Below are 57671 nucleotides of genomic sequence, written 5' to 3' on the forward strand. Positions count from 1 at the left end.
GCAAGCGGGCCGATGCGATTGTAAAAGGCATGTTACAACATAGCCGTACCAGCAGCGCCATAAAAGAACCTGCCGATATAAATGCATTGGCTGATGAGTATTTTCGGCTGGCTTACCATGGGTTAAGGGCAAAAGATAAAACATTTAATGCCACCCTAAAATCTAATTTTGACGACACTATTGGCAGCATCAATATTATTCCGCAGGATATTGGCAGGGTAGTGCTTAACCTGTTTACCAATGCATTTTATGCGGTAACCGAACGGAAAAAGCAAAACATACCCGGTTACGAACCCACCGTTACGCTTAGCACCAAAAAACAAGGCAATAAAGTGGTAGTGATGGTGCAGGACAATGGGAATGGCATTCCTCAAAAAGTGGTAGATAAAATATTTCAACCTTTCTTTACCACCAAGCCCACCGGGCAGGGTACAGGCCTGGGCTTAAGTTTAAGTTACGATATTGTAAAAGCACATAATGGGGAATTAAAAGTAACAACAACCGAAGGCACAGGCACAGTGTTTATTATTGAGTTGCCGGTGTAAATGGTGCGGGGTAGATGCAGTTGTATATGCAAAGCAGGTTTAAGGTGGATATAGGTTTTTAAAAAAAATTTGTAAAATTGAAGCTGCATGACTGTTTGCAATGTTTAGGTTATTATAAGGCTGTTTACTTTGCTGCATAGCGAACCGAACCCTGAAGAGTGCGACGCAAGGATGCATCATATTGATTACCATGCCGGGCTAAAAATAGAGCTTATGAAAATTTTAGTAGTTGATGATGAAAGAGACATGCAAACCTTGTTTGAGCAAAGGTTTAGAAAAGCCATTCGTGAAAAAGAGGTTGAATTTGCATTTGCCTTTTCGGGCGAAGAAGCACTTAGTTATTTAAACCAGCACGAACATGAAGCTGTATTAATACTGTCTGATATTAATATGCCAGGCATGAGTGGTTTGGAGTTGCTGGATCATATAAAGCATACTTATTTAAAACCTCCTCCCGTAGTAATGATGATTACTGCGTATGGCGATGCAGAGAATTATAATATTGCCAAACAATTGGGTGCAGATGATTTTTTAACCAAGCCTGTAGATTTTGCCCTTCTAAAACAAAAATTAAACATTAACAGCTAATGGCGAAAATATTGGTGGCCGATGATGAAGCCGATTTGGAAGTATTGATTAAACAGAAGTTCCGTCAAAAAATACGGGAACAGTATTATGAATTTATATTTGCCGTAAATGGTAATGATGCACTGGAAAAAATACAAAACCATCCGGATATTGATATTGTATTAAGCGATATCAATATGCCCGAAATGGATGGACTAACACTGTTAAACCGGCTGCACGAATCGAGCCCCTTAATAAAGGCGGTTATGGTATCGGCTTATGGCGATATGGATAATATACGTGTAGCCATGAACCGTGGTGCCTTTGATTTTATTACCAAACCCATCAATTTTGAAGACCTGGCATTAACCATAGAAAAAACCATTAAACAGGTTGCTCAAAACCGCGAAACCATTAAAGCCATAAAGGAAAACAATATCCTGCGCATGTATGTAGACGAAACAGTGCTTAAGTTTATGGGCAGCCGGGAATATGAAACCTCTTTAATGGTAAATGAAACTATTGAAGCCACTATTGTATTTATTGATATCTGCAGTTTTACCTCCATTAGCGAAAACGAATCACCCGATTTGGTGGTGCAGTTACTCAATAAGTATTTTGATGTAATGGTAAAGGAAATTATTGCGCAGGGCGGCTATATTGATAAGTTTATTGGCGATGCTATCATGGCTGTGTTTAGGGGCGATTACCATTTAGATAAAGCCATTGAAGCCAGTTTGGCCGTACGTGCACAAATAGAAAAACTACCCGATATTGCCGAACATGTGGCTTTTACGCCCAAGGTTTCTATAGGCATAAATAGCGGCGAAATGGTGTCGGGTAATATCGGCTCGGCCAATTTGCGTCGCTTAGACTATACCGTTATAGGCGATGTGGTAAATACCGCACAACGTTTACAGGCCGCTGCCAAAGAAGGGCAGATTATAATAAACGAAGCCTGTTACCAAAAAGTAAAAGAATCTTTTAATTGCCGTAAAGTGCAGGAAGTAAGTTTAAAAAACAAAACCAAGCCAGAAGTAATTTATGAAGTAATGGATTAGCTTTTTAGCTAAAACAACATGTATAATACCAGCAGTGGCATATAATGGCATCGCCTCTTGCGTCGCAATCCTTTCATCTGTAGCAAATAAAGCAGCAAAAATTAATGCCATCACCCACGCATTTTTAACAAGTGTAAGATGATTACTATTACAGTTTTTAGTATATGCTAGAAGTCGTTTGGCCAACATAAGAGCAATTTATTTGGCCTGAAAAAACACTTTTTAGTTTGCCTTAGCCGATTAGCCTGTAATTTCAAGGTCTAAATACCTGTTATTACTAAATTCGAAATTTGTTAAATTCTTAAACAAGACCTCATTAGTTTGAGGAGCAAAAAGCCTTAAAAAATTTGATAATTTCTATTTTAATACTAAAATGGTAAATATTATCTAAGGTAACCCATCTTTTAACAAATTTTTAGTTAACAATTCCTTAACATTAAGTCAATGTGTAGTAAACACACAACACCCACCTTTGCAAAAAAATACAGTTATGCGAAAATCAGTAAACAAGATTTTGGGTATTTTTCTGTTTTTGGGGCTGGCTATAGCTTCATTTGCACAGGAAACTACTTCAGACATTATTGGTGTAGTTACCGATAATGGAAATGCGATTGGTGGTGCCACCATTACTGCATTGCACGTGCCAACAGGTACCAAATATGTAACTACCAGTCGTAAGGATGGCCGTTACAATCTTCCCAACCTTAAAATTGGCGGACCATACACAATTACTGTAAGCTATGTTGGTTTTAAAGCAGAACCTCAGGAAAATGTATCCCTGCTATTAGGTCAGGAATACAAAGCCGATTTTGCTTTGGTGGCCGATTCAAAAAGCCTTACCGAAGTAGTTGTATCAGCTGTAAGCCAAAATAAAATTTTCAATAACAGCCGTACAGGTAGTCAGGAAATCATCAGTCGTTCACAAATTGAAAGACTGCCTACTATTAACCGTTCTTTACAGGATTTTACCAAATTAACCCCTTCTGCCAATGGTTTAAGCTTTGGTGGCCGTAATGGTGCTTATAATAATATCACTGTAGATGGTGCCAACTTTAATAACGCATTTGGTTTGTCTGGTACCTTAGGTGGCCAAACAAATTCTCAGCCTATTTCATTGGATGCGATAGAACAAATTCAGGTAAATATTTCTCCTTTTGACGTTAGACAAGGTGGTTTTTCCGGTGCTGGTGTAAACTCAGTTACCCGCAGTGGTACCAATCAGGTAAAAGGAACTGTGTATACTTATTTAAAAGGCCCGGGTACACAAGGTTATAATGTAAGAACAGCAGAAATACCAAAACAGCAATTCGATTATAGCTTAAATGGTTTTGCCTTTGGTGGTGCACTGGTAAAAAATAAATTATTCTATTTTGTTAGTGCAGAACAGGAACGTGTAACTACACCAGCTACCAGCTATATTGCATCAGATGCAAATAACCAGCCTAACCCAGCTTCTGTATCTTTAGCTAACGCAGATACTTTGAATAAATTAAAGCAGTTTTTGATAGATACTTATGGTTATAATCCAGGTGAATATCAGGGTTATAGTTATAAAACAAAAAGTGATAAGTTAACTGCAAAGATTGATTGGAATATCAATACAAAAAACACTTTCACTATCAAGTATAACTATCTTAAATCTTCAAGAGAAATTGCTGCAAGTAACAGTGGTGCCCCAGGCGGAAACAGACAGCCAGGAGCTACCAGTTTACCTTTTAGTGGTAGTGGTTATGTTATCAACAATAATTTCAATATCCTTATTGCAGAGTTAAACACCCGTTTTAACAACAGGATGTCTAATAAATTGCAGGTTGGTATCACACAACTTAGAGATTTCAGGGCCAGCCTTGCAGGTGCTGATTTTCCATTGGTGGATATTATGAATGGTCAGGGACAAACCTATACTTCTTTTGGTTATGAGCCATTTACTTATAACAACGTATTGAATACTGATATCATTCAGTTCTCTGACATCTTTACTATGTATAAAGGGTCACACGAATTAACTTTTGGTACACAGAATTATATTAAGAAATTCAAAAACGGCTTTGCTCCAAATTATCAGGGTGTATACCGTTTTAACACACTTACTGATTTTTATAATAGCGCTATTAATGGAGCAGCTAATGCTACCAGTTATAATTTGCAATATGCTGTTACAAAAGATGGTTCTTTCCCATTTGCTAAAATTGGTTCTACTGAATTAGGTTTCTTTGCACAAGACAAATGGAGGGTGAATAATAAATTTACTCTTACCTATGGTTTACGTGTTGATTTACCCATTTTCAAAGACCAATTTGAATCTAACCCATATGTACCTGCACTTACCTTCCGCGATGGTAAAAAATATGATGTGGGTCTAAAACCAGGTACCAATCCTTTATTCTCTCCAAGAGTTGGTTTTAACTGGGATGTAACCGGTGATAAGAAAACCCAGGTGCGTGGTGGTGTTGGTATTTTTGCTGGTCCTCCTCCATTTGTATGGATTAGTAACCAGGCAAGTAACAATGGTGTACAGTTTGGTTCTTTCTCTAAAACCAATGTTGCTTTTAGCGAAGATGTAAATACATACAGACCAAGTGCTACTGCAGAGAATACCTCATATAACCTGGTATTTACCGATAAGGATTTCAAATATCCTCAGGCATTAAAAGCCAGTCTGGCTATTGATAGAAAATTGCCTGGTAATGTAGTAGCTACATTAGAAGCAACTTATTCTAAAGATATTGATGCCGTATACTTCCAAAATGTAAACTTACCTTCTACCGGTAAAGCATTTGTTGGTTCAGATCCAAGAATCCGTTACGATAGTACTAAAATTTGGGGTGGTAAACCAACTGCAAGTGTTACCAATCCTAATATCAGCAATGCTATCTTGATGACGAATGCTAACGAAGGTTATGCATACAATATCACTTTCCAGTTGCAAAAAACCATGCGTAATTTTTACGCCAGTATTGCCTACACTTACAGCAACTCTAAATCATTAAATGATGGTGGTTCTATTGCTGCAAGTATGTGGAGAGACAGACCAGTACAAGGCGATCCTAATGCTATTGAATTAGGCTATGCTAACTTTTACCAGCCTCACCGTGTAATTGCTTCTGCTTCTTACCGTTTTGAGTATGGCAAACATTATGCAACTTCAATAGGTTTAATTTTTGAAGCTGCACCAGCAGGTGTTGGTTCATTTACCTATAATGGCGACGCTAATAACGATGGTACAGGTGGTAATAACGACCTTATCTATATTCCTAAAGATGCTACTGATATTGTACTTGTACCAGTTAATACCGGTGGCGGTACAATTACTGATACAAGAACGCCTGCTCAAATCTATGCACAGTTAAACAACTTTATCAAGCAAGATCCTTATTTAAGTGCACACCGTGGTGAGGTTGCAGCCCGTAATGCAGCAGTATTGCCTTTCTACAAACGTTTAGATCTTAATATTACACAGGATATTTATTTCTTTACCGGTAAAGAGAAAAACAAACACACTTTACGCCTTACTTTCGATCTTATTAACGCTGGTAACTTTGTTAATAAAAACTGGGGCATCGCTAAACAATTCACTTCTACTTCATTCCTTAAGTACGAAGGTTTAGTGCCATCAGCAGATCCTAATAATGCAGGTAAACCACGTTTCTCTTTCCCTTATGTGGATCCATCTAACCAAATTCCGTTGGTTAACAGCTATACTGATAATACAAGTATATTTTCACGTTGGCAGGGCCAATTTGGTATCCGTTATATCTTTAATTAACAGTTATCAAATCAACTATTATAAAGCGACCGTCTGCAAAGGCGGTCGCATTTTTTTTTGTACCAGGCTGTAGTATAGAAATCAGGCTTTTCTTGCGTCGCACTCTTGTACTTTCAGCGCTTTAATGGGCTTGCAGCAACCGGTAAACAGCCCATGCCAGTTCCATAGCACAAGTGTGCGACGCAAGTACAGCTGCACAAAGCTGTACAGCATGGCTCAAAAAAAATAAGTTATTTTTTGCCTTTTAATTATGTGTTCATAAAATCAGATTGATGTATTATTGCGCACTTTAAACCCGTAATATGCATTTGGGAAAACCAAAATCATCAGTTAGTAAAAAGCAAACCTCTACACCAGGATTGCTTATTGATGTTAGTGGCAAAACCGGCAAGCCTGTTCATGTAAAAGGGTTGATAGTGCACCAGCAAAACGGCAGCAGGGATATTAAAGTATTTCCATTAACCGGCACCTATTCTATGTTGCCATTTAAATACCTGCCTGCTGCTGTATATGCAGTAGTAGAAGCATTTGCACAGGAAAAAATATTTGCGGCCTGGCAAAAAAACTATCCTTTGCAAAAGGCTGTAGCCATTCACGAGTTGCCATATAACCAACTGCGCAATCACCAGTACGGGTTATTTAGTAATATAAAGCCATACGTTTCACTTATCACCTGGTTTTATCAGGCGGTAGATGATATGCTTATTACCACAACTGTGCTAAAACCTGCAGTGCTAAGCAATTATTTGCCCGTATTGTCATTTGTATGTATCCGTTTGCCACATGGTCGTATACGCATATTGGCCATGGTAAATATTAATGATGTTAGCTACCATGCATCCGATTTTAAACAGCATGATTTTTTATTGCAAAGCAAGGCAGAATTTTTTTTATTAAAACCCGAAGATGCAGATACCCTGGGCCAGTTTCCTAACGGGTTTATGGATACTACCGAAAAGGAATGGCCTGCATTTATGCAACAGGTGGTACAGCCGCTGGCTACCAGATACGAGGTAAATACCAGGGCAGTTATTAAGGTAGAAGAAATAGAAACCCAGCCGCAATGTAAACTGTATTTAAGTGAACTAAATAATAGTTTTTTAATGCTGCGCATGCATTGGCAGTATGGCGAATATGAGCTGGAAAATGCCCCCGAAAAAGTTACGGTACTTACTAATGAAACCGGTGAAATACATATTAAACGGGCTATTGAGGAAGAGCAAACTATACTGGGTTTTATACGCAGCTGCCACAAAAAATTTGAACAACAACGTAACGATTATTTTTATCTGTCGTTTGATGAAGCTGCCAAAAGCCAGTGGTTTGTAAAATTTTACCGTAAGCTTATCGATAAAGATATACCTGTATATGGAATGGAGCACCTGCAACATTTCAGGTATAATTTGCATACGCCTGTAATTACGGTTACGCATAAGGGTAATGGTATAGATTGGTTTGATTTACAGGTAACCATTGCTTATGGTGATGAGCAGGTAGCGCTGGCCGATTTACAAAAGGCCATTTTTAACAGGCAGTCTTTTTTATTGTTAAAAGATGGCACAATTGGCGCCATACCAGAAGAATGGCTAACGCAATATGCATTGCTATTCCGGTTGGGGAAAACTGATAAAAACTCCTTACGCCTCTCTAAAGTACATTGGTCTGTTTTGCAAAGCATGGGTGGTGATGATACTATTGCCAACCAGGTAATACCTCTATCTCAACGGGAAAAATGGAATCGCGTACAGGAAGCTGATGAATCCGTTTTTGAATTACCCAAACAAATAAATGCCAGTTTAAGAGATTACCAGAAAGCTGGTTATAACTGGATGGCATTATTGGATGAAATGCAATGGGGCGGCTGCCTGGCCGATGATATGGGTTTGGGCAAAACATTGCAAACCATCACATTTTTGCAGCATATTGTAAATAAATACCCGGATGAAAAGCATTTGATTATTTGCCCAACCTCGCTGTTATATAATTGGGAAAATGAATTGAAAAAATTTGCACCTCAATTAACATTTATTATTCACCATGGCCCGCAGCGTGTTTGTGATATTACTACATGGCAGCCGTATAATATAATTATCAGTAGTTATGGAACCGTACGCAGCGATATTGAATTATTGCAAGATTATTTTTTTGGTTATATAGTACTTGATGAAAGCCACTCTATTAAAAACCCCGTTTCTCAGGTAACAAAAGCTGTTCAATTGTTGCAAAGTAGAAACCGGATTATTTTAAGCGGTACACCCATTCAAAATAACACCTTCGATTTATATGCACAGATGCATTTTCTTAACCCCGGTTTATTAGGTAGCAGGGAGTTTTTTAAAGCAGAATTTGCCAACCCAATAGACAAGTTTGGCAATAAAGAAAAGGCGGCACAATTACGTAAAATAATATATCCGTTTTTATTAAGGAGAACCAAAGAACAGGTAGCCAAAGACCTGCCTTCAAAAACCGAAATTACCCTTTGGTGCGAAATGGGCGCTGCTCAACGTAAAGTATATGATGCGGTAAAAAATTATTATCGCGATAGTTTGTTAAACCGAATTGAACAGGAGGGGGTAGGCAAAAATGCTATTTATATACTGGAAGGCTTAACCAGATTAAGACAGGTATGTAATGCCCCTCAATTACTAAAAGATGAAAATATTGCAATTACTGAATCGGTAAAGATGGATGAATTGCTAAGCGAGCTGGAAGAAAATATTGGTAACCATAAAGTGCTGGTGTTTTCTCAGTTTACAGGTATGCTGCAATTAATTGCAAGGGCTATGGAAGAACGTTTCATTCCTTATTTGTATTTAGATGGCGGTACGCCTGCTGATAAAAGAAATGAATTGGTACAACAGTTTCAAACAAAAGCAGATGAGCAGGTTTTTTTGATAAGCTTAAAAGCGGGTGGCGTTGGCTTAACCCTTACCGCTGCCGATTATGTGTACCTGGTAGACCCCTGGTGGAACCCTGCCGCAGAACAGCAGGCTATTGACCGTACCCACCGCATAGGGCAGCAAAATAAAGTGTTTGCCTATAAAATGATTTGCAAAGACACTGTTGAAGAAAAAATACTGGCTTTGCAAGAGCGCAAAAAAAGCCTTGCCGATGATCTGATTAGTGAGGAAACAGGTTTTGTAAAAAAACTAACAGCAGACGATATTAGCTTCTTGTTTAGTTGATGCAGGTTAAACACTGTATTCTTAAAGCACAAATTTTGTCTGCAGAAAAATAGCGTATTTACCCGCCTTAAAATTTTCGCAACGCCGCTATTATGGTGAAATATGTGCTACCTTACTATGGAAATTGTTCGCCATGGAAACCATTATAGCCTATTTTGAACATATTCCATCCTTGCACCGTACTTTGATTTTGGCAGGAGGTATTAGTTTTTTTTGGTTGCTGGAACTGGCGGCTCCCTTATTTTCATTTAACTACAATAAATGGAAACACGCCGGCGTAAACCTTTTTTTTACACTTACTACTATCGTCATCAATTTTGCCTTTGCTTATTTATTGGTATTATGCAGCGATTGGTGTGTACAGCATAAAATGGGTTTTTTGCAGGGTATTGCTATGCCACTTTGGGTACAACTTGTATTGGGTTTACTGTTGTTGGATTTAATTGGAGCCTATTGTATACACCTGATAGAACACAAAGTAAAATGGATGTGGAAATTTCATATGGTGCATCATGCAGATACGCATGTAGATACAACCACCGCCAACAGGCACCACCCTGGCGAAAGTGTTTTTAGGGCCGTATTTGCTATCATTGCAGTTTGTATTACCGGTGCTCCCATATGGCTGGTAATGTTATACCAAACGCTAAGTGCCGTATTATCTCAATTTAACCACGCCAATATTAAAATTCCGGCAAAGCTTGATGCTATTGCCTCATGGCTTATTGTTACACCTGGCATGCATCGGATACATCACCATTATATGCGGCCGGAAACAGATACCAACTATGGTAATATTTTTTCTTTTTGGGACAGGCTATTTGGTACTTACCATTTTACCCCGCCGGCTAGTATTAAGTATGGGCTGGATGTTTTACAGGGCCGCAAAGACGAGGATATTGCCGCTCAACTAAAACTTCCTTTTGATAAAACAATCGCAACAGACTATTAACTACAATATCTGTTTTATTGTTTTATGGCTGCCATAAAAGTGGAACGATAAAGTGATTGCGACGCAAGAGGTGATGCTTTATAAACTATAGCTGGTATTATTTTTTACTCCTTAAAGGCAATATTTTTCAACTGCAGTAATGGCTTTTTGTAATCGCTCTTCGTAATTGCCGCTAATATCAACCCAGGGGGTTTGTTGGTTAATTAGCAGGTCTTTATAAATATGATAAAGCTCTTGCCTGGGCCCCTCGTTGGGGTATTCCCTTAAATCGTCTTTTACCCAGGGTAAATCTATATTGCACAACAAATACAAATCATATTTGCGTTGGCCAATTTCATCCAGAATTTGTGTATGGCACTTGCCAAATACATACTCGCACCAAACTTTCATCACATACATATCAGTATCTATAAAAAGTAATGGCTGGTTATTGGAGTGGGCAGAATTTGTATGTTCACTTTCTAATTCCAGCTGGCCTTGGGCAATGCTAAGCAAATCGTTAAAGTCGTACTCTGTGCCATATTTGGTTAGGTATTCCCGTGCATACTCAGGGCACCAAAGGGTATTAAATTGTGCCGCCAGTTGTGCGCTTAGCGTGCTTTTTCCGGTACTTTCCGGGCCAATAATTACAATTTTTTTTACCTGCATGGTATGTATTAATTAAGGGATTATGCCAAAGTTATGTTGGAATGCTGGGCTGCACTTTTTTTGCGCCATTCCATTAATCCGCCAAATGCCAGCACCAATAATATAATGTAATAAACGCTGGTAAAGGTATAGCCTTTTACAAAGTATAAGGGCACCGAAGCAAAATCGGTTAATATCCACCATATCCAGCTTTCTACTTTTTTGCGGGCCATTAGCCACATGCCGGTATATGCGGTGGCACTTGCAAAAGCATCGGCCCAGGGTATGGCACCCGGTGCAAATGTGTTTTTAATATAGGTAAGTGCAAAAAACAAAGCAATATAAAATGCCCCAAAAAATGCTAATTGCTGTATCCACTCCCTGGCCGATGAGCTGGTAATATTTACCACCAGTTGTTGTTGCTCATCTTTTTTAGTCCATAAAATCCAGCCATAAATACTCATTACCGTGTAATAAAAATTTACACTGGCTTCTCCAAACAAATGCCCTTCTACTGATATCCATATATAAATAATGGTATTAATTAAACCAATTGGGTAAACCAGTATATTTTCTTTTTTGCTGTACCAAACACTGGCTATGCCTGTAAAAACAGCTATATATTCAAGCCAGCCGGTGGTTTGCATGCCGGCAATAAATTGACTAATTATCTCTTGTACCATGGTTGCATGAAGATATGCCAGCTGTGCGTTTACGCAAAAGAATTCATGAGTTATGCTATTGCCGGTATGTAGAATTTTTTATGTGCCGGGCATTTAAAACTTATGGCATCGGCACTTGCGTCGCACACTGCGGCGTTCCACTTTTATGGCAACAAATCAAGGGATTTTTTTATTTTAAATACCGCCATAGTTACAAAGCAAAAGCATGGTGCAAAAGAAAACGGCATTGCCTGCATTTGTATCAATAAAAAAGCACCCCTTTTATAGAGGGATGCTTGTTTATTAACGGGGAAACAAACTTGCTTATTCTGCTTCGGCTACTACTTCTTTTACTTCCGGTATCATACGCTTCATCATGCCTTCTATGCCGGCTTTTAAAGTAATCATACTAGATGGGCAACCGCTGCAACTGCCTTGCAACATCAGGTTTACCACACCTTCGTCATAGCTTTTAAATTGAATAGCGCCACCATCCATTTCTACTGCGGGGCGCACATAATTATCTAATAACTCTTTAATTCTTTTTACCACATCATCATCATCAGCCAACACGGTGTTGCTGCTTTCCTGCTTCATTTTAGCTACCTCATCATCATTTACCACTGCACCACCATTTTCCAGGTAATCTTTCAAAAACTCCTTAATGGTAGGTATTACATCCTGCCAGTCGCCGGTTTCAATTGTTTTGGTAAGCGTAACAAAATTGCTGGCTATAAACACACTTTTTATAAAAGGAAAGCTAAACAGTTCTTTAGCCAAAGGTGAAGGCCCGGCAATGGTTTCATCAGGAAAATCAATGCTTTTGCCCGGATACAATAGTTTGTTGGCTACAAACTTCATTGTTTCGGGGTTGGGCGTCATTTCTGTATAAATGCTAATTACCGGATTGCCTGTTTTAATCATAACTTGTCTTTTGTAATGTTAATATGCTTTGTCTTTTACCCTTATGGCAGCCAAAGCTGCTTTTCCACTGTTCAGTATATAAGACCTGCAAAAATAACACTTGCCTTTTATTTTTTGTTTACGAATGAAGGAAAGAGCGCAAATAGTTAGTACCTACCCCAACTTTATGGGCATATTATTTGTTTTTTTGCAAAATTTTGTATGAAGAAAATATACCACCTGGCCAGCTGCTCTACCTGTCAGCGCATTTTAAAGGATGTGGATGCTGTAAACAAGCAGGCCGAATTACAGGATATTAAAACCGAAGCCATTAGCCCCGCACAATTAGACGAAATGAAAAAACTTGCCGGCAGTTACGAGGCTTTATTTAGCCGTAAAGCGCTTAAATACCGTAGCATGGGACTTCACGAGCAGGCGCTTACCGAAAAAGATTACCGCAAACTGATATTGGAAGAGTATACGTTTTTAAAACGTCCGGTGGCTATTGTTAATAAACAAATTTTTGTGGGCAATACCAAAGCCGTGGTAGAAGCTTTACAAAAGGCTTTATAAAACCTAATAGTAATAAAATAAAAGCCGGAACACGGTTGTAGTTTACAACTGGTTCCGGCTTTTTATGTGGTTTTGCTGCGTATTGTTATAACAGTACAAGAGTGCTACGCAAGCGGTGCTGAAGCCTGCACTTTTGCCGGGTTAATAAACAGTACTTTGCAAAAACGTTTATTTCTGATTTTCAGGACGTAAACTTCTTACAGTTTGGCCAGCCTGCCACATTTCGCTTTCGCGTAATTCTTTTAATTCTTCTTCCAGTTTTACGCGGTAATCTGCCTTACTGTTACTATCAATAGAACGCTGCGATTCTTTACCGGTAGCCACGCTTTCGTATAATTCTTTAAATACGGGTGCAGTAGCATCGCGGAATTTTTTCCACCAATCCAAAGCGCCACGTTGTGCTGTGGTAGAGCAGTTGGCATACATCCAATCCATACCATTTTCTGCTACCAATGGCATTAGTGATTGGGTTAACTCTTCTACAGTTTCATTAAAAGCTTCAGAAGGGGTATGACCTGCATCGCGCAATACCTGGTATTGGGCGGCAAAAATACCCTGAATGGCGCCCATTAAGGTGCCACGCTCACCGGTAAGATCGCTATATACTTCTTTTTTAAAGTTGGTTTCAAACAGGTAACCGCTACCTACGGCAATACCCAATGAAATACATCTTTCTTTTGCTCTGCCTGTGGCATCCTGGAAAATAGCATAAGAACTATTTAAGCCACGGCCTTGTAAAAACATTCTGCGTAAAGATGTACCGCTGCCTTTTGGTGCCACTAAAAATACATCTACATCGGCTGGAGGCACAATGCCGGTTTGCTCGTTAAACGTAATACCAAAACCATGAGAGAAATATAGCGCTTTACCCGCAGTTAAATGTTTTTTTACGGTAGGCCACAGTTCAATTTGTGCGGCATCGCTAAGCAGGTAGCAAATAATAGTACCACGCTCTAATGCTTCTTCAATTTCAAACAGGGTTTCGCCGGGTACAAAACCATCTGCAATAGCTTTATCCCATGTTTTAGAACTTTTACGCTGGCCAACTATTACGTTAATACCATTGTCGCGTTGGTTAAGCGCCTGGCCTGGGCCTTGTACGCCATAACCTATTACTGCTACTACTTCATTCTTTAAAACTTCCTGCGCTTTTGCAAGTGGAAACTCTTCCCGAGTTACTACATTTTCTTCCACTCCGCCGAAATTTAATTTTGCCATGTTGCTTTGTTTTGCCCTCCCAACCAAAAGGTGTACAGAGGATTGTTTAAATGTTTATTTAAAAATTGTTATTAGCCCATTTTTCTGTTATTAATTAAGCATCTGTTGCGTCGCACTCTTGTGCTGCAACAATGCTTTCAGCTAAACACTGTTATTTAGTGCTTCATTAAACGATAAGCGGTTGCCAAACGGATCTGTAACACTTACACACATGGCCCCATAAAACACCTGCTCGTACGATGGCCTGTAATATTTGTAAGGTCTGGTTTGCAACTCATTAAAAAAAGCCTCTAACCCATTACACCAGAAAAAAACCTTGGCGCCCGGTGTACAATCACCTACTTGTTCTGTCAGGTGCAGGGTAATATTCCCTTTTGATACCTGCATGTAAACGGGTGTGTTCTCTTCAAATATATGTTCCCAGTCAATGGTAAACCCCAGCCAGCCAATATAAAACTCAACCGCTTTTTCATAACTAAAAATGCGTAAGACAGGTATGGTTTTTTCAACTGTCATAAGAACAATTTTTTTATCAGTGCCGCTCTTTCGTTTTGTATTGCAGCCCTGTCTGTAATAGCTTTTTGTACCATTGCTGCATCAGCTGTAGCGGGTGAGCCACTGTTAAATGGCGGCGCTGGATTGTACTCCATCATTAACTGAATTTCTTTAGCAGTATCTCCGCCAAATAGTTTTGCTGCAATGGTTAAGCCAAAATCTATGCCCGCAGTTACACCACCGCCGGTAATTCTGTTTCGGTCTATTACCACCCGGTCCTCTATTACTTCTACCTTAAACATGGCCAGCAGGTTAAGTGATAACCAGTGTGTGGTAGCTTTATAGCCATCCAGTAAACCAGCAGCTGCCAATACCAAAGAACCGGTACATACCGAGGTAATATAACTGGCTTTTATGGCTTGTTGCTGCAAGAAATGAATCAGTGGTGCTTGCTGCATGGCCTCAAAAATACCACGACCACCAGGTACAAATAAAATATCTACCTGTGGCGCAGTAGTAAACGTACAATCTGGTGTTAATAGTAAACCATTATCTGCTTTTACCGCTGTATTGTTTTCCGCAATTAAAAGAACTTGTGTGGATGGCAATCTTCCAAATACTTCATAGGGGCCTGTTAGGTCTAATTGTGTAAGGTTTGGAAATAATACCATGCCTATAATCATATCATTTATTTACATCGTAAACACTTCGCCACGTTTATTTAGGAACTCATTTTCTATTACTTCTTCACCCGGCTGCTGACTTTCAAATTCACGCAACTTTTCGTGAAACCCGGCGCTGCTTTTAATAATGGCTACACGGGCACTGCGTACAAATTCAATCAGGCCATAAGGTTCCAGTGCTTTTATTAAGGCTTCTGTTTCTTCGCGGTGGCCGGTGGTTTCAAATACGGTATAGTCTTTACGTATTACCACTGCCCTTGCACCATATTGGCGTAACAGGCGTTCTACCTTAACCTTTTCTGCAATTTCATCGGTTGGTACTTTGTATAAGGCCAGTTCCTGCCATAAAATTTCATCGTTGGTATTGTAGTAGGCTTTTAATACTTCTACCTGTTTTTCAATTTGGCGGCAAAGTTTTTTTACTACTTCTTCCACTTCATTAATTACTATCGTAAAGCGGTGTACGCTGTCTATTTCTGAAGGAGAAGTGTTCAGGCTTTCTATATTAATTTTTCTGCGCGAAAATATTATGGCTATACGGTTTAGTAAACCTATCTGGTTTTCTGTGTACACCGTAATGGTATATTCCTGTTTCATTGTTGTTGGCTTTTTGCTGCTGGCTTTTGTTGAATAGTATTAATGCTGTACAAGTGTGCGACGCAAGTAAAGCGTAATGCTTTGCTATTGCCGGGTTAACCCTTATTGCAATCTTATTTCTGATACACTGCAACCCTGTGGTACCATGGGAAATACATTGTTTTCTTTACCCACCATTACTTCCAGTAAATAGGCGCCATCGTGATCAAGCATTTCTTTTAGCGCATTTTTTAAACCATCCCTGTGATGTACAGTTTGGCCTTCAATGCCATAGCCCTTGGCAATGGTAACAAAATTGGGGCTTTGAATATCTACAAAAGAATACCTTTTGCTATGGAATAACTCCTGCCACTGGCGCACCATGCCCAGGAAATTATTATTAAGAATTAGTATTTTTACCGCTGCGCCAAATTGCATAATGGTGCCCATTTCCTGCAATGTCATTTGAAATCCGCCATCGCCTATAATGGCTACTACTGTTCTTTCGGGTGCGCCGTATTTGGCGCCAATGGCTGCAGGCAGTGCAAAACCCATGGTACCCAAACCGCCGGATGTTACATTGCTTTTTGACTGCGTGAATTTGGCATAACGGCAGGCTACCATTTGGTGCTGGCCAACATCTGTTACAATAACTGCATCGCCTTTGGTAAGTTCGTTAAGTGCATCTATTACCTCGGCCATGCTCATTTCTTCTACTGTTGGGTGCATTTCTTTTCTTATCACAATAGCCTGCTCTTCTTCGGTAAAAGAATAAAACCGCTGCAGCCAATCTGTATGTTCTTTTTTAGTTATCAGTTCTGTAAGCAGGGGCAAAGTTTCTTTGCAATCTCCCCATACAGGTACGGTAGCTTTTACATTTTTATCAATTTCTGCGGGGTCAATATCCAGGTGAATTACTTTGGCCTGTTTGGCATATTTATCAAGTCGGCCGGTAACCCTGTCGTCGAACCGCATGCCAATGGCAATTAATACATCACATTCGTTGGTTAAAACATTTGGGCCGTAATTGCCATGCATACCCAGCATGCCCACATTTTGCGGATGATCAGTTTCTAAAGCACTTAGGCCAAGAATAGTCCAGGCTGCGGGAAAACCACCTTTTTCAATAAAGGCTTTAAATTCAGCTTCGGCACGGCCAAGTATAACCCCTTGTCCAAAAATTACAAATGGCTTTTTGGCTTCGTTAATAAGCTGGGCTGCTTCTTCAATATATTCTTTACGTATTATAGGTTTTGGGCGGTAGCTGCGCACATGGTGGCAGGGCTCGTAACCAGTAAAATCAAATTTTTGCAGCTGTGCATTTTTGGTAATATCAATTAGTACGGGTCCCGGGCGGCCGCTGCGGGCAATATAAAATGCTTTGGCTAAAATGGCTGGTAATTCAGTAGCATCTGTAACCTGATAGTTCCATTTGGTTACTGGTGTGGTAATATTTATCACATCAATTTCCTGGAATGCATCGGTACCCAGCAGGTGCGCAAATACCTGTCCGGTAATGGCCACTATTGGTGTACTATCAATTTGGGCATCAGCCAAACCGGTAACAAGGTTGGTAGCACCGGGGCCACTGGTAGCAAATACCACCCCTACATTACCCGATGTACGCGCATAACCCTGTGCAGCATGAATACCACCCTGTTCGTGACGCACAAGTATATGTTGCAGTTTATCCTCATAATCATACAGGGCATCGTAAATGGGCATAATGGCGCCGCCGGGGTAACCAAAAACGGTTTTCACACCTTCGGCAATTAATGCCTTTAATACTGCCTCGCTACCTGTTATAGATATTGACTTTTCAACAGGTGTTTCAATTTGTTGTTCTAATGCTTCCAGTGTACTCATAAAATATTTTTTGTTATCAGCATTTGTAAATTCATTCAGCTTTACTTGTGTCACTCACTTGTACGCCACAACTATATGCAGCCATTTGTTTTATTGCAATGGTAAACGATAAGCCGCCAATAAATCAGTTGATGTTACGCCTGTAAAACCTGCCTGCCTTACCATAGTAACCAATTGGCCCCTGTGTTGGGTGGAGTGATTAAATACATGCGCAAACAACTGATAATAGGGCATGGAATAAGCATCTCCGTTTAACCGGCTAAAGTTAAGGTTGGTGTTAAGCGTATCTTCATCAAACGTATCTATCAAATTTTTTAAGCCTGCAGATGTTTCTTTCCACAAGGCAATATGTTCGTTTTTGGTACCCTTATAAACTGGCTGCAACCAAACAATGGAGGGATTATGATTAAATCTTTCCAGCCACGCTTTTTCTGCACTAATTACATGCAATACGGTTTGTTGAATACTATTAAAGCTGCTGACAATCTCCTGGTTCCACTGCTCTTCGGTAAGTGCTTCCAGCCAGTTACAAACAATATTGTTGGCCCAAACATTATAGGCAGCCAGCTCTTTAAAATATTGTTTTGTCATGCTTAAATTTTATTTTGTTGCATTATTTGTTGCAGTACAAGTGTGCGACGCAACGGATGTTGCAGGTACCTGTACTGCCGGGTACAAAAAATTAATCCTCATCTGTTACACAGCCTTGTGCAGCATTTTTTACACTGCGGGCATATTTAAATAAAATACCTTTTGTGGCTTTGAGAGCGGGTTGTTGCCAGCCTGCTTTTCTTTGTGCAATTACCTCATCGCTTACTTTTAAATTGAGGGTATTATTGATGGCATCTATTTCAATAATATCATCGTCCTGCACCAATCCAATTAAACCGCCTTCGAAGGCTTCCGGAGTAATATGCCCAACCACAAAACCATGTGTGCCGCCACTAAAACGACCATCTGTAATTAATGCTACAGATTTGCCCAAACCCGCGCCAATAATGGCACCTGTGGGTTTTAGCATTTCGGGCATACCCGGTGCGCCTTTGGGGCCAATATTGCGGATAACCACCACATCGCCTGCATGTACGCGGCCAGATTGAATACCTTTTATTAAGTCATGTTCACCATCAAATACCCTTGCCGTACCTTGAAAGCGTTCGCCCTCTTTACCACTAATTTTTGCAACACTACCACCTTCTGCCAAATTGCCGTAAAGTATTTGTAAATGGCCAGTAGCTTTTAAAGGCGTTTCCAAAGGCATAATGATTTTTTGTTTTTCAAAATCAAGATCTGGTGCGTCGGCCAGATTTTCTGCCACGGTTTTGCCTGTAACAGTAATGCAATCACCATGTAATAAACCCTTGCCTAACAGGTATTTCATTACTGCAGGTACCCCGCCATATTGATGGAGGTCTTCCATTAAGTATTTACCGCTTGGTTTAAAATCGGCCAATACCGGAATTTTATTACTTATTGCCTGAAAATCATCCTGAGTTAAAGACACATCTACACTTTTTGCCATAGCAATAAGGTGTAAAACAGCATTTGTGCTACCGCCTAAAACCATGATAACGGTAATGGCATTTTCAAATGCTTTACGTGTCATGATATCGCGGGGTTTGATATCTTTTTCAAGGATGATTTTTATGGCTTCACCAACAGCGGCACATTCTCTTTGCTTTTCTTCGCTTAATGCCGGGTTGGAAGAGGAGAAAGGTAAACTCATGCCCATTGCCTCGATAGCGCTGGCCATGGTATTGGCGGTGTACATACCGCCGCAGGCACCGGCACCGGGACAGGCATGTTGCACAATTCCTTTAAAATCAGCCTCACTTAGGTTGCCAGCAATTTTTTGGCCCAGGGCTTCAAAGGCAGAAACTATGTTTAAATCTCCATGTCCCTGGTAATGGCCAGGTGCAATGGTGCCTCCATATAACATAATGGATGGACGATTTAACCGGCCCATGGCCATGATGGTGCCCGGCATATTTTTATCGCAACCTGGAATACCGATAAGGGCGTCATAATATTGTGCGCCGGCATTGGTTTCAATGCTATCGGCAATTACATCGCGGCTAACAAGGCTATAGCGCATACCATCTGTACCCATACTAATACCATCGCTAACGCCTATAGTATGAAAACGAAGGCCAAGTAAACCTTCAGTTTTGTTTACACTTTCTCTTACTGTTGTAGCCAGATCGTTAAGGTGCATATTACAGGGATTACCATCCCAGCCCATACTAACAATACCTACCTGCGCTTTATTAAAGTCTTCTTCTTTAAAGCCAATTGCATAAAACATTGCCTGTGCGCCGGGTTGAGTAACATCCTGCGTTAAGGTTTTGGAATATTTGTTTAATTCAGCCATTGTGTATACTTGTATTTTATCGTCTTTAAGTTAATTTTTGCTTTGTGCCTCCAGATACATTATGAATTAGATCTCTGGTAATTAAGCTTCTACTGTTTGATGTATTTCCATTTCAATTACCCTTGCCGCATAGGCTTCTTTAATTTTTTTACTGATGGTATCATTCCAGTTCTTTTTGAAACTGACATTGTCTATTGATTCCCAGCCAATCACTTCGGCGGCAGTACCGCAGAAAAAAGCTGCATCTGCCTGTTTTAGTTCTTCGGATGTAATTTGTTTTTCTGTTACAGGGATACCCATTTCTTCGGCTATTTCAAATACGGTAGCACGTGTAATGCCGGGTAAGATATTGCCTAATGAAGGTGTTAATAAAGCACCATCTTTTTCATAAAACATATTGGCGCCGGGCCCTTCGGCAACAAAGCCTAGCATATCTGTAAGTAGGGCTTCATCAAAGCCATTGGCTTTTGCTTCCTGGCTGGCCAGGATAGAATTTACATAGTGGCCGGCTGCTTTGGCGGTTATCTTAAACCCTTTTGGATTAGGTCTTTGGAATGAGGAGGTCATAACACGCAGCAACTTTTCACCTAAAAATGGCAGCATGGGCCATACTTCAATAAAAATGAAAGATTCTGTATTTTGTACAAAGCTCATATTGGCCGGTGCATACACTACGGGGCGTATATAGGCATCCTGCAGGTTGTTTCTTTTTAATACTTCGTAACTGGCATCAATTAATTCCTGGTTGGTCCATGTGTATGGCATATTTAAAGCTTCGGCCGAATTTTTTAGGCGGGTAAAATGTTCTTCAGGCTTGAAAATACTGGTTTCGCCATTTACGGTTTTATATGAACGTATGCCTTCAAAAACGGAATAACCATAGTGCAGCGATTGGCTGTAATAATCCATTTTTGCTTCTGTAGCTTTTACGTAGGTGCCGTTTAAGTAGAGAATTGTATTCTCGTTGTAATAAGATGCCATGTTGTTGTTTTTATGCTTTATTAATCATATTGCTTTTTGCCGACGGATATTACTGTTGTACAAGTGTGCGACGCAAGTAAAGCTGTATAGCGATACTTGTGCCGGGTTAATAACCTGCATACAATAAAACAAAAAACCCGCCTCTAGGTGAGGCGGGTTTGTATAGTTTAGTTGTAATAAGTTAACAGTTTACACCACCTCAGTTTGTTACAGGAATAATAATGACTAGCACTACCAGAATGATAGTGAGTAGAAGTACATTATTTAAACCGCGTAACTGCATGTTGAAGTGTTGTACAACGAAAATACACCCGCCATATGAATTAACAAAGAACTTTTTTATTTGCTGTGTTTAAGCAGCGCTTTTATATGATGGTAGATTTTCTCAATTCTATATTTTTCTGATTTACTACATCGCTTATTTTATTGTTGATGTATTCTGCCACCAGATCACCGATGGTAGAGGTAAAATAAAAATTGATAGTGTCTATATCTTTAGTTACAAATCTGTTTTCCAATGTCCAGTCAACTGCCTGTCGCACCAGTTTTGCCTCTTCGGGCATTTGAAAATAATCCAGCATCATGGCGGCAGATAAGATTGAGCCTATTGGATTTGCGGTATCTTTTCCTGCTACGAGTGGATAGGAACCATGGATAGGTTCGAAAAGAGCTGTACCAATACCAACGGATGCAGAAGGTAAAAGGCCTATTGAACCTGTGAGCACACTGGCTTCATCGCTGATGATATCGCCGAACATGTTTTCTGTAAGAATGATATCAAATTGCTTTGGGTTGAGGATGATTTGCATGGATGCATTGTCTACAAACATGTAATCTACAGCTACTTCTTTATAGGCAGTAGCAATTTGTTGTATGATTTTACGCCAGAGACGGGAGGTTTCCAGCACATTGGCTTTATCTACCAGCGTTAATTTCTTTTTTCTTTTTTGCGCATATTGAAAGGCCAGATGCGCTACCCTTTCTATTTCGGGTGTGGTATACACGCAATCGTCTGAAGCCCTGTTACCGTCTTCGGATAATTCTTTTTTGCCAAAATAAATACCGCCAGTTAATTCACGGAAAATGATAAAATCTACATTTTCGAGGTATTTGGCTTTTAATGGCGATAGGTGTTGCAGCGCGATATAGGTATTGATTGGGCGTATATTGGCAAATAACTGTAATGATTTGCGCAATTTAAGCAAACCCTGCTCGGGTCTTACTTTAGCTGATGGATCGTTATCGTATTTTGGATGGCCGATGGCGCCAAATAAAACGGCATCAGTATTTAGGCAACTTTCAATGGTTTCGTCGGGTAGTGGATTGCCCGTTTTGTCAATGGCATCTGCACCCATTAAGCAATAGGTGTAGTTAAACTCGTGATGAAAGTGCCCGGCAATAGCATCCAGCACTTTTATGGCTTGTGCTGTTACTTCGGGGCCTATTCCATCGCCATTAATGACGGTTATACTTTTTTTCATAACATGTTGTGTCTTCTTATCAAGACATGGATTTTCATGGTTAGAGGCATTTGTGGTAAACAATTGCCTTATTGGATATTTTAATAAACAATGGCCGCATTTTTACAAAGCCTTTTATGCAAGTTCAATCGTTGATGCCCAAATGAAAATGTTTGAGGCTTTTGGCACATGAGAATTGTGTAAAAACGCTAACCATTGTTTAAGTATGTTTTAGTATGGTAAGTGGTTGGCTTACTAAACTTTTTGTTGCCTGTTGTGATGCAGTTCAGGTGTGCGACGCAAGGATGTTGCCCGGGTTATGGTGCCGGGTACATATTTGTTTTATGCGTTTACCACTGTTAACTGGTATTCTTTTGCCATTTGATGCAGGTCTTCGTCCTGCACTTCTTTTTTCTTATCGGCCACTACCAGAAATTGCTGATACAATGCATCCACATCGTTTCTGTTGAACTGGTAGCCTATTTTTTGAAAGCGGTGTGCCAGTGCACTGCGACCGCTGCGGGCTGTTAATACAATTTTTGAATCATCGGCACCCACATCTCTTGGGTTGATGATTTCGTAAGTAAGTGCATCTTTTAAAAAGCCATCCTGATGAATACCACTGCTGTGGGCAAAGGCATTACCGCCAACGATGGCTTTATTGGGCTGCACGGGCATGCGCATGGTATCGCTTACCAGGCGGCTCATGGGATTTAATTTTTCCGTTTTAATGTTGGTGTAAAAACCCAATGAGTGGTGTTGCTTTAAAATCATCACACATTCTTCAAGAGAGGTATTGCCGGCACGTTCGCCTAATCCGTTGATGGTACATTCTATTTGTCCTGCACCGGCAATTACTCCTGCGATTGAGTTAGCGGTAGCTAAACCCAGATCGTTGTGGCAATGGCATGAAATCGTAGCTTTATCAATGTTAGAAACATTGTTTTTGAGATAAGCAATTTTATCTCCGTATTGATGTGGTAAACAATAGCCTGTAGTATCGGGGATATTAACAACGGAGGCACCGGCGCCAATTACCGCTTCAATAACCCTTGCAAGGTATTCATTATCGGTACGGCCGGCATCTTCAGCATAAAATTCTACATCGTCCACAAAATTCCTGGCCCATTTTACGCATTGAATAGCGCGTTGCAATATGTCTTCCCTGTTGGAGTTGAATTTTGATTTTATATGCAAATCTGATGTACCAATGCCGGTATGTATACGTGGCCTTACGGCATATTTTAATGCATCGGCGGCTACTTCAATATCTTTTTGAACGGCCCTGCTTAGGGCTGTGATGGTAACATTTTTTACCACTTTTGAAATTTCACGTACCGAATTAAAATCGCCGGGGCTGGATATGGGGAAGCCTGCCTCCAGAATATCTACACCAAGGTCTTCAAGGGCAATGGCGAGTTCAATTTTCTCTTTTGTATTTAACTTACAACCGGGAACCTGCTCTCCATCTCTTAAAGTAGTGTCGAAAATATCTATCTTTCTTTGCGGCATATAAAATATTTGGATGTAAAAGTGTACTGCAACCTATTTTTGACCCTTTGAATTTTTAAAAAACAATAGGGGTTTGCGAAAATACAGTTTGTACTTTTGCCATTCAGGTAAAAATAGGGTGAACTTTACGGTGTATAAGTAGGTGTATTTGGATTATAATCCTTTGGTGGTAAGGGTTTTATTAAATAATTTTTACAATGCCTAACAGAAATACGGATGAGCTTTTTCAACTAATTAAATCGCTGGATAAGGGTGAAAAGCGCAATTTTAAGTTATATATTAAACGAATCTCCGGATATGAAGACCTTAAGTCGGTGCTTTTGTTTGATGCATTGGATAAAATGGAGGTATACGATGAGGAGTATTTGCTAAAAAAACACCGCAGTATCAAAAAACAGCAATTGTCTAATATGAAGGCTGGCTTGTACAAACAACTGTTAGCAAGTTTGCGCCACTCCAACGATGATGATAATATAGACATGCAGCTAAACGAGCAAATGAGTTATGCCAGAATTTTGTATAACAAAGGTTTGTACCTGCAAGCATTGAAGGTATTGGGTAAAATAAAGCATTTGGCAAAGGAGCATTACCAGCTTACTTTTCAAATGCAGGCACTTTTTTTTGAGAAAAAAATTGAAGCCCTGCATATTACCCGAAGCCTGGAGAACCGTGCCGAGCGTTTGAGTTTTGAAATAGACGATGTAAATATGCACCTGAGCCAAATGAGCTCATTGTCTAATCTTTCGCTGCAATTGTATGGACTATATATAAAAATGGGGCATGCCCGGGATGAAAAAGATGTGGAAGCTGTTAAAACATTTTTTGAGGCCAATTTGCCCGTTTGCCATTTGGAGGATATGCAGTTTTACGAGAAACTATATCTATATCAATCTTACTGCTGGTATAATTTTATTTTACAGGATTTGTTGATGTATTACCGCTATTCTCAAAAATGGGTAGACCTTTTTGAGCAGGAACCTTTTATGAAAAAGGTAGAAGCAGGCCAATACATAAAAGGCATTCACAATTTATTAAGTGCGCATTTCGATCTTAGTAATTATGATGGTTTTAACGATACCCTGCACCGTTTTGAAACATTCTCCACTTCTGATTATGCCAATATTAATGCCAACGCCCGTATTCAAACCTTTGTGTATTTGCATATAGCCAAAATAAATAAACATTTTTTGGAAGGCACTTTTGAACAGGGACTTGAACTGGTACCCTATATAGAAGAAAAGCTAAAGGAATACCAGTTGCAATTAGACCGCCACCGAATTTTGGTATTTTACTACAAAATTGCCTGTTTATATTTTGGCAGTGGCAATAATGAAAAAGCCATTGATTATTTAAATAAAATTATTCACCTTAAGGTAGATTTGCGTACCGATTTGCAGTGTTATGCCCGCCTGTTACACCTGATTGCACATTACGAACTGGGTAATCATCAATTACTGGAATATTTAATTAAGTCTGTATACCGCTTTATGGCAAAAATGAAAAACCTTAGTGTGGTAGAAGAGGAGATTTTTAAATTCCTGCGCAAATCATTTGCGCTGGCGCCGGATAAAATGATTCCAGCATTTGTAAAACTGAAAGAAAAGTTGCAAGGAATAGAAGGCAAACCTCTGGAATCAAGGTCTTTTATGTATCTGGATATTATTGCCTGGCTGGAAAGTAAAATTCAACATGTGCCGGTACAGGAGGTAAGAAGGGTGCGCTTTTTAAGCGGCAGAAAAACAAAATAGAAAACAAATTTAGTTTTTTGAAAAAACATAGTATTTGTGCGAAATATTAATGCCGCTATCAAATGCATGTTTTACTTTTTCGTATTTTTTTACACGTTTCAGGCTTTGAACATCAAATACATCGTTTAGTACAAAAAAGGTATTAAACGATTCTATAAATGGCAGCAGATGCTTGATGGTTTCAATCTCATCTTCCACACGATCTTTATCAAAAGCCTTGTCTTTAATTGGCAGCAATAGTTCCCTTTCCATCACGTATTTCATTTAATGTGACAGTAAAAATACTTGAATGCACTTCTTGTGGCTGTGATTATAGTCACAATGATTTGTTTTAATCTTTTTTTAATATATTGCACATTATTAGAAAATAATCCATATCCGTTAACAATAAAACAGGGATTGATACCAGCTAAAGGAACAAAAATCATCGTTCCTTGCGTCGCAATCCGTTCATCTGCAACAACATTGGCAGCAGTATTCAGGCCAAGAGTAAATAACAAAAAATGGTTATTTACGGTAAATGCTGCCACACAGGTTTAGTTTTATACAACCGGTTTCATGGATGATTTTGGTCATATTAAACAGTTTTTTTAATAAAATAGTAATGTGCCAATGGTAGCTATTTGTAAAAATTGGCTGTTTGCTGCATACATTGGTGCTGTACAAGTGTGCGACGCAAGAGCAGTTAAATAAATGGTATACAGCCGGGATCAAAAAAGAAAAACTAAAACGAATAACCAATAAAAAACATGTAATCTCAGGTAAAACAAAACATATAATGAAAATTTGTTAATACAGGCATTATCACTAGCGTAAAATCATGTATTTTCAATGAATAGTTATTTAGTTTTGAAGGACTTGTAGAAAAAGGAACATATGAATAACCTCAAATCCACTATGGGCAAACCAATATTCCTGTTAATACTTATTGCTATGGCAATGGTGCAAACATCTTGTATTAACAGTAAAAGTATTATGTATTTTAATAACCTGCCCGATACTACCCGATTACAACTGGAAAAATTAATCCCACCCGTACCCACCATTCAGGTAAACGACGAAGTAGAAATACGCATTGGTGGCGATAACGAGAAAACTGTTGCCTATATAAGCCAGCATTTTGCAGGTGGTAACGAAACCGGCAGTTTACTTACAGTAGTAGACGTAAATGGCGCTATTGAATTGCCACAAATTGGTAAATTAACCATTGCCGGATTAACCCGCGAAGAAGCCAAAGACCTGATTACCAAAGCATATAAAGAGTACCTGATAAACCCGGTGATAATGGTAAAATTTGGGGAGTTTCACTTCTCGGTACTGGGCGAGGTAAAAATGCCGGGCATGAAGGCCTCAAAAACCGAGAAAGTAAATATACTGGAAGCACTGGCGCAGGCCGGCGATCTTACCCAATATGCGCAAAGGGATAAAGTAAAAATTATAAGGGAAGTAAATGGTAACCGCGAACTGATTACCATAAACCTAAATGATAAAGCCATTCTCAATTCGCCCGATTATTATATTCATACCAACGATGTTATTTATGTAGAACCCAAGAATGTTAAGCAGGTAACGGATAATTTTCAGCGTACATTACTTTATATTACAGGAATTACCAGTTTTCTTACTGTTTTTCTTGTAGCCATAAAACGATAATATGAGCTATCCAACAACCGATAATGAAACCAGTGAGGTAATTGGCGTATCCGGCACCCAATTCGATATAAAAAAATTCATTTACAAGCTGATTAGTTTTTTGCCATGGATAATTTTATCTGTGTTAATAGCTTATGCCGGGGCAAAAATATATTTGCGTTATACACCGCAGGTGCACCGTATTTCGGCCAACCTGTTAATAAAGGATGAGGAAGACGCCTCACCCGAAAACAATATATTACGCGAATTGGGTGTAATGCCCGGCAGCAAGGAGATCCAAAATCAAATTGATATTCTGCAATCGTACGAGCTGGCAGAAAATGTGGTAGACTCCCTTAACCTGCAGGTAAATATTATTTCGCAAGGTAGAATTACCTCATCGCTATTATACGGACATGCAGCACCCTTTTTTATAAAACCTATTGGAAAAGATACTATAGAATTTAAACCCGATAGCTATATTGTTTATCTGCATAATGCAGATTTTGAATTGGTGAAAAATGGTAAATCCATTACCAAACTATATAACGATTCTTTTAAGTTAGGCGGTAAAACCGTGATATTGCAACGGAATAGTAAAATAGCCATTAACCCGGATGGATATGTTTTATCTATTAGAACCAAACGTTCTGTTGCATTGGCAATAGCAGGCGCTATTACTGTTACCAAACTACACGAAATGAGTGGTGTGCTGGAAATTGCCATGTTGGATGAATCTCCCCAAAAAGCCATTGATATTATTAATACCCTGATAAAATCGTTTAACACTGCCGGTATTAGCGATAAAAAAGAAGTGGGTTATAAAACCAGTAAATTTCTTACAGAAAGGGTAGATAGTGTTGCTGCAGAATTAGACCAGCTGGAACTAAAGGCCGAAGCATTTAAAAGGGATAATAAGATTAATGATATTAGTGCGCAGGGTACCAAGTATTTAGATCAGGCATTGGATTACGATGAAAAGCAAACGGCACAGCAAGGGCAATTAGAATTGCTGGCATCCTTAGAAAAATTTATTGCCAATGCCAAAGATTACACCGATATTATTCCCTCTCAATATGGTTTAAATGAGCCTACACTTACCGGGTTAATAGCCCAGTACAACCAAAGTGTGGGCACCTATCAGGAGCAGGCAAAAATAAGCACACAAAAAGATCCGGTAATGGGCCGGCTTAAAAACCAGTTGCAGGATATTAAGGGCAATTTGCTAAAAAATATTACCAGTATCCGCCAGAGTTATCAGATTGTATTAAAGCAAATTGCCGGTAAGCAAAACAATTTTGAACAACAGTTTTCCGGCTTTCCCGAAATGGAAAGACAATACCTTAAACTCAAACGACAAATTGGTGTAAAAGAGCAATTGTATTTGTATTTGCTGCAGAAAAAGGAAGAAACAGAATTATCGCTTGTTTCAACCATAAACGATACCAGGGTAATTGAATCGGCTTTTGATAAAGGCATTATTTTACCAAAGGCCGATCAGGTAATGTTATTTGCCATATTAATTGGATTGATTTTACCTGTAATTGCCATGTTATTACTGGATTTCTTTGATAATAAAATTGCCGACCGTAAAGAAGTAGAAGCTGGCACCCGTGTACCTATTATTGGCGAGCTTTCTTATAATCCGGAAGTACGCAATAAACTGGTTAATACTAAAAGCCGATCCAGCCTGGCTGAGCAGTTTCGCCTTATTGGAACCAATATCCGGTTTATTGCACCTGATAAAACTTGTAAAACAATATTGGTTACCTCGTTTATGAGTGGTGAGGGAAAAAGTTTTGTGTCTATCAATCTGGCATCAAGTCTGGTATCGGGTAACGCCAAAGTGTTGCTGATAGAAATGGATTTACGCAAACCTAAAATGCTGCAATACCTTAATACGCAACTTAGTAATGGACTAACCAATTATATTATCAACGATATTCCTATTGCCAACATTATTGGCAGGGTAGATAATTTACCTAATGTAGATGTTATTTCCAGCGGCCCCATGCCTCCCAATCCGGCAGAATTGTTAATGCATAAAAAGGTAGACGATTTGCTGGCATATGCCCGGGAGCATTACCAGTATATTATTATCGATTCGCCACCGGTGGGCCTGGTAGCAGATGTTTTTTTACTTACCAAACACATAGATATTACCCTGTTTATTTTAAGACATAAACATTCATTTAAAACAACCATTCAGTTTATTGAGAAGTTACATACCGAACAAAAAGTGAATGCATTAAATGTGGTGGTAAATGGTATTAAAGACCATGCAGGTATTGGCTATGGTTATGGATATGGATATTCGTATGGCTACGGTTATCATTATGGGTCCGGTTATTACTCAGATGATAAAAAGCCAAAAGGATGGAAAAGGTTTTTAAAATGGCGCAATAAATAAAAGCGCCTGCATACAGTTTTTAACAAGATTCAATTACGCATTGTGACTGAGAATGCGGAGCCGTGTACAGTTATGAATGATTCATCAAAAAAATGGTTTGCTGTTTATACAAAACCGCGTTGGGAAAAAAAGATCAACGCAATTCTGCAATCAAAAGGAATCGAAAGTTGGTGCCCCTTGCATAAAATAGTAAGGCAATGGAGCGACCGTAAAAAAATTATAGAAGATACCCTGTTTAAATCCTATGTGTTTGTAAATGTTAACGAGGAAGAGCGCATACAGGTATTGCAAACGAATGGGGTGCTGAATTTTGTTTTTTATTTGGGCAAACCTGCAGTAATAAAAGATGATGAAATTCATTTAATCAAATCTTATCTGCAGGAAAAAGATGCTACTATTACTACCCATTCATGGGATTCTCTGGCGCCTGATATTAAGGTTAAAATTCAGCACGGTGTATTTATGGATAATACCGGCACTGTATTGCGTACCAGCCGCAAAAAGGTGTATGTGCGTTTAGAAAGTCTGGGCCAGGTAATGGTAGTAGAATTTCCAGCGGCCCATGTAACGCCTATACAATAAATCAATATTGTTGGCCGGGCAATAGTACAATATTCAACTTTACTTGCGTCGCACTCTTGTACGCCGGGAATGTGCCGCAGCAACCGATACTAAAAAATTCAATTTTCAACAATCCTGAAATTATGTTTGTATTAGGTACTATTTGTTGCCGTGCCGGATCTAAAGGGGTAAAAAACAAAAATATAAAACCACTTTGTGGTAAGCCCCTGGTAACCTATACCCTGGAAACGGCGCAGCAATGTTCTGTTTTTAACGATATACTCGTATCAACCGATAGCGCTGAAATAATATCTATTGCTGCAGAATTTAATATACAGTATATCATCAACCGCCCGGCGCATTTGGCAGCAGATGATACCAGCAAATGGGATGTATTTATACAATTGCTGGAGCAATACGAACATGATAAAAATATTAGGGTAGATTATATTGCCGATATGGATGCTACAGCCCCTTTAAAAGCAAAGGAAGATATAGAAGCTGCCGTACACATGGCTATTGCCAATCCGGCAGCAGATGTGGTGATTACCGCCTACGAAGCCGAAAGCAATCCCTACTTTAATATGATGGAAATAAACAATGCCGGTTTTGCAACCATGGTAAAATCGCCGGGTGATGCATTGGTTTGCAGGCAGCATGCGCCAGCTGTTTATAGTCTATCGCCTTCTGCATTTGTTATAAAGCGGGATGCATTATACCAATATCCGCACTGGAGTAAAGCAAATTGTATGTTATCTATTATGCCTCGAAACAGGGCAGTAGATATTGATACCGAAATGGATTTTGCCTTTGTTGATTTTTTAATGCAGCAAAAAGGATAAATCCAGCTGCAGTGTTGCTTTATTGATTGCTGCCATGCATGTGGAACGATGAAGTGATTGCGACGCAAGCGGCGATGCCCAATGCGCTTCAGCTGGTATCCAAATTTTTACTGATTTTTTTGAATTGAATATTTTATGACACATCCATATATAGAAATTGCGGGCCGTAAAATTGGTTACGATTATGCTCCATTGGTTATTGCCGAAATAGGCATTAATCACGAAGGCTCTTTACAAACTGCAAAAGAAATGGTTGATGCAGCAGAAAGGGCCGGTGCCGAAATGATAAAACATCAAACCCATATTGTAGAAGATGAAATGAGCAGCGCAGCCAAAAAAGTAATACCCGGTAATGCCGATATAAGCATTTACGAAATTATGCGCCGCTGTGCGTTAACAGAAACTGAGGAGCTGGAACTAAAGAATTACACCGAAGCAAAGGGCATGATTTTTATTTCAACTCCCTTTAGCCGTGCTGCAGCAAATCGCCTGCATGGATGGGATGTGCCGGCCTATAAAATTGGCAGTGGGGAATGTAATAATTATCCCTTGTTGCAACATATTGCGTCATTTGGTAAGCCGGTAATTTTAAGTACGGGCATGAATACAATGGATAGTATTGCCAAAGCGGTGGCCATTTTTGAAGCACAAAAACTGCCTTATGCAATTTTGCATACTACTAATTTATATCCAACACCAAACCACCTGGTAAGGCTGGGGGCCATTACTGCATTGCAACAGGCTTTTCCGCAGGCGGTGGTAGGTTTATCAGATCATACCCTTACCAATCATGCCTGTTTTGGTGCGGTGGCATTGGGTGCGTCCATATTGGAACGTCATTTTACGGATAGTATGGACAGGCCTGGTCCGGATATAGTTTGCTCCATGGATATCAAAGCCTGCCATGAATTGATTGAGGGCAGCCGGATTATTGCTGCACAACGGGGAGGAGTTAAAGGCCCGGCGGCAGAAGAACAGGTTACCATTGATTTTGCATTTGCATCGGTATGTTCCATAAAACAAATTGCCAAAGGCGAGCAGTTTACTACTGAAAATATTTGGGTAAAAAGGCCGGGTAAGGGGGGCATTGCGGCAGAATATTATACCGGCATTTTGGGCAAAAAGGCAGCCCGTGATATTGCGCATGATGAACAATTACAACATGAAGATATTCTATAAATGAAACGTATTGTATTTGTAACCGGTACCCGTGCTGATTTTGGGAAACTAAAATCATTGATTGCTGTGCTTTCAAAAGAGCCGGCATTTGAAGTGCACATATTTGCCACCGGTATGCACATGGACATAAAATATGGTTTTACGGTAAATGAAATTATGAAGTGTGGTTTTCAGCACATATTTCAGTTTATCAATCATGACAGTGAATCGCTGATGGATATTACCCTATCCAGAACCATAGAAGGCTTTGCCAATTATGTGCGCATGATACAACCAGATTTAATTGTGGTGCACGGAGACCGTATTGAAGCCCTTGCAGGGGCAACAGTTGGCGCATTAAATAATATTTTAGTAGCGCATATTGAGGGTGGCGAATTATCCGGTACGGTAGATGAGCTGATAAGGCATGCTGTATCTAAATTAAGCCATACCCATTTTGTAGCCAATGCTGATGCCAAAGCCAGACTCATACAAATGGGTGAAATGGCAGATAGTATTTTTGTGATTGGTTCACCCGATATGGATGTGATGCTTTCGGATAATTTACCTGCCTGGACAGAAGTTAAAAACTACTACGAAATACCTTTTGAAACATTTGGTGTAGCTGTTTTTCATCCGGTAACCACTGAGTTACAGCATATGCACCAATTTGCTGCTGCCTATGTGGATGCATTGATGGCATCTGAAATGAATTATGTTGTTATTTATCCCAATAACGATAAAGGATCAGAGCTGGTACAGCTTCAAATTCAGCGATTACAGGGATTGCCCCGATTCAGGATATTTCCTTCCATGCGTTTCGAATCTTTTCTGGTAGCCATGAAAAGGGCCGCCTTTATGATTGGTAATTCCAGCGCAGGTATAAGGGAAGCGCCTTATTTTGGTGTGCCCACCATTAATATTGGTACCCGGCAACAAGGGCGTACCAACAACCCCGATATTATTCATGTAGGGTATGCTACCGAAGCCATATTGCAGGGTATACAGCAGGCGCTGCATAGCACCATTGAAGCCAGGCAATTATTTGGTACCGGCAATAGCGATGCCAGCTTTTACCAGATATTGTCCAACCCGGATTTTTGGCATACCCCCAAACAAAAATTATTTGCCGACCAGGTACATGCCTGATGGATTGATACACATGCAAGAAAAAAATTCAACAGAAAACTGGACAGAAGTAATTAGTCCGGGCCGCCATTTACTTGATCTGCGGTTGGCAGAAGTATGGCGTTACCGGGATTTGGTGTTGCTGTTTGTAAAACGCGACTTTGTATCGCAATACAGGCAAACCGTGCTGGGTTATGCCTGGTATATAATACAACCGGTATTAACCACATTTATGTTTTTAATTGTGTTTAATAAAATTGCCAATATTTCTACAGGGCAAATACCGGCTGTATTATTTTATATGTGCAGCATCACCATTTGGAATTATTTCGCCTCATGTCTAACCGCAACTTCATCGGTGTTTACTGCCAATGCGGGCATATTTGGTAAAGTATATTTTCCACGGTTGGTATTGCCATTGTCTATTGTATTATCCAATATCATCAAATTTGCTATTCAGCTGGTTTTGTTAACCGTGCTGATCATTTATTATTCAGCCACATCCTCTTTTCATTTGCAGTGGGGCTGGCATTATATGTTAATACCGGTTATAGTGCTAAATATGGCTTGTATGGGTTTGGGTGCCGGTATAATTATTTCTTCGCTTACTACTAAGTACCGCGACTTTGCCGTATTAATAACATTTGGGGTGCAATTGTTAATGTATGTAACGCCGGTGGCCTATCCATTAAGCTATGCCATGCAATCTGACTATAAAAATTTTATCCTCTTTAATCCGCTTTCGCCCATGGTAGAAAGTTTCAGGTATGCGGTGTTTGGGGTGGGCATATTTGATACCAATTTGTTTTTATATAGTATTGCTTTTTCTGTGGTGGCTTTATTGGCGGGCATCATATTGTTTAATAAAGTAGAGCGCAGTTTTATGGATACGGTATAGTATTGCCGTTGTTGTAATTCCAGTTGTAAAATTTGGAGCCGGACTGCAGATCCTCTATTTAACATCCGTTGCGTCGCACTCTTGTACTTTGGTTCATTGGGCAGCAAGATGGGGAGAGGGGAGTGGTGAGTGGTGAGTGGTGAGTTGGGAGTTTGGGTATAGGATGAGGATTTATTATTAACTAATCACCATTCACCATTCTCTAATCACCAGATCAGCAAAGAGCTGAACCCTGCAGTGTGCGACGCAAGTAAAGCCGATAGGTATTATTGGCTGGGCTCATAAAAAATTTGATTATACTATTTAACTTTTATCCTATTTCGTTTTAGAAGAATTACAAAACCTGCTGCTTAACATGATTCATATACTTCTCATTATCCAATGTCTAACATAATTATACAAGTTGAAAATATTTCCAAACAATACCGGCTGGGGCAAGTGGGTAGAAGTACCATGCATGATGATATTACCCGGTGGATGCATCGTTTAATGGGTAAGCCAGACCCTTTTTTAAAAATTGGTGAAGACAATGACCGTAGCAAAAAATCCGCATCGGATTATGTATGGGCTTTACGTGATATTGGTTTTGAAGTAAGGCAGGGTGAAGTTTTGGGTATTATTGGCCGCAATGGTGCGGGCAAATCTACCCTATTGAAAATATTATCAAAGGTTACTACACCCACTACCGGGCAAATAAAAGTAAAAGGTCGCATAGCTTCTTTATTGGAAGTAGGTACAGGTTTTCATCCCGAATTATCGGGACGTGATAATATATTTTTAAATGGCGCTATTCTGGGAATGACGCGCAAAGAAATACAGCAAAAATTTGATGCCATTGTAGATTTTGCAGGTGTTGAACGTTATATTGATACTCCTGTAAAACGATATAGCAGTGGCATGTATGTGCGTTTGGCTTTTGCCGTAGCCGCACACCTGGAACCCGATATTTTAATTGTGGATGAAGTATTGGCCGTTGGTGATGCAGAGTTTCAAAAGAAATGTTTGGGCAAAATGAAGGAAGTTAGTGAACGCGATGGCAGAACGGTGTTATTTGTGAGCCACAATATGCCCGCTGTACTAAACCTGTGTACACATGCTATGGTATTACAGTTTGGCAAAACAGTGTACAATGGCGCAACCGAGCCAGCCATACAACATTACCTTCATAATAAGCAAGCTGCTATTCAGTTGCCTGTTGCCGCACGTACCGACCGTAAGGGAAGCGGACAATTAACCTGCACCGGAGTACAGATTGCCGATGAAGCGGGTAAAGCTGTGGCCGTTGTAAAATCAGGGGATGAAGTGAATATTCAGGTACAGTATACAATGCAACTTCCTGTTGTACGGCAACTTCTATGCAGACTGCAATTTGTAAATGCCAATGATGATCTGATGTTTATTTGCAATAATGAACATGCGGCTGGTTTATTTGATATTTCTGCCAAAGATGGGGTATTGAGTTGCTGTATTGAGCGCCTTCCATTATTTGGTGGAGATTATACCATTAATGTGCAATTGTTTTCAAGGGAAACAGGTTTGTTAGATGAGGTGGAAGCTGCTGCCACACTTACAGTAGTGGATGGTGATTTTTTTGGTACTGGAAAGATACCGGTAATTCGCAAAGGCCTGTTAGTGGCACATAACTGGACAACGCAAAATGGATAATAAGGTATTGATTATATTAGGTATGCACCGCAGTGGTACATCACTGATTGCACAATGGCTGCATAAATGTGGAATGCAGTTGGGGGATCGGCTTCATGGTGCAGATATCGGAAATGTGGAAGGGCATTTCGAAGACATAGATTTTTTGCAATTGCACCGGCAAATGCTAACAGATCAAAAAATGTCATCAGTTGGACTTGTTTATAATGAAATTGATTCCATTGATGCCTATTTTATAAAAAAAATTAGGGCGTTAATAGATTTTAAAAACTCATTACATACACAATGGGGTTGGAAGGAGCCGAGAACATGTTTGTTTTTGTCGTATTACCGGGAGTTTTTGAGTAATGCCAATTATCTGGTTGTTATAAGAGATTATCATTCAGTTGTTACTTCACTTGTTGAAAGAGATTTTAAAAGTTATGAGAAACGGATATATGCCCGGTCAAGTTATATTTCCAATGCAGGAAGATTTATTTATACCCGTTATTGGAAATTTATTAAAAGGAATTACAGCCATAAAAAATTTTATTCCCGATATACAGCGCATTTTTTAAAGGTATGGATAACATATAATTCAGCTTTATTAAAGCATCTTGAATTATCAGAACCAGGAAAATACGTATTGATTGAACATAAGGCTTTACAAAATAAAAGTAAAGAGCTGTTTGAGGTACTTGAATCCAAATGGCAATTTTCTTTGCATTATGAAGCGCTTGGAAGTATATTTAAAACAGATTTAATTACAAAGAAAAAAGATATCAGCCTATTTGTTAAAGATCAGGCATTGTTAAAAACGGCAGATGTATTATACAAAACCCTAAAACAATTTAGTATTTAAGCGGGATGAAAGATAGCAAGAGAAAAATATTGGTCATATCTCATGATGCTACTCAAACAGGAGCGCCGCTATTATTGTTGCATTTGCTAAGCTTGTTAAAAGGAAATGGGGTTAGTTTGAATATCCTGGTACGCAATAAAAGCGGCCAAATGGCAGATGCATTCAAGGCATTATCCCAAACATTTGGGTTTATGCCACGCATATTTAATCATACACTTAAAAGTCGGATTAAGTGTTTTTTATTTGGAAAATATGAGCCATTTGATGTTCATACATACACAAAGGATGTTGATGTTATTTTAAATAACACCATTACTAATGGAGCTGTTTTATCCTTTTTAAAAAAAAGTTATAAAGGCAAAATAATCACCTATATACATGAATTAGAATTTGTTGCTGTAAATAACCGTTCTTCAGTTGAAACAATTACACATACAGATCATTTTTTAGTTCCTTGCGAAGTTGTTAAAAAGTTATTGACGAATACCTATGGTGTGCCAGCAAATAAAATTAGTTTGCTACATTATTATTTACCAAACACTACATTTTCTGAAAAAACCAATGCTGAATTTACAAAACGGTATTCAATTAGCACTCCATTTGTAATTGGTATGGCTGGTTCATTAAACTGGCGTAAAGGTTATGATTTGTTTTTGCAGGTTGCCAGAATTTTTTATAACAATTGGCCACTTGCAAATGCGCAATTTGTTTGGGTGGGTGCAGATGAGGCAAATATTGAAACGAAAGAAATTGCTTTTGATATAGAAAAGATGAACTTGAATGATAAAGTAAAAGTATTACCTGTTTTAAATGATATGTCTGGTTTCTATGATTGTATAAATATACTATTGCTAACATCAAGAGAAGATACTTATCCAATGGTAATGCTTGAGGCCGCAGCTCATCAACGGGCAACTGTTTGCTTTGAGAATGCCGGTGGCGCTAATGAATTTATTGAAGGGGGTAACGGTATTGCCATTAAATATGGTGAAATTGAAGAAATGGCATCGGTATTATATGATCTTATGAATCATCCTCACAAGGCAACTGAGATGGGGAAGAGTGCCAAAAGAAAAGTAGAAACGCATCATACAAACGGACAATTGATTTTGGATCAGTTGTATGGGGTACTTGAAAATCTATAATATAGTTTGCAGGCTTTGTCCTAAGTGTTTAAAATGATATCAGTAATCGTTTGTTCCAGGTCGTTACCCTTATTTCAAACCCTGTCGGATAATATTGCTAAGACCATCGGGGTTGATTTTGAAATTATCAGGATAAACAATGCCAACGGCAAAATGGGGATTTGTGCTGCTTATAATGCAGGTGCAGCAAAAGCAATATTCCCTTATCTCTGTTTTGTACACGAAGATGTTTTATTTCATACCCAATATTGGGGCAGGCATATTCTGGCACACTTTAAAGCCGATGAAACCATTGGTTTGATAGGCGTGGCAGGTGCCGTATATAAATCGCGGATGTGTTCGGCCTGGGGAGAAAGTGAATCCGGTTGGATAGAAAACAAACGCATGAACATTATCCATCATTCCAATGCCGCGGGTAATCCTGATACACATTTTAACATCAATCCTGCGAATGAAACACAGTCAAGGGTAGCTGCAATAGATGGTGTTTTTATGGCAACAACCAAACATCATTGGGAACAGGTACAATTTAATCAGTCCCTGTTAACAGGTTTTCATGGATACGATCTGGATTATTCTATTCACATGGGCCTCACACATAAAGTGGTAGTGGTATATGATGTGTTAATAGAACATTTTTCCGGAGGTAATAATACACTGGATTGGCAAAAAGCTATTTTGAGGGTACATCGTAAATGGGCGCATAAGCTGCCAATTGTCTTCGCCAATATTCAACCAGTGCATTCCGCGTATAGTAACGGTTGGAAAAGACTTAGAAAAAACATGCATTACTATTTGAGCAATACAACCGGCTTTTTTAGTGTGATTGGCTATTACCACCAATATACATTGTTGCTGGAAGAGAAGCCTGCATTTTTTCTGTTTTTAAAAGATTATTGTAAAGGGCTTATTCAAATTTGTCAACGGTATGGTAAACCTTCCATTACCGGTGCTTAACAAACTATGCCGCCACTTGTAACCATAATTGCCATTTGTTATAATCAGGCGGACTATGTGCTGGCTACATTAAACAGCATTAAGCAGCAAACCTATCCGGCCATACAACTTATTATTGCCGATGATGCCTCTGCTGATGCTACACCCCAACTGGTGCAGGAATGGATTAACATTAACTGGCCCGATGCTGTTTTTATAGCACATAAGGTAAATAATGGCATCACCAAAAACCTGAATAGTGCCATTCCATTTGTAGAAGGCAGTTATGTAAAACAAATTGGTTGCGATGATATTATGGAGCCCGATGCCATTGAAAAGGTAATCGCAGCTTTTGATGGCCTGCCCGAAGATTATGGCGTGGTGTATACTGATATGCATCGTATCAACGAATCTGGTGCACTGATTGATGATATGGGGCTTATCGAGAAAAGGGGTCACCCGGTTTATTCAGGTGAGGTGTACCTGCAAATGATTCAAAAACCATTTATCACTTCGGCCAGTATTATTTTTAAAAAATGGGTGCTGGATAAACTGGGCGGATTTAATGAAAAGGTTTTTTATGAGGATCATGATTTTTATTTGCGTGCAGCCCGTGTATGCAAGTTTTATTACCTCAATCAAAGAACCATTCAATACCGGGTACATAGCGGCTCTTTAATAAACAGCTCATCGCGTATAAAATATTTTTATAACGTATACAATGTGTACTATACCAATTTTGATAATCGTACACCCTTTGTTTCCATTTTTACCGAGCGTTTATTGTTTTGCATAAAAAACCTTTATGCATTGCATTATAAAAACAATTTCGGCTTTGCCTGTAAAGCATTTTTTAAAACCCACAATTTGCAGTTTTTAAAATTTGCTGTGGCCAGTATCCCATTTTACCTAAAGGGCAATACACTATAATTTTTGTTTGGTTTGCTTATGTCTGCTACACTTCCCCTGGTTACCATAGTGGCTGTTTGTTATAACCAGGAAAAATATGTATGTGATACACTCAACAGTGTTGTACAGCAAACCTATCCCAATATTCAACTCATCATTGCCGATGATGGTTCATCAGATCAGTCAAAGCAACTCATTAGTCAGTGGATTGCCCAATATTGCCCGGATGCCTTTTTTTTAAATCATCAGGTTAACCAGGGCGTAACTAAAAATTTAAACTCTGCCTTGCCCTATATCAAAGGCGAATTTTATCAGTTTATTGGTTGCGAGGATAATATGCTGCCCCATAAAATTGAAACGCAGGTGAATCTTTTTCTTACAGAGCCTGCAGCCGATATTGTGTACTCTGATATGTGTTTAATGGATGAAAACGGTGTATTGCATGAACAAACACATTACGAACAGAATTACGAAGAAGTGCCCATGAATGGCGATGTATACGAAGAGCTGATTAAACGTTGTTTTATTACCACACCCACTGCATTAATGCGTATCAAAGTATTACTGGCATTGGGCGGCGATAATGAAACCATGGAAATAAACGATTATGATTTTTGGCTAAAAGCTTCCCGTAAATTTCAGTTTTTATATCACGATGATATTACCATGCATTACCGCGTGGTGCCAACATCGTTAAGCAACAGGCAGGGTATTATCCGGTTTAGAAATAATTTTCTGGTGTACTATTATAATTACGATAAACGCCAGCCTTACCGAGAAATATTTAATTTCAGGTTATTGTTTAATGTGCGTAACCTGGCTGCGCAGCAGTACAAATATGCGCCCTTGTATGCACTAAAAGCATTTAGCAAAACCATGCAGCCGGTATATCTTTTTTTATGTGCACGGTATTTTAAATTGTGGTTTACAGGTAAAAATATTTAAGACAATATTGGCCCTGCTGCAGGTGCTGATAGCAGCTTAACTTGCGTCGCACTCTTGTACGTTCTGCAATGTAGCAGCTACCATTAGTTAGTACTATTTTATTTGCCGCCATAAAACCCGAACCCTGAACCGAGCGTGGCAAGCGGCGATGCCATTATAACAGAAAGCCGGTTACCAAAAAAAATTCAATACAAAGTGGAAAAACGGATTTTAGTAGCTATTGTTGGACAAGGCTCCATATCGCACATCATACGTACAGGAATGTTGCAGCAAATGCAACTGTTTTGTACGCCTGTGGTAGCCATGTTATGGCAGCAGGATGATTTGATAAACGAGCTAACCCAACAGGGTTTTGAAGTATCGCTGATGCCAGCCTATAAAACCAGTGCAGCTTATGCCGGTGTAAGAGACAAGCTAAATATGTGGTATAAATGGTATAAGGTAAAATCGCCCAGCACCGGTATAGAAGAACGTTATCGCGATACGCATTACCCGGCAAAAAAAAGAATGTATAATTGGCTTAAGCGGGCAAAGGCACGTACGTTGTTTAGCCTGTATCCACCCTATATAAAAAATCTGCTGCAACAGGAAAATGAATTAATGCAGGCCGAGCCCGTATACACCACTTATGCAAACTGGCTAAATGAATTAGATGTGCAGGGTATTTTTACAGTAACCCCGTTTTTGCATGAATTAGACCTTATAGCCCGTATTGCGGCTACCAATAATATTCAGTTACTGGCATCCATACATTCATTTGATAATGTTACTAAAAGAGGTTGGGTATCTACTTTTTTCCAGCAATATATTGTATGGAATAAATATAATAAAGCCGAGCTTACCCGCATCCATCCACCACTGGCTAATCATATAACCATTGCAGGTGCACCCCAATTTGATTTTCATTACAATCAGGCCAATATAATGCCCAAAAATGAATGGCAGCAATTACTGGGTTTGCCAGCCAATAAGCGGGTTATATTGTATGGTGCAGGTATCTGGTGGTTGTTTCCCAACGAGCCGCAATATGTAACCCATTTGGATGAAGCCATCACTAATGGCCAATTACCCGCCGATACGGTGATTTTATTGCGTTGCCATCCGCTCGATTATCCCGAACGTTGGAAAGCAGCATTAGCCAGTTCTAAACACATTGCGTTGGATGCCTATACGGGTACCAGGGAGCAGCCAGACAGGGATAATATTACCCCGACCGATATTAGCAAGCTAATCTCTACCTTACAACATACAGATGTACATATCAATTTATGCTCAACCATGGCCGTAGATGGTAGTGTGTTTAATAAACCACAAATTGGTCCGGCATATGATGAAGTGCAACCAGCCACACAACATTTGTTAAAAGATATGTACCGGCAGGAGCATTATATACCCATTATACAGGTACAAGGTGTTAGCCTGGCCAACAGCAAACAAGAACTAATAACATTGGTAAATAAAGCCTTGGCCCAGCCATCAGCTTTTACCGCCAACTGTGCAGCTACGGTAGAAACAATTACCAGTTATAGGGATGGCCAGTCAACAAATAGGGTATTACAAGTCATCAGGCAATTTTTTGGCGAATGAGAATACTGCATGTTTGTAGCAATTATTTTCCTGCTACCGGGGGGCCGCAATATATCATGAAGCATTTCTCAGAAATGCTGGTAAATGAATATGGCGATGAGGTAGAAGTAGCCACTTCCAATCTGTATTATGGCCCGGAAATTCCCTTGCATAAAACCATCGCACCTGCTATTGAAACCATTGCAAAAGTAAAAGTGCACCGCTTTCCGGTACAACGCTGGCATAATGGTATCATACAATTGGCCAATAAACTAACAGCCAAACTAACCGGTAAACCTTTGCCTCATGCTATTACCAAATACCGCAACCAAATGCATGCACCCGGCATCAATAAAATGATGCAGTGTACCGATGCTGATATTATAATGGCCACAACCGCCTCCTATAATTTTGCCGACTATGGTTCCTGGCGCTGGAAAACAAAAAGCCCAAAGCCTTTTATATTGTATGGGGCCATTCATTTTAATACAGCCGGCCAATGTTATGCCCCTTTTGCGGAAAGGGCCAAACAGGCAGATGCCTATATAGCCAATACCAGTTATGAAAAAGAACAGTTGGTACAAATGGGGGTAGTTGCCAATAAAATCAGCGTTATTGGTACCGGTATTAATCCGGAAACACTTTTTGCTGCTGATAGTGATATTAAGGCTTTTAAAAAAGTACATGGCATAGATGAAAACGATATAGTCCTGGGTTTTGTAGGCAGATTAAAACCAGGCAAAGGGGTGGATATTTTACTGGATGCTATGGAGCAAATAATGCATACCCACACACAGGTAAAGTTAATACTAGCAGGCTCTGCTACAGAATATATAACAGTTATACAGGAACGTATTAGTACAAAGGCTTTGCCGGTACTATTGCTTGCCGATTTTGATGAAAACCTGAAACCTGTATTGTTTCATGTAATGGATATGCTGGTACTGCCCTCCACAGGAGAATCTTTTGGCATTGTTTTTCTGGAAGCCTGGGCCTGTAAAAAACCAGTAATTGGGGCCGGTATCGGAGCTGTCTCTACATTGATTGACGACGCAAATGATGGTCTGCTGTTTACACCCGGTAATACGGCTTCCTTAATACATGCTATTACACAATTGGTACAAAATAGCCCATTGCGTAAACAACTGGGGCAGGCAGGCTATGAAAAGCTCATGCGTTTGTATACATGGCCTGTAATTGCAAAAGCGTACAGGGATTTGTATATACACACGATTCAGGAATTTAACCAAAGAAAATCTATTTCATAATTATTAAGTAAGGTCCTTTTGGCAAAGGGCTTGAATATACCATTTTGAAAATTTTACTTGTAGTACAAAATTATACCCCGTCAGTGGGCGGCACACAAACCTTTTTTCAGCACTTCGCCGAAAACTGTGTAGCCAACCATGGCGATGAGGTTACCGTTATTACTACTAATTCCTATTTTGGCCCCGATAAAAAGCAATTCAAACTAATTAAGGAGGTTTATGCATTCATCAAAGGTGTGCATGTTAAGCGTTTTCCCTTTTATCGTTGGCACCAACCGGTATGCAGACTATTAGCCAAAATCGCTTATCGTATATTAGGCCAGGTACCCGAATGGATCAATAATTATCTATCCGGCCCCTGGTCGCCGCAAATGATCAATGCCATCACCCGTTCCGATGCAGATGTAATTTTGGCTGGTACATCCAATTACCTGTATATGCAATACCCCCTTTACCGGCAAAAGCTACAGCAGCCCAAGCCATTTGTATTTCAGGGGGCCATTCATTTTAAAGAAGATAAAACCATCCAGGTAATCTCCCGTCAGGCATTGGCCGCTATTGCTGCCAGTGAATATTACCTGGCCAATACCCACTACGAGAAAAACAGATTGGCAGAAATGGGTATCGCACCTGAAAATATAGCGGTCTCAGGCTGTGGCGTACACCTGGCAGATTTTGTGGAAGATGAGGGGCATGCCTTTCGCCAGCAGTTTGGTATTGGAGAGGATGAAATACTTATCGCCTATATTGGCCGTATAGAAGCCACCAAAAATATAGAATTGCTGCTTACCGCTTTTACACAGGCAGCGCAAATCCAGCCCAATACAAAATTGATCATTGCCGGCTACCCCAATCCAGATTATTATCAACGATTGCAAGGCATTATTCAGGGCTATGAAGCACATGTGCAGCAAAAAATACATATCCTTACTGCTATGCCTCATCAGCAAAAAAATGCATTATTGCATGCGGCTGATATTGTAATGCAGCCATCCTTTAATGAATCCTTTGGTATTATTTTCCTCGAAGCATGGGCTTGCAAAAAGCCGGTCATCGGGGCACAGATAGGCGCCATTGTTTCAGTAGTAGATAATGGTACGAACGGGTTGCTGTTTCATCCCAATAATGCAGCAAATGCAGCAGAAATGCTTTTGCAACTTATCACAAACGGTCCCCTGCGTTTACAAATGGGCCATAACGGATACCAGAAACTCATTGCCAATTATACCTGGGATATTGTTGCAGCTACCTGCCGGCAAACCTTAATACAAGCAAAAGAAAAATTTTATGTTTCCTGAGGTAGCAATCTGGATAGAAAAAATATTACAGCCAATACAACCGGTAAAAGGCAATAACCATATTGCCAATCTTGGTTCTTCCACACTCAGCTTTAGAACCCAGGTGCAGCCACATATACAACAACATATCCTGGCGCCACTTGAACAACGTGGCTGGAAAATCTATCATATGGATGATAAAATGGACGAGGGTGTTGATGTTGTGGCCGATATTACTGATCGCACCCTTGGTGCCAGTTTTAAAAATCATTTTGCACTCACCATCTGTACCAATATGTTAGAGCATGTGGAGTATATAGATATGGCGGCTGCCAATCTTTTATCCGTTACGGCCCCCAATGGATATATGCTAATCACGGTGCCCTATAAATACAAAATTCACCACGATCCTATCGATAATGGATTTCGCCCAACACCAGCGCAAATAATGGCCTTGTTTCCGGCAGGCACTGTGCGGCAAATGGCTTCTTCTATTATTAGTATCAGCGATAAAAAATATTATCGGGTAAAACAATCTGCCATACCTTTTTGGGGCTATCGCGATAGAATTTTGTATTACCTCGGCAAACGGCATAAAGTGTCGGGAATCTTATTAAAAGTAATAAAGTAAAATACTTTTTATTGGCCCGGCAGCTGATCAACTATGTAGCACCGCTTGCGTCGCACTCTTGTACGGTTGGGATATATGGCAGCAGAAAAAATACCAGATAACTTTTTAATGTATCAATTAATTATAAATGGAGCATAAACAATTTAGCGATAGTTGCGGATACCTTTATATCGCTACCGGAGCTAAATATTTGAAAGAAGTATCCGTCTCTGCAAAATCCCTAAAAAGATTTACCCAAAAACCAATTTGTGTTGTTACAGATGATGAATCTTTTCAATCAGAATTTATCGATCAGGTAATTATCATGCAGCCATCAACTGATTTTGTTACGAAAATTATTGGCGTACAACTTACACCTTTTCAAAGAACCATTTTTTTAGACAGTGACACATTTGTTTGTTCACCACTCGATCAACTTTTTGAAGCCCTGGATTTATTTGATATGAGTATGAGTGTTGATAATTTTATGCATAGCCTTTCGTTTTTTCAACAATACAATCCTTCCTTCGAAATAAAGTATAAAAATGTAATTCCCGAGTATAATACCGGTGTTATAGTGTATAAAAATACAAGCAATGTACAATTGCTATTTGCCGATTGGTTACGCATTCACACAACAATGCAAATAAAAGCCGATATGCCTTCCTTCCGAGAAACATTTTTGCAGCATGCGCATAACATAAGAATTGCACCATTGCCTTTCGAATATAATTTTCATGGGGTGCAAACATTTGGCTTTGCCTATAACGAAATAAAAGTGATACATGAAAGACTTGGAGAAAAATGGAACACCCTAACATCACTGGGAATGTCATTTGATGCAATGGATCGGTTTGCAAAAAAGATCAATAAAAATAAGGGCAAAAGAATAATTGTACATACCTGGTTTGTAATACCGTATACATTTAGTCCATTCAGACTAAAATATAAGCTCAAGAAAATGCTTGGGATTAAGAAAACCAAAAAGGCTGAAACCTATTAATAAAATTCCTTTCTATTTATGTGTGGGTTGGTTGGTATTTATAGTTTTAAAAGAAATATTCTAGATAGAAAAGAGTATATAAAAAAATGCTTGCTTACCATGAAACATCGTGGGCCGGATAGCCATGCTATTTGGCATAACAATGCAAATTATATTTCAGGCTTCGTTAGACTTTCAATTAGAGATATTTCGAATCATGGCAATCAGCCCATGCTTTCCAATTGCGGAAACTTCTGCCTTTCTTTTAACGGAGAGATTTACAATTCGGAAAAATATAAAGCCCTGCTAATCAGAGAAGGCGTTCAGTTTGCCTCCTCGTCTGATACAGAAGTTTTATTATATGCTTTAAAAAGCTGGGGTATTCAATTTGTATTGGAACATTTCGATGGCATGTTTGCATTTGCATTTTACGATTTGCAAAAAAATGAATTATTGCTTGCCCGTGACAGGCTTGGCATCAAGCCACTATATATTGGGTTCGATAAAAATGAAAGTATCATCTTTAGCTCGCAGTATGATCATATTATAAACTATGCATCCATACAACAAGAAGCTTTTGACCCATCATCTATCGGTACTTATTTGCAATTAGGTTATATACCTGATAATGCCGGCGCAATTAACAAAACTATCCTGTTTCCTCATGGGCATTACGCCGTCATAAATTCAGCTGGGTACACTATTACCCAATACTATTCATCGGTAAAAAGTGTTCTGTCGCAGCAAGTGTTATCAGAAGCGCTAATACAAAAGGCTGCTATAGAGCAACTGGTAAGTGATGTTGAAGTAGGTGTGTTTTTATCAGGTGGAGTAGATAGTTCACTGCTCGCATATTTAGTGAACAACAAGCAGCCAATTTCTGCTTTTACAGTTGGCACCAACGATGCCTATTCTGATGAAACAAATGATGCTACTGGTTTTGCAAAAAGAATTCAGATGAATCACCAGGTGGCAAAAGTTACTGAACAAGATTTTATTGAAACGCTGGAAGACAATACAGAGGCCTATTCTGAACCGTTTGCAGATTTTTCTTCTATACCTTCCCTCGTAATTTCGAAATTTGCTGCAGCGCATGTAAAAGTAATTTTAAGTGGAGATGGTCCCGATGAGCTGTCTTATGGATATTACCGGAATATTAAATTGTTGCATGCAGGAAAGTACTTTTTTGATAATAATCTTGCTAAGGTAGCTAAACTTATTTCTGGAAGATTTACTTCAAAATATCCATTCTTAGATAGTCGGATATTAACCCAAAAGGATTTTTATACTTATTACTACCAATATCTTTTTCTGTTTGGAAGTAGTTGGGTGCCAGCTATTTTTAAGCCAGCCTGTGCAGAAGCATATTTTCTTCAGAATATCAGAAATAATAGTATGCAGGATGTAACGCAACAGAATTATATGCATACTGTAAGAGATATTGAACTAAACCTGCATTTGCAAAGGGTGTTACTTAAATTAGATCGTGCCTCAATGTTTCATAGCATCGAGGCAAGAGTGCCATATTTGTCTAATAATATTGTTGATGCTGCTATGGCTGCTGGTATCCAACAGCATATAAATGGCCATGAAGGAAAATATTTCTTCAAAGAATTATTGGCACAGAAAACAGACCATGATTATGCCTATAAACAGAAAAAAGGTTTTTTGGTACCAATGGCAGCATGGCTTAGAAATCAAATTAAAGCTGATGTTTATGATAAGGTACTAAACATGCCAGCCGATCTGGATAGTATGTTTAACCGAAACCAACTTATCAAATTATTAGATAAACACACAAAGGATGGCAAAGATTTCAGCGGCATTATTTGGTCATTATACGCCTTGGTAAACTGGTATAACAAGCATTATAACAAGCAAATCTTAAGATCTTGAATATCCTCATCATAGTAGAACGTTTCCCTGTAACTACAGAAACTTTTATTGTTAATAAGGTATTGCACCTGGCTAAACTGGGTAATACCATTACGGTGCTGTGTAATAGTACCGATAAAGGAATGTACAACCGCTTTTTTGCAGGTAATACCCATGTGCGTATACTGGTGGCAAATAAGGTGCAATGGTGTTGGTACCTTTTCAAACGTCCTTTTGGTGTACTAAAAGCTATTAGCCTTGGCAGGCAAATGAAACAATCCCTGTTAAATGGGTTCAGGTACTACCTTATTCAAAAACAGGCACCCGATATTGTACATTTTGAATTTTCAGGAATTGGTATTGCTTACCTGGATATTTTACCAGACCTCAACGCTAAAATCGTGGTAAGCTGCAGGGGCACCGCCGAAAAAGTGAAATTGCTTTCCGATACTACCCGGCAACAACAGATACGATTATTGTTTAATCAGGCAGCTGCCATCCACTGTGTTTCTGCCGATATGCAGCAAACCATTGCACCATATTGCAATGAGCCAGGCAAAATATTTGTCAACTTTCCTTCTATTGATACCCTTCAGTTCAAAAGAAGATTTTCCTATAAGCAGCGTTCACCAGTAACCATTTTAAGTGTTGGCCGGTTTAATTTTCAAAAGGGATATCTCACCGGTTTACTCGCCATGCAATGTCTGGCAAAAGCCGGACTGGCATTTCAATGGGTATTGGTTGGGGATGGCCCCATGAAGGAGGAATTATTATTTCATATTAATCAGCTGTCACTAAACGATTATGTTCAATTTGCCGGCTCCAAAACCCGGGAGCAATTATTAAAGCAACTGCATGATACCGATATTTTTTTCCTGCCCAGTGTATATGAAGGTATTGCCAATGCGGCATTAGAAGCAATGAGCATGGAAGTACCAGTTGTGTCAACCAAAAGTGGCGGTATGGCCGAAGTAATAACCCATGGCGTAAACGGTATGCTGGCAGAGGTATACGATCATCTGGCACTGGCAGCCCATCTGGAGCTACTCATTAATAATTTTGCCATGCGCCAGTCAATAGGTGCTGCCGGCAGAACCAGAGTTGCAGAACAGTTTACCATTCAAATGCAAACAGCCGTTTTCCAAACTAAATACCAGCAATTACTGGGTATTTAATATGCTCTTATTTTCTTTTATCCGTTATACGCAACCTGCCTGGCAATTTAACCTTTTGCCCAATGTACAACACGCAGTGGCATCCAGTTGTATTGATATTGCATTATACCCGCAACTGGTGTTGGATGAACAATACCAAACCCAATCGGCACGCCTGGCCGATGCTGGTTACACACTGGTAAATCAGGGGCACTTGCTTACTGCTTCAACAGCACAGGTACAAGCGCTAACTAAATTGCCTGCACCCAGCTTACACGATGAATATGTATTTGTAAGAAAATATTGGGGCACATTTTGGGCATGGTATGCCTTATTTATCAGGCTATTTACTTTTCATAATCCCTTTAAAGAAATAGTGGCTTTTTTGTCAACAGCCAAGGTTAAAAAGGTTAACCTATTTAATACGTTCGAACTACATGCTGGGTATAAAGATTTTCATTCGCCATTACTTTTACAACAACCATTTGTGGCCGTGATTATACCTACCCTAAACCGCTATACTTATTTGAAGGATGTATTACACGATCTGGAAAAACAAGCTTATACCAATTTTGAAGTTATTGTAGTCGATCAGTCTGATCATATCGATACCAGTTTTTATCAGCAGTTTCAATTAAAGCTTACACTCATTACACAAAAAGAAAAGCTATTGTGGACGGCCCGCAACAATGCTGTTAGGGCAACCGCTGCAGATTATCTGTTATTTTTTGACGACGATTCAAGGGTTAACGCCAACTGGATAGAAGAGCACCTGAAATGCATAGATTATTTTAATTGTTCAATTTCGGCCGGTGTTTCTCTGGCGGCAGTGGGACAAAAAATTCCACAGAGTTATAGTTATTTTCGCTGGGCCACCCAATTCGATTCGGGTAACGCCATGATAAAGCGCTCTGTAATGCAACAAATAGGCATGTTCGACGAAACCTTTAACGGTCAACGTATGGGAGATGGCGAATTTGGATATCGGGCCTATATGGCTGGTATATCCAGTATTTCAAATCCTAATGCAGCAAGGGTTCACCTCAAAGTAAGTACAGGTGGTTTACGCGAAATGGGTAGCTGGGATGCTTTTCGTTCCATAAAATGGTTTGCTCCCAAACCCTTGCCCAGTGTAGTGTATTTGTTTAAAAAATATTTTCCACCGGCATTATATCGTAATGTATTTTTTATAGGCATCATGTTATCCAATGTGCCGTATAGGTATAAAGGCCGTTCGGGCATGCTGGCATTAAGTGTGGTGCTTACCATTATAAAATCGCCTGTGTTATTGGTGCAATATTATCGGGCAGTTAAAATGGCCGGCAATATGCAGCAATCGGCAGTTGCACCAACAATATTGGAATAGTTATGGGCCCGGCAGTAAAGCATAGTGCAGCATTCGTTGCGTCGCACTCTTGTACACCAGGAACATGATGCGGCAGGGAAGAAGTGAGTGGTGAATGGTGAGTGGTCAGGAGGGAGTGGGAAGAAGTGAGTGGTTAGGGGTCAGTGGTGAATAGTTAGGGGTATATTTAATGTAAGTTTTGTATGTTAAAAAAGCAGCTAAATTTAACGCACTATATTAATCACCATTCACCATTCACCAGTCACCATTCACAAGTCACCATTCACCACTCACCAATCACAGATCACCGCTCCCCGCTCCCCGCTCCCCATCTGCCTGGCAAGGCTCCGAACGGTGCAGTGTGCGACGCAAGTGTAGCTGTATATAGTACTTAAGTTGGGCTAATAAAAAAAGAGATCGTTATATAAATGCAAAATAAATTTAAGCGGTTGTTGATTGTGTCTGACTGTATACATATGTATGCAGGAAATGGAGCAGTGGCTACAGAGAATCATATTTTTCGCAGGCAAATGGAAGCCATTGCCGCCTATTTTGAACATACCACTATTTGTTGCCCTTTTGTATCGTACGATGAACATAAAGTAATTACGGCCTACGACACTAATACTATTTCGTTTACCGCATTGCCCAATGTAGGCGGTAATACCTGGAATGATAAACTGGCCATAATAAAAACTATTCCGGCCTGGATTAGTGCTTATCGCAAAGCCAATAAGGTTACTGATGTGGTGTATATGCGTTTCCCTAATAATTTAAGTATACCCGCCTACTTTTATTTTACACTTATTGGCAAAAAAAAGTTTGCAGCCTATACGGGTAACTGGCCCGATTATGTAAATGAACCCATTACTTACCGACTGCAAAAATGGTTATTAACACATTGGTTTAACGGGCCTGTTTGGGTTTATTTGAGTGGGCAAACCACGGCTAAACATATATTTAATGCAAAAAGCCCCTCGTATTATTTATCTGAATGGGAGGAGGAATCCAGCCAGGTGGAAGAGAGAATAAAAATGTTGCACGCAGATGATTTGAGTCACCCTGTATTTATCACGGTAGGGTCATTAACTGCACACAAAAATCAGCAATATATTCTGGATGCTTTTTTGGTATTGCGCAAACAGGGCCTGCAGTTTACCTTATATATAGTAGGAGATGGCGTTTTAAAAAACAGCTATGCTGATTTTATTAATAAACATCAGCTGGAAGATTGTGTAATTCTTACAGGCAAGAAAAATTATATTGAACTGAGGGCCTTATACCGGCAATCAGATTTTTTAATTCAGGCACCATTGGTAGAAGGTTTTGGTAAAGTGCCGGTAGAAGGTTTATTTCATGGCGTAATTCCCATACTTAGTGAAAGTGCCATGAGTAAGGAAATGACAGGTAATGGCGGGTTTGGCTATGTATTTTCAGTGGCCGCTGTTGATAACCTGGTACAGCTTATCACCAGCATATTAGCGCAGCCATCGCAACTGCCGCCTATGATAACAGCCGGCAGGGATTATGCACGTTCACATACATTGGATCAGTGGAGTGAACATTATATCCATCTATTAAATACTTATTTTGAATAAGCGGATACAACAATATTCCAATGTGCTATATACTCCGGTAACGCACTTCTTGCTCGCATTGTCAGGGGGTATTCTTATTGGCTTTGACTTTTTGCCCAGAGATATATTTGGCTACCTGTATCTGGGCGTGGCTGCCGTTTTGTTTATCTATGCATGGCAGCAGAATTTGTATATGTTTTTTTCAGTGTTGCCCTATCTTATTTATATGGAAATATATATTAGGGCATATGATAGGTTTATACCTTATTTGTTTATGCCATATGTGTATATTTTTGTTTTTCTGTTATATATTTTCAGAAAGGGTACACAGGTTAGGATACATTCCAGGGCCTTTATTTTTTTAATCATATTTGCCTTTATTGAATATTTTAATGGCTTACGTACCGAGGATGTAGATTATGCCCGTGGGCTTATTACCAATACTTCTGCACTGGCTATTATTGTATTTTGGGCTTCCACCACGGTTATTCAACCTTCATTAATTAACCGCTTGTTTTATCACATCAAAATTGCCGGTGTATTATTAACAGGTATTGTATTGGCAGCACATCTTATCGGGCATATCGATTATGGGTTGGCCTCAAATTCCGAATCAACCAATGGGTTGGCACCCGTACAAATCAGCGGTTATCTGGGTTTGGTAAGCATATTGTTTTTTTTGTCAATTATGGATGAAACCGAAAGACGCGACATTATATTGAATATTATATTTTTTACCCTCGTTACCACCATTATGGTGTTAAGTTTCTCCCGTGGTGGTTTGTATTTTTTAGTGGGCGTTATGGCACTTTATTTTATACTCAATTACCGTAAAGTAAGTAATTACCTCATCTTAATTGTGCTTATTCCCATTGGTTACCTCATTTATAATTATGTTACCGAAACCACTGGTGGCGCCATTGTAGAACGTTACCAGCAGGAGGGTGCATCTGGCCGCGATATATTAGTAGAAGCCGCCTGGCATTTGTTTCAGGATGATCCATTGGCTGGCGTGGGTACCGGAAATTTTCGACACGAAATTATTAAGCGCGGATTGTATGCCGAAGAGTCTGGTGCGCATAATGAGTTTATGCGGGCCGCAGCAGAACATGGCTTGCTGGGTATTATTTTCTACTGGGGATTTTTTATTATACTTTTTTATGAAGTATTAAAACGCAAAAAGCCACAACGGGATTATGGCATTTACTTCTTTGTACTATTCTGTTTAATTATTGTACATAACGGATTAAAAATATCCATTCAGCCAATTATATTAATGCTGGTAGTAGGTACGCCAAGCCTCTTTACCATAAAACTTAGAAAGCATGTACCAGTTGCAAAAAACAGCGCCCTCTCAGCTTAATGATTTGGCGCATTGCCATGCTGCCTGTTTTCCGGATTCATTATCGGTGCAATTGGGAACTGCCTATATCGCCAAAACTTTTGAATGGTTTCTGGTAAATGAGCACCGGTTTTTGTTTCATATAAAAAATGGGGAAACCATTATTGGGTATTGCGGGGGATTTATTACCCAATATGCCGGTGATGGATCAACCAGCGGCATGATGCAGTTTGCGATGACAGAAGCTATTAAGGGCGTTATTAAAAGGCCATGGTTATTATTACATCGGGAAGTAATTCCTTTTTATCCGCTTATTGGTAAAAACCTGTGGAAGAAAATAATTTCATTGGCAAAAACACCAAAACTTGCGCCAGCAACAGCAAATGGTTTTACCAGTAGCGCCGGACTGGTAGTAATTGGCATATTGCCGGAACACAGGGGTAAAGGGGTATTTGAAATGCTTATGCAGCAGTTTGACAAAGAAGTATATCTACATCATGCCAGCCGGGCGCATTTATCGGTAAAAAAAGAAAATGCCAGGGCTATTCAGGCATATAGCAAAGCAGGATGGCAAACTGCAAAAACAAATGAGCATACTATTGAAATGCATAAATATGTTGAGTAAAAATGACTGCTAACGGGCAACCTATATTGGTAATTGGTTTGTTTAATAAGCCGGCAGATGCGGAGCACCGTTATCTTACGGCCACAGAACAAATGGCGCAGCTTTTTGAGAAAAATAGTATAGCTGTCATTACCACATCTGCCAGTCAGGGAAAATTATTGCGGTTAATAGATACTGTTTATACCATCATTAAAAACCGGGCTCAGTTTTCTATGGCCATTGCGCCTTTATTTGGTACCAGGCCCAGCTTTATATGGCAGGAAATAGCTACGCGTTTATTAAAGCTGTTTCATAAAAAAATTATACTGGTAGTGCATGGCGGTTCAATACCAGAGCGCATGCAAAAAAATGCCGCTCCGTTTTTAAAGGCACTTCGCAGGGCAGATGTTGTGGTTTGTCCTTCGCCCTACATGCAACATGTTTTGGCACAATACCATATTACAACAGTGCTCATAGAAAATGTGCTGCCGTTGAACGAGTATTTGTTTTATCCCCGTCAGCATCTTAGCCCCAGAATTATCTGGATGCGTTCTTTTGAAGACACCTATAACCCTTTAATGGCAGTACGTATGGCTGCTTTGCTGGCTAAAAAATATCCTGATTTTGCCATGGTTATGGCAGGCAGGGATGATGGTATGCTGTCTCAAACAAAGGCACTGGCTGCGCAACTTGGGGTGATAGAAAAAATTAGTTTCCCCGGTTTTATACAACTGTCTCAAAAGCAGGAATATGCCCGCACCTATGATATTTATATTTGCACCAACCGTATTGATAATGCCCCAGTTTCCATTATAGAATTTATGGCCATGGGTGTGCCGGTGGTGGCAGTTAAAACAGGGGGCATCCCTTATTTAATTACAGATAATGTGAATGGCTGTTTGGTAATGCCCGATGATGAAAAAGCAATGGCAGAAAAAATTGATATGCTTATTAACAACCCGGAATTGTGTAAGCATATTTGCGCTAATGCCCATACCTATTCCAGAAATTATGATGAAGCACTGGTGCTGCAAAAATGGAGTACTGTTTTACAGTTAAATAGGCCATAATGTGGTTACCAGCTGCGGAATGCTATATGGCTTTACTTGCGTCGCACACTGCGGCGACGGGTCAATGCCGGGCAGGGGGGAATTGTGAATTGTGAGTTGTGAGAGGTGAGTTGTAGGTGGGTTCATTAATTATAAAAAAAGGAACACTTACTCCCCATTCACCACTCACCATTCCCTTGCTGCCTCAAGTATCAGGAGTACAAGAGTGCGACGCAACGGATGTTTAATGGCATAGATGCAGTTGGGCTCCAAAAAACTATTATAAACAATACTATGAAAATACCTTTTTCGCCACCTTACATAGACCAGGATATTATTGATGAAGTAACCCATACTTTAGAAAGTGGCTGGATTACTACCGGTCCAAAAGTGAAATTGCTGGAAGAAGAAACCGCCATGTATAGCGGGGTGGAAAAAGCGGTGGCGGTAAATTCTGCCACATCGGCAATGATGCTGGTACTGCACTGGATGGGCATTACACGTGGCGATGAAGTGATTTTACCGGCATATACTTATTGCGCCACCGCACTGGCTGCCATGCATATTGGTGCAACACCGGTAATGGTAGAAATTGGCCCCGATTTTAATATAGATCCGCAGGCAATTAAAAAGGCTATTACCCCTAAAACAAAAGCCATTATTGCGGTTGATTTGGGTGGCTGGCCCTGTGATTATGAAGCCATTTATGCAGTATTGGCTGCCAATGAAATACAGCAAATGTTCGCACCTGCCTCGCCACAACAAAAGCAATTGGGTAGAATTTTGGTGATGAACGATGCAGCGCATTCTTTAGGGGCAAGATATAATCATCATCCGGTAGCCAAAGCGGCCGATATTACTGTATTTTCTTTGCATGCGGTAAAAAATGTAACCTCCGCCGAAGGGGGTATTATTTGCCTTAACCTGCCAGCACCATTTGATAATAACGCTGTGTATGCCACCATGAAATTGTGGAGTATGAACGGACAAACAAAAGATGCGCTGGCAAAATCTACCGCAGGTGGCTGGCAATATGATATTGTTTATCCCGGCTTTAAATTGAATATGCCCGATGTGCTGGCGGCTATTGGTTTGGCGCAGTTAAGAAAATATATTGCCACGCTGCATGCCGAACGTAAACGGGTGGTGGAGTTGTATCATAGTTTATTTAAAGGGAAAAACTGGGCCATTTTGCCTGCTTTTGAGCGGGTGGGTACCGTACCTTCTTACCATTTGTATTTGTTGCGGATAGAAGGTGCCAATGAACAGCAACGCAACCAAATAATCAATAAAATTGCAGAGGCAGAAGTTAGCGTAAACGTGCACTTTACGCCTTTGCCTATGCTGGCCGTTTTCAAGGAAAAGGGATACGATATTGCCAATTACCCAATTGCCTATCAGCAATATGCCAATGTAATTACTTTGCCGGTTTACCCGCAGCTTACCACAGCCCAAATTACTTATGTGGCCCAAACGGTTATTGAAGCAACTGAATCGGTTTTAGATTAACAGTAAATTAATTCTCTATTTACATGATTCGTTTATTGGACTGTTTACTCTCCCTGATTGGCCTGATTATTTTACTGCCATTTATGCTGCTGATTGGTATAATGGTAAAAATCAGCTCCAAAGGGCCTGTATTATTTGTACAGCAAAGGGTGGGCAGGCATAATAAGGATTTTGCTTTTTATAAGTTTAGAACCATGACCGTTTCAAACAACGAGCAACTGCAAATTACCGCCGGAGCCAATATTAGCCGTATTACCAAAGTAGGCGCATTTTTGCGAACCTATAAACTGGATGAATTGCCCCAGCTTTTTAATGTATTAATAAATGATATGAGCTTTGTTGGTCCGCGCCCCGAAGTGCGGCGTTATGTAAACCTGTACACCCCCGAACAACAAAAAGTGTTAGCTATAAAACCGGGCATTACAGATTATGCTTCCCTGGCTTTTTATAATGAACAGGAATTGTTGGCCACACAATCCAACCCCGAAGCATATTATATCAATACCATTATGCCGCAAAAAATTCAACTTAATATGCAATATGTGCGCAACCAAACAATGGCCAGTTATTGCAGGGTTTTGTATTTAACCATCAGGGCATTTTTTGGGGGTGGGGGCAAAAAATAAGTATGTTATTCTACAATTTACAACATAGCTCATCCAGTATCTTTGCGTATGTTTTCATTCTTTAAG

The 57671-nt window shown here is 39.6% G+C and carries 51 protein-coding genes (2 of these 51 only partly in view); 36 read left to right on the forward strand and 15 right to left on the reverse strand.

Going from position 1 to position 57671, the window contains the following annotated elements:
• The 6 genes from GD597_RS13955 to GD597_RS13980 all read left to right on the forward strand — a co-directional run.
• Window positions 1-545, forward strand: partial view of an ATP-binding protein gene (locus tag GD597_RS13955; RefSeq protein WP_171608491.1) — the 3' end only. It extends 790 nt beyond the left edge of the window; the window shows 545 of its 1335 coding nt (coding positions 791-1335); its start codon lies beyond the left edge, outside the window; the stop codon is at window positions 543-545.
• Between the two features lie 213 nt (window positions 546-758).
• Complete coding sequence (locus tag GD597_RS13960) at window positions 759-1133, forward strand: response regulator (protein WP_171608492.1); 375 nt, start codon at window positions 759-761, stop codon at window positions 1131-1133.
• Window positions 1133-2173 (forward strand): adenylate/guanylate cyclase domain-containing protein, encoded by a 1041-nt coding sequence (locus GD597_RS13965; RefSeq protein WP_171608493.1) that lies wholly within the window; start codon window positions 1133-1135, stop codon window positions 2171-2173. The genes GD597_RS13960 and GD597_RS13965 overlap by 1 nt, the downstream gene beginning before the upstream one ends.
• Before the next feature lie 490 nt (window positions 2174-2663).
• Window positions 2664-5939, forward strand: a complete 3276-nt coding sequence (locus GD597_RS13970; RefSeq protein WP_171608494.1) for a TonB-dependent receptor — start codon at window positions 2664-2666, stop codon at window positions 5937-5939.
• A 302-nt stretch (window positions 5940-6241) separates the two neighbouring features.
• Window positions 6242-9124, forward strand: coding sequence for a DEAD/DEAH box helicase (locus tag GD597_RS13975; RefSeq protein ID WP_171608495.1), 2883 nt, complete (start codon window positions 6242-6244; stop codon window positions 9122-9124).
• 133 nt (window positions 9125-9257) lie between these two features.
• Window positions 9258-10076 (forward strand): sterol desaturase family protein, encoded by an 819-nt coding sequence (locus GD597_RS13980; protein ID WP_171608496.1) that lies wholly within the window; start codon window positions 9258-9260, stop codon window positions 10074-10076.
• 111 nt (window positions 10077-10187) lie between these two features.
• Here GD597_RS13980 and GD597_RS13985 read toward each other — a convergent pair whose 3' ends face one another.
• The 3 genes from GD597_RS13985 to GD597_RS13995 form a co-directional block, all read right to left on the reverse strand.
• On the reverse strand, window positions 10188-10724 hold the full coding sequence (locus GD597_RS13985; protein ID WP_171608497.1) for an AAA family ATPase: 537 nt from the start codon (window positions 10722-10724) through the stop codon (window positions 10188-10190).
• Between the two features lie 20 nt (window positions 10725-10744).
• Window positions 10745-11386: a nicotinamide riboside transporter PnuC gene (gene pnuC / locus GD597_RS13990; RefSeq protein WP_171608498.1), complete on the reverse strand. Its 642-nt coding sequence runs from the start codon at window positions 11384-11386 to the stop codon at window positions 10745-10747.
• A gap of 303 nt (window positions 11387-11689) precedes the next feature.
• A complete protein-coding gene (locus GD597_RS13995) occupies window positions 11690-12289 on the reverse strand; it encodes a NifU family protein (protein WP_171608499.1) in 600 nt (199 codons plus the stop codon).
• Between the two features lie 201 nt (window positions 12290-12490).
• On the opposite strand from GD597_RS13995, the gene GD597_RS14000 reads away from it, so the two are divergent.
• The gene (locus tag GD597_RS14000; protein ID WP_171608500.1) at window positions 12491-12841 is read left to right on the forward strand and encodes an arsenate reductase family protein; all 351 of its coding nucleotides are present in this window, start codon (window positions 12491-12493) and stop codon (window positions 12839-12841) included.
• Between the two features lie 168 nt (window positions 12842-13009).
• On the opposite strand, the gene ilvC is transcribed toward GD597_RS14000, so the two are convergent.
• The 10 genes from ilvC to GD597_RS14050 all read right to left on the reverse strand — a co-directional run bounded on the left by ilvC (window position 13010) and on the right by GD597_RS14050 (window position 24003).
• Window positions 13010-14059 carry a ketol-acid reductoisomerase gene (gene ilvC, locus GD597_RS14005; protein WP_171608501.1) on the reverse strand — a complete coding sequence of 350 codons (1050 nt, stop codon included), beginning with the start codon at window positions 14057-14059 and terminating at the stop codon, window positions 13010-13012.
• A 141-nt stretch (window positions 14060-14200) separates the two neighbouring features.
• Window positions 14201-14575: a glyoxalase superfamily protein gene (locus GD597_RS14010; protein ID WP_171608502.1), complete on the reverse strand. Its 375-nt coding sequence runs from the start codon at window positions 14573-14575 to the stop codon at window positions 14201-14203.
• A complete protein-coding gene (locus GD597_RS14015; protein WP_171608503.1) occupies window positions 14572-15237 on the reverse strand; it encodes a DJ-1/PfpI family protein in 666 nt (221 codons plus the stop codon). Before GD597_RS14015 ends, GD597_RS14010 begins: the two co-directional genes overlap by 4 nt.
• A 9-nt stretch (window positions 15238-15246) precedes the next feature.
• Window positions 15247-15834 carry an acetolactate synthase small subunit gene (ilvN, locus tag GD597_RS14020; protein ID WP_171608504.1) on the reverse strand — a complete coding sequence of 196 codons (588 nt, stop codon included), beginning with the start codon at window positions 15832-15834 and terminating at the stop codon, window positions 15247-15249.
• A gap of 102 nt (window positions 15835-15936) precedes the next feature.
• Entirely contained in the window at window positions 15937-17679 is a 1743-nt protein-coding gene (gene ilvB, locus GD597_RS14025) for a biosynthetic-type acetolactate synthase large subunit (protein WP_171608505.1), read from the reverse strand.
• Between the two features lie 90 nt (window positions 17680-17769).
• Window positions 17770-18270, reverse strand: coding sequence for a DinB family protein (locus GD597_RS14030; RefSeq protein WP_171608506.1), 501 nt, complete (start codon window positions 18268-18270; stop codon window positions 17770-17772).
• A gap of 91 nt (window positions 18271-18361) precedes the next feature.
• Window positions 18362-20050, reverse strand: a complete 1689-nt coding sequence (gene ilvD, locus GD597_RS14035) for a dihydroxy-acid dehydratase (protein ID WP_171608507.1) — start codon at window positions 20048-20050, stop codon at window positions 18362-18364.
• 81 nt (window positions 20051-20131) lie between these two features.
• The gene (locus tag GD597_RS14040; protein WP_171608508.1) at window positions 20132-21031 is read right to left on the reverse strand and encodes a branched-chain amino acid transaminase; all 900 of its coding nucleotides are present in this window, start codon (window positions 21029-21031) and stop codon (window positions 20132-20134) included.
• Window positions 21032-21396: 365 nt separating this feature from the next.
• Window positions 21397-22512, reverse strand: a complete 1116-nt coding sequence (leuB, locus tag GD597_RS14045; RefSeq protein WP_171608509.1) for a 3-isopropylmalate dehydrogenase — start codon at window positions 22510-22512, stop codon at window positions 21397-21399.
• Window positions 22513-22833: 321 nt separating this feature from the next.
• Window positions 22834-24003 (reverse strand): 2-isopropylmalate synthase, encoded by a 1170-nt coding sequence (locus GD597_RS14050; RefSeq protein ID WP_171608510.1) that lies wholly within the window; start codon window positions 24001-24003, stop codon window positions 22834-22836.
• 197 nt (window positions 24004-24200) lie between these two features.
• On the opposite strand from GD597_RS14050, the gene GD597_RS14055 reads away from it, so the two are divergent.
• A complete protein-coding gene (locus GD597_RS14055; RefSeq protein ID WP_171608511.1) occupies window positions 24201-25751 on the forward strand; it encodes a hypothetical protein in 1551 nt (516 codons plus the stop codon).
• 9 nt (window positions 25752-25760) lie between these two features.
• Here the strand turns inward: GD597_RS14055 and GD597_RS14060 are convergent, their stop codons facing one another.
• Both GD597_RS14060 and GD597_RS14065 read right to left on the reverse strand, forming a co-directional pair.
• Window positions 25761-26015 (reverse strand): hypothetical protein, encoded by a 255-nt coding sequence (locus GD597_RS14060; protein WP_171608512.1) that lies wholly within the window; start codon window positions 26013-26015, stop codon window positions 25761-25763.
• Window positions 26012-26281: a hypothetical protein gene (locus tag GD597_RS14065; RefSeq protein WP_171608513.1), complete on the reverse strand. Its 270-nt coding sequence runs from the start codon at window positions 26279-26281 to the stop codon at window positions 26012-26014. The genes GD597_RS14060 and GD597_RS14065 overlap by 4 nt, the downstream gene beginning before the upstream one ends.
• A 346-nt stretch (window positions 26282-26627) precedes the next feature.
• Here GD597_RS14065 and GD597_RS14070 point away from each other — a divergent pair, with 346 nt between their 5' ends.
• From GD597_RS14070 to GD597_RS14205, 28 genes are all read left to right on the forward strand, one after another.
• Window positions 26628-27404, forward strand: a complete 777-nt coding sequence (locus GD597_RS14070; RefSeq protein WP_171608514.1) for a polysaccharide biosynthesis/export family protein — start codon at window positions 26628-26630, stop codon at window positions 27402-27404.
• 1 nt (window position 27405) lies between these two features.
• Window positions 27406-29793, forward strand: a complete 2388-nt coding sequence (locus tag GD597_RS14075; protein WP_171608515.1) for a GumC family protein — start codon at window positions 27406-27408, stop codon at window positions 29791-29793.
• Between the two features lie 72 nt (window positions 29794-29865).
• Window positions 29866-30375, forward strand: a complete 510-nt coding sequence (locus tag GD597_RS14080) for a UpxY family transcription antiterminator (RefSeq protein WP_171608516.1) — start codon at window positions 29866-29868, stop codon at window positions 30373-30375.
• 122 nt (window positions 30376-30497) lie between these two features.
• On the forward strand, window positions 30498-31196 hold the full coding sequence (locus GD597_RS14085) for an acylneuraminate cytidylyltransferase family protein (protein WP_171608518.1): 699 nt from the start codon (window positions 30498-30500) through the stop codon (window positions 31194-31196).
• A gap of 135 nt (window positions 31197-31331) precedes the next feature.
• Window positions 31332-32375: an N-acetylneuraminate synthase family protein gene (locus GD597_RS14090; protein WP_171608519.1), complete on the forward strand. Its 1044-nt coding sequence runs from the start codon at window positions 31332-31334 to the stop codon at window positions 32373-32375.
• Window positions 32376-33503, forward strand: coding sequence for a UDP-N-acetylglucosamine 2-epimerase (gene neuC / locus GD597_RS14095; RefSeq protein ID WP_171608520.1), 1128 nt, complete (start codon window positions 32376-32378; stop codon window positions 33501-33503).
• A 13-nt stretch (window positions 33504-33516) separates the two neighbouring features.
• Window positions 33517-34380, forward strand: a complete 864-nt coding sequence (locus GD597_RS14100) for an ABC transporter permease (protein ID WP_171608521.1) — start codon at window positions 33517-33519, stop codon at window positions 34378-34380.
• A gap of 381 nt (window positions 34381-34761) precedes the next feature.
• A complete protein-coding gene (locus GD597_RS14105; protein WP_171608522.1) occupies window positions 34762-36045 on the forward strand; it encodes an ABC transporter ATP-binding protein in 1284 nt (427 codons plus the stop codon).
• Entirely contained in the window at window positions 36038-36886 is an 849-nt protein-coding gene (locus GD597_RS14110; protein ID WP_171608523.1) for a hypothetical protein, read from the forward strand. Before GD597_RS14105 ends, GD597_RS14110 begins: the two co-directional genes overlap by 8 nt.
• A 5-nt stretch (window positions 36887-36891) precedes the next feature.
• Window positions 36892-38031, forward strand: coding sequence for a glycosyltransferase family 4 protein (locus GD597_RS14115; RefSeq protein ID WP_171608524.1), 1140 nt, complete (start codon window positions 36892-36894; stop codon window positions 38029-38031).
• Between the two features lie 33 nt (window positions 38032-38064).
• Complete coding sequence (locus GD597_RS14120) at window positions 38065-38988, forward strand: glycosyltransferase (protein ID WP_171608526.1); 924 nt, start codon at window positions 38065-38067, stop codon at window positions 38986-38988.
• Window positions 38989-38994: 6 nt separating this feature from the next.
• Window positions 38995-39897 (forward strand): glycosyltransferase family 2 protein, encoded by a 903-nt coding sequence (locus tag GD597_RS14125; RefSeq protein ID WP_171608527.1) that lies wholly within the window; start codon window positions 38995-38997, stop codon window positions 39895-39897.
• A gap of 18 nt (window positions 39898-39915) precedes the next feature.
• A complete protein-coding gene (locus GD597_RS14130) occupies window positions 39916-40821 on the forward strand; it encodes a glycosyltransferase family 2 protein (RefSeq protein ID WP_171608528.1) in 906 nt (301 codons plus the stop codon).
• Window positions 40822-41016: 195 nt separating this feature from the next.
• A complete protein-coding gene (locus tag GD597_RS14135) occupies window positions 41017-42408 on the forward strand; it encodes a CDP-glycerol glycerophosphotransferase family protein (RefSeq protein WP_171608529.1) in 1392 nt (463 codons plus the stop codon).
• The gene (locus tag GD597_RS14140) at window positions 42405-43655 is read left to right on the forward strand and encodes a glycosyltransferase family 4 protein (protein ID WP_171608530.1); all 1251 of its coding nucleotides are present in this window, start codon (window positions 42405-42407) and stop codon (window positions 43653-43655) included. The genes GD597_RS14135 and GD597_RS14140 overlap by 4 nt, the downstream gene beginning before the upstream one ends.
• Before the next feature lie 44 nt (window positions 43656-43699).
• Window positions 43700-44953, forward strand: a complete 1254-nt coding sequence (locus GD597_RS14145) for a glycosyltransferase family 4 protein (protein ID WP_171608531.1) — start codon at window positions 43700-43702, stop codon at window positions 44951-44953.
• Window positions 44943-45563, forward strand: coding sequence for a methyltransferase domain-containing protein (locus GD597_RS14150; protein ID WP_171608532.1), 621 nt, complete (start codon window positions 44943-44945; stop codon window positions 45561-45563). Before GD597_RS14145 ends, GD597_RS14150 begins: the two co-directional genes overlap by 11 nt.
• Before the next feature lie 127 nt (window positions 45564-45690).
• A complete protein-coding gene (locus GD597_RS14155; protein ID WP_171608533.1) occupies window positions 45691-46545 on the forward strand; it encodes a putative nucleotide-diphospho-sugar transferase in 855 nt (284 codons plus the stop codon).
• Window positions 46546-46563: 18 nt separating this feature from the next.
• Window positions 46564-48420 (forward strand): asparagine synthase (glutamine-hydrolyzing), encoded by a 1857-nt coding sequence (gene asnB / locus GD597_RS14160; RefSeq protein WP_171608534.1) that lies wholly within the window; start codon window positions 46564-46566, stop codon window positions 48418-48420.
• Window positions 48417-49574 (forward strand): glycosyltransferase family 4 protein, encoded by a 1158-nt coding sequence (locus GD597_RS14165; RefSeq protein WP_171608535.1) that lies wholly within the window; start codon window positions 48417-48419, stop codon window positions 49572-49574. Before asnB ends, GD597_RS14165 begins: the two co-directional genes overlap by 4 nt.
• 1 nt (window position 49575) lies before the next feature.
• On the forward strand, window positions 49576-50919 hold the full coding sequence (locus GD597_RS14170; RefSeq protein ID WP_171608536.1) for a glycosyltransferase family 2 protein: 1344 nt from the start codon (window positions 49576-49578) through the stop codon (window positions 50917-50919).
• 407 nt (window positions 50920-51326) lie between these two features.
• On the forward strand, window positions 51327-52496 hold the full coding sequence (locus GD597_RS14175; protein ID WP_171608537.1) for a glycosyltransferase: 1170 nt from the start codon (window positions 51327-51329) through the stop codon (window positions 52494-52496).
• Window positions 52489-53838, forward strand: a complete 1350-nt coding sequence (locus GD597_RS14180) for an O-antigen ligase family protein (protein ID WP_171608538.1) — start codon at window positions 52489-52491, stop codon at window positions 53836-53838. Before GD597_RS14175 ends, GD597_RS14180 begins: the two co-directional genes overlap by 8 nt.
• Entirely contained in the window at window positions 53801-54442 is a 642-nt protein-coding gene (locus GD597_RS14185) for a GNAT family N-acetyltransferase (RefSeq protein ID WP_171608539.1), read from the forward strand. The genes GD597_RS14180 and GD597_RS14185 overlap by 38 nt, the downstream gene beginning before the upstream one ends.
• Window positions 54443-54444: 2 nt before the next feature.
• A complete protein-coding gene (locus tag GD597_RS14190) occupies window positions 54445-55491 on the forward strand; it encodes a glycosyltransferase family 4 protein (protein ID WP_171608540.1) in 1047 nt (348 codons plus the stop codon).
• A gap of 273 nt (window positions 55492-55764) precedes the next feature.
• Window positions 55765-56979 carry a DegT/DnrJ/EryC1/StrS family aminotransferase gene (locus GD597_RS14195; RefSeq protein ID WP_171608541.1) on the forward strand — a complete coding sequence of 405 codons (1215 nt, stop codon included), beginning with the start codon at window positions 55765-55767 and terminating at the stop codon, window positions 56977-56979.
• Window positions 56980-57002: 23 nt separating this feature from the next.
• Window positions 57003-57605, forward strand: coding sequence for a sugar transferase (locus GD597_RS14200; RefSeq protein ID WP_171608542.1), 603 nt, complete (start codon window positions 57003-57005; stop codon window positions 57603-57605).
• Between the two features lie 48 nt (window positions 57606-57653).
• Window positions 57654-57671: the 5' portion of a tyrosine-protein phosphatase gene (locus GD597_RS14205; RefSeq protein ID WP_171608543.1), read on the forward strand. It continues 735 nt past the right edge of the window; 18 of the gene's 753 nt are visible here — the first part of the coding sequence; its start codon is at window positions 57654-57656; its stop codon lies off the right edge, out of view.

The sequence above is a fragment of the Limnovirga soli genome, from assembly GCF_013106755.1.
Classification (GTDB): Bacteria; Bacteroidota; Bacteroidia; order Chitinophagales; family Chitinophagaceae; genus Limnovirga; species Limnovirga soli.

Coding starts and splice junctions, on each gene's coding strand:
- GD597_RS13960 (WP_171608492.1), top strand. CDS start 759: ATGAAAATTTTAGTAGTTGATGATGAAAGAGACATGCAAACCTTGTTT.
- GD597_RS13965 (WP_171608493.1), top strand. CDS start 1,133: ATGGCGAAAATATTGGTGGCCGATGATGAAGCCGATTTGGAAGTATTG.
- GD597_RS13970 (WP_171608494.1), top strand. CDS start 2,664: ATGCGAAAATCAGTAAACAAGATTTTGGGTATTTTTCTGTTTTTGGGG.
- GD597_RS13975 (WP_171608495.1), top strand. CDS start 6,242: ATGCATTTGGGAAAACCAAAATCATCAGTTAGTAAAAAGCAAACCTCT.
- GD597_RS13980 (WP_171608496.1), top strand. CDS start 9,258: ATGGAAACCATTATAGCCTATTTTGAACATATTCCATCCTTGCACCGT.
- GD597_RS13985 (WP_171608497.1), bottom strand. CDS start 10,724: ATGCAGGTAAAAAAAATTGTAATTATTGGCCCGGAAAGTACCGGAAAA.
- pnuC (WP_171608498.1), bottom strand. CDS start 11,386: ATGGTACAAGAGATAATTAGTCAATTTATTGCCGGCATGCAAACCACC.
- GD597_RS13995 (WP_171608499.1), bottom strand. CDS start 12,289: ATGATTAAAACAGGCAATCCGGTAATTAGCATTTATACAGAAATGACG.
- GD597_RS14000 (WP_171608500.1), top strand. CDS start 12,491: ATGAAGAAAATATACCACCTGGCCAGCTGCTCTACCTGTCAGCGCATT.
- ilvC (WP_171608501.1), bottom strand. CDS start 14,059: ATGGCAAAATTAAATTTCGGCGGAGTGGAAGAAAATGTAGTAACTCGG.
- GD597_RS14010 (WP_171608502.1), bottom strand. CDS start 14,575: ATGACAGTTGAAAAAACCATACCTGTCTTACGCATTTTTAGTTATGAA.
- GD597_RS14015 (WP_171608503.1), bottom strand. CDS start 15,237: ATGATTATAGGCATGGTATTATTTCCAAACCTTACACAATTAGACCTA.
- ilvN (WP_171608504.1), bottom strand. CDS start 15,834: ATGAAACAGGAATATACCATTACGGTGTACACAGAAAACCAGATAGGT.
- ilvB (WP_171608505.1), bottom strand. CDS start 17,679: ATGAGTACACTGGAAGCATTAGAACAACAAATTGAAACACCTGTTGAA.
- GD597_RS14030 (WP_171608506.1), bottom strand. CDS start 18,270: ATGACAAAACAATATTTTAAAGAGCTGGCTGCCTATAATGTTTGGGCC.
- ilvD (WP_171608507.1), bottom strand. CDS start 20,050: ATGGCTGAATTAAACAAATATTCCAAAACCTTAACGCAGGATGTTACT.
- GD597_RS14040 (WP_171608508.1), bottom strand. CDS start 21,031: ATGGCATCTTATTACAACGAGAATACAATTCTCTACTTAAACGGCACC.
- leuB (WP_171608509.1), bottom strand. CDS start 22,512: ATGAAAAAAAGTATAACCGTCATTAATGGCGATGGAATAGGCCCCGAA.
- GD597_RS14050 (WP_171608510.1), bottom strand. CDS start 24,003: ATGCCGCAAAGAAAGATAGATATTTTCGACACTACTTTAAGAGATGGA.
- GD597_RS14055 (WP_171608511.1), top strand. CDS start 24,201: ATGCCTAACAGAAATACGGATGAGCTTTTTCAACTAATTAAATCGCTG.
- GD597_RS14060 (WP_171608512.1), bottom strand. CDS start 26,015: ATGAAATACGTGATGGAAAGGGAACTATTGCTGCCAATTAAAGACAAG.
- GD597_RS14070 (WP_171608514.1), top strand. CDS start 26,628: ATGAATAACCTCAAATCCACTATGGGCAAACCAATATTCCTGTTAATA.
- GD597_RS14075 (WP_171608515.1), top strand. CDS start 27,406: ATGAGCTATCCAACAACCGATAATGAAACCAGTGAGGTAATTGGCGTA.
- GD597_RS14080 (WP_171608516.1), top strand. CDS start 29,866: ATGAATGATTCATCAAAAAAATGGTTTGCTGTTTATACAAAACCGCGT.
- GD597_RS14085 (WP_171608518.1), top strand. CDS start 30,498: ATGTTTGTATTAGGTACTATTTGTTGCCGTGCCGGATCTAAAGGGGTA.
- GD597_RS14090 (WP_171608519.1), top strand. CDS start 31,332: ATGACACATCCATATATAGAAATTGCGGGCCGTAAAATTGGTTACGAT.
- neuC (WP_171608520.1), top strand. CDS start 32,376: ATGAAACGTATTGTATTTGTAACCGGTACCCGTGCTGATTTTGGGAAA.
- GD597_RS14100 (WP_171608521.1), top strand. CDS start 33,517: ATGCAAGAAAAAAATTCAACAGAAAACTGGACAGAAGTAATTAGTCCG.
- GD597_RS14105 (WP_171608522.1), top strand. CDS start 34,762: ATGTCTAACATAATTATACAAGTTGAAAATATTTCCAAACAATACCGG.
- GD597_RS14110 (WP_171608523.1), top strand. CDS start 36,038: ATGGATAATAAGGTATTGATTATATTAGGTATGCACCGCAGTGGTACA.
- GD597_RS14115 (WP_171608524.1), top strand. CDS start 36,892: ATGAAAGATAGCAAGAGAAAAATATTGGTCATATCTCATGATGCTACT.
- GD597_RS14120 (WP_171608526.1), top strand. CDS start 38,065: ATGATATCAGTAATCGTTTGTTCCAGGTCGTTACCCTTATTTCAAACC.
- GD597_RS14125 (WP_171608527.1), top strand. CDS start 38,995: ATGCCGCCACTTGTAACCATAATTGCCATTTGTTATAATCAGGCGGAC.
- GD597_RS14130 (WP_171608528.1), top strand. CDS start 39,916: ATGTCTGCTACACTTCCCCTGGTTACCATAGTGGCTGTTTGTTATAAC.
- GD597_RS14140 (WP_171608530.1), top strand. CDS start 42,405: ATGAGAATACTGCATGTTTGTAGCAATTATTTTCCTGCTACCGGGGGG.
- GD597_RS14150 (WP_171608532.1), top strand. CDS start 44,943: ATGTTTCCTGAGGTAGCAATCTGGATAGAAAAAATATTACAGCCAATA.
- GD597_RS14155 (WP_171608533.1), top strand. CDS start 45,691: ATGGAGCATAAACAATTTAGCGATAGTTGCGGATACCTTTATATCGCT.
- asnB (WP_171608534.1), top strand. CDS start 46,564: ATGTGTGGGTTGGTTGGTATTTATAGTTTTAAAAGAAATATTCTAGAT.
- GD597_RS14170 (WP_171608536.1), top strand. CDS start 49,576: ATGCTCTTATTTTCTTTTATCCGTTATACGCAACCTGCCTGGCAATTT.
- GD597_RS14175 (WP_171608537.1), top strand. CDS start 51,327: ATGCAAAATAAATTTAAGCGGTTGTTGATTGTGTCTGACTGTATACAT.
- GD597_RS14185 (WP_171608539.1), top strand. CDS start 53,801: ATGTACCAGTTGCAAAAAACAGCGCCCTCTCAGCTTAATGATTTGGCG.
- GD597_RS14190 (WP_171608540.1), top strand. CDS start 54,445: ATGACTGCTAACGGGCAACCTATATTGGTAATTGGTTTGTTTAATAAG.
- GD597_RS14195 (WP_171608541.1), top strand. CDS start 55,765: ATGAAAATACCTTTTTCGCCACCTTACATAGACCAGGATATTATTGAT.
- GD597_RS14200 (WP_171608542.1), top strand. CDS start 57,003: ATGATTCGTTTATTGGACTGTTTACTCTCCCTGATTGGCCTGATTATT.